At 59.7% G+C, this 56,099-nt stretch carries 59 protein-coding genes (1 of these 59 running past the window's edge); 15 read left to right on the top strand and 44 right to left on the bottom strand.

The features are described 5' to 3' along the window. The 5 genes from KW838_RS20370 to KW838_RS20350 form a co-directional block, all read right to left on the bottom strand. Positions 1–15 carry the 5' portion of a cytochrome c family protein gene (locus KW838_RS20370; protein ID WP_218503026.1) on the bottom strand. 1,686 nt of this gene lie to the left of the window's left edge, so 15 of the gene's 1,701 nt are visible here — the first part of the coding sequence; it begins with the start codon at positions 13–15; the stop codon falls past the left edge of the window. 349 nt (positions 16–364) lie between these two features. Continuing rightward, the gene (locus KW838_RS20365; RefSeq protein ID WP_102674766.1) at positions 365–823 is read right to left on the bottom strand and encodes a MarR family winged helix-turn-helix transcriptional regulator; all 459 of its coding nucleotides are present in this window, start codon (positions 821–823) and stop codon (positions 365–367) included. Between the two features lie 126 nt (positions 824–949). After that, on the bottom strand, positions 950–1,402 hold the full coding sequence (locus KW838_RS20360; protein ID WP_218503024.1) for an Ohr family peroxiredoxin: 453 nt from the start codon (positions 1,400–1,402) through the stop codon (positions 950–952). Positions 1,403–1,480: 78 nt separating this feature from the next. Then, positions 1,481–1,921 (bottom strand): Ohr family peroxiredoxin, encoded by a 441-nt coding sequence (locus KW838_RS20355; RefSeq protein ID WP_095966036.1) that lies wholly within the window; start codon positions 1,919–1,921, stop codon positions 1,481–1,483. 618 nt (positions 1,922–2,539) lie between these two features. Next, a complete protein-coding gene (locus KW838_RS20350; RefSeq protein ID WP_218503475.1) occupies positions 2,540–3,187 on the bottom strand; it encodes a hypothetical protein in 648 nt (215 codons plus the stop codon). 392 nt (positions 3,188–3,579) lie between these two features. On the opposite strand from KW838_RS20350, the gene KW838_RS20345 reads away from it, so the two are divergent. Then, entirely contained in the window at positions 3,580–3,723 is a 144-nt protein-coding gene (locus KW838_RS20345) for a hypothetical protein (RefSeq protein ID WP_218503022.1), read from the top strand. A 93-nt stretch (positions 3,724–3,816) separates the two neighbouring features. On the opposite strand, the gene KW838_RS20340 is transcribed toward KW838_RS20345, so the two are convergent. Together KW838_RS20340 and KW838_RS20335 are read right to left on the bottom strand one after the other, a co-directional pair. Continuing rightward, positions 3,817–4,512: a class I SAM-dependent methyltransferase gene (locus KW838_RS20340; RefSeq protein WP_305730004.1), complete on the bottom strand. Its 696-nt coding sequence runs from the start codon at positions 4,510–4,512 to the stop codon at positions 3,817–3,819. A gap of 111 nt (positions 4,513–4,623) precedes the next feature. After that, on the bottom strand, positions 4,624–5,580 hold the full coding sequence (locus KW838_RS20335) for a threonine dehydratase (RefSeq protein ID WP_218503011.1): 957 nt from the start codon (positions 5,578–5,580) through the stop codon (positions 4,624–4,626). A 96-nt stretch (positions 5,581–5,676) separates the two neighbouring features. On the opposite strand from KW838_RS20335, the gene KW838_RS20330 reads away from it, so the two are divergent. Further along, positions 5,677–6,483 (top strand): AraC family transcriptional regulator, encoded by an 807-nt coding sequence (locus KW838_RS20330; protein ID WP_218503474.1) that lies wholly within the window; start codon positions 5,677–5,679, stop codon positions 6,481–6,483. Between the two features lie 16 nt (positions 6,484–6,499). Here KW838_RS20330 and KW838_RS20325 read toward each other — a convergent pair whose 3' ends face one another. Next, the gene (locus KW838_RS20325; RefSeq protein WP_102699524.1) at positions 6,500–7,048 is read right to left on the bottom strand and encodes a cytochrome b; all 549 of its coding nucleotides are present in this window, start codon (positions 7,046–7,048) and stop codon (positions 6,500–6,502) included. Positions 7,049–7,339: 291 nt separating this feature from the next. On the opposite strand from KW838_RS20325, the gene KW838_RS20320 reads away from it, so the two are divergent. Together KW838_RS20320 and KW838_RS20315 are read left to right on the top strand one after the other, a co-directional pair. Continuing rightward, entirely contained in the window at positions 7,340–7,630 is a 291-nt protein-coding gene (locus KW838_RS20320; protein WP_102699523.1) for a hypothetical protein, read from the top strand. 151 nt (positions 7,631–7,781) lie between these two features. Beyond that, complete coding sequence (locus KW838_RS20315; protein ID WP_102699522.1) at positions 7,782–8,342, top strand: hypothetical protein; 561 nt, start codon at positions 7,782–7,784, stop codon at positions 8,340–8,342. Between the two features lie 32 nt (positions 8,343–8,374). Here KW838_RS20315 and KW838_RS20310 read toward each other — a convergent pair whose 3' ends face one another. The 5 genes from KW838_RS20310 to KW838_RS20290 are packed head-to-tail and all read right to left on the bottom strand — an operon-like array spanning position 8,375 to position 13,418. Continuing rightward, positions 8,375–8,692 (bottom strand): cytochrome C oxidase subunit IV family protein, encoded by a 318-nt coding sequence (locus KW838_RS20310; protein ID WP_095966028.1) that lies wholly within the window; start codon positions 8,690–8,692, stop codon positions 8,375–8,377. 13 nt (positions 8,693–8,705) lie between these two features. Then, positions 8,706–9,425: a heme-copper oxidase subunit III family protein gene (locus KW838_RS20305; RefSeq protein ID WP_218503008.1), complete on the bottom strand. Its 720-nt coding sequence runs from the start codon at positions 9,423–9,425 to the stop codon at positions 8,706–8,708. A gap of 6 nt (positions 9,426–9,431) precedes the next feature. Then, on the bottom strand, positions 9,432–10,124 hold the full coding sequence (locus tag KW838_RS20300) for a cytochrome c oxidase subunit 3 (RefSeq protein ID WP_218503006.1): 693 nt from the start codon (positions 10,122–10,124) through the stop codon (positions 9,432–9,434). Then, positions 10,121–11,896 (bottom strand): cytochrome c oxidase subunit I, encoded by a 1,776-nt coding sequence (gene ctaD / locus KW838_RS20295; protein WP_218502996.1) that lies wholly within the window; start codon positions 11,894–11,896, stop codon positions 10,121–10,123. The genes KW838_RS20300 and ctaD overlap by 4 nt, the downstream gene beginning before the upstream one ends. 49 nt (positions 11,897–11,945) lie before the next feature. Next, complete coding sequence (locus KW838_RS20290) at positions 11,946–13,418, bottom strand: cytochrome c oxidase subunit II (RefSeq protein ID WP_218502994.1); 1,473 nt, start codon at positions 13,416–13,418, stop codon at positions 11,946–11,948. 316 nt (positions 13,419–13,734) lie between these two features. Between KW838_RS20290 and KW838_RS20285 the strand changes: the two genes are divergently transcribed. Further along, positions 13,735–14,073: a hypothetical protein gene (locus KW838_RS20285; RefSeq protein WP_218502993.1), complete on the top strand. Its 339-nt coding sequence runs from the start codon at positions 13,735–13,737 to the stop codon at positions 14,071–14,073. A 113-nt stretch (positions 14,074–14,186) separates the two neighbouring features. On the opposite strand, the gene KW838_RS20280 is transcribed toward KW838_RS20285, so the two are convergent. Together KW838_RS20280 and KW838_RS20275 are read right to left on the bottom strand one after the other, a co-directional pair. After that, positions 14,187–14,579, bottom strand: a complete 393-nt coding sequence (locus KW838_RS20280; protein ID WP_102699516.1) for a GFA family protein — start codon at positions 14,577–14,579, stop codon at positions 14,187–14,189. 34 nt (positions 14,580–14,613) lie between these two features. Then, a complete protein-coding gene (locus tag KW838_RS20275) occupies positions 14,614–15,435 on the bottom strand; it encodes a hypothetical protein (RefSeq protein ID WP_102699515.1) in 822 nt (273 codons plus the stop codon). A gap of 225 nt (positions 15,436–15,660) precedes the next feature. On the opposite strand from KW838_RS20275, the gene KW838_RS20270 reads away from it, so the two are divergent. The 10 genes from KW838_RS20270 to KW838_RS20225 all read left to right on the top strand — a co-directional run bounded on the left by KW838_RS20270 (position 15,661) and on the right by KW838_RS20225 (position 24,111). Then, positions 15,661–16,341, top strand: coding sequence for a DUF3313 domain-containing protein (locus KW838_RS20270; protein ID WP_102699514.1), 681 nt, complete (start codon positions 15,661–15,663; stop codon positions 16,339–16,341). Between the two features lie 103 nt (positions 16,342–16,444). Next, entirely contained in the window at positions 16,445–16,906 is a 462-nt protein-coding gene (locus tag KW838_RS20265; protein WP_218502991.1) for a hypothetical protein, read from the top strand. A gap of 72 nt (positions 16,907–16,978) precedes the next feature. Then, positions 16,979–17,320: a hypothetical protein gene (locus KW838_RS20260; protein WP_102699512.1), complete on the top strand. Its 342-nt coding sequence runs from the start codon at positions 16,979–16,981 to the stop codon at positions 17,318–17,320. Positions 17,321–18,355: 1,035 nt separating this feature from the next. Then, on the top strand, positions 18,356–19,177 hold the full coding sequence (locus tag KW838_RS20255) for a winged helix-turn-helix domain-containing protein (RefSeq protein WP_218502989.1): 822 nt from the start codon (positions 18,356–18,358) through the stop codon (positions 19,175–19,177). Further along, positions 19,174–19,656 (top strand): hypothetical protein, encoded by a 483-nt coding sequence (locus KW838_RS20250; protein WP_102699509.1) that lies wholly within the window; start codon positions 19,174–19,176, stop codon positions 19,654–19,656. Before KW838_RS20255 ends, KW838_RS20250 begins: the two co-directional genes overlap by 4 nt. A gap of 180 nt (positions 19,657–19,836) precedes the next feature. Then, the gene (locus KW838_RS20245; protein ID WP_102699508.1) at positions 19,837–20,124 is read left to right on the top strand and encodes a hypothetical protein; all 288 of its coding nucleotides are present in this window, start codon (positions 19,837–19,839) and stop codon (positions 20,122–20,124) included. A 131-nt stretch (positions 20,125–20,255) separates the two neighbouring features. Next, complete coding sequence (locus KW838_RS20240; RefSeq protein ID WP_218502987.1) at positions 20,256–20,588, top strand: hypothetical protein; 333 nt, start codon at positions 20,256–20,258, stop codon at positions 20,586–20,588. A gap of 105 nt (positions 20,589–20,693) precedes the next feature. After that, a complete protein-coding gene (locus KW838_RS20235) occupies positions 20,694–21,704 on the top strand; it encodes a helix-turn-helix domain-containing protein (RefSeq protein WP_218502985.1) in 1,011 nt (336 codons plus the stop codon). 240 nt (positions 21,705–21,944) lie between these two features. Then, positions 21,945–23,540 (top strand): EAL domain-containing protein, encoded by a 1,596-nt coding sequence (locus KW838_RS20230; protein ID WP_102699505.1) that lies wholly within the window; start codon positions 21,945–21,947, stop codon positions 23,538–23,540. 70 nt (positions 23,541–23,610) lie between these two features. Further along, a complete protein-coding gene (locus tag KW838_RS20225) occupies positions 23,611–24,111 on the top strand; it encodes an outer membrane beta-barrel protein (protein WP_095966010.1) in 501 nt (166 codons plus the stop codon). A gap of 81 nt (positions 24,112–24,192) precedes the next feature. On the opposite strand, the gene KW838_RS20220 is transcribed toward KW838_RS20225, so the two are convergent. From KW838_RS20220 to KW838_RS20080, 29 genes are all read right to left on the bottom strand, one after another. After that, positions 24,193–25,809 (bottom strand): mechanosensitive ion channel family protein, encoded by a 1,617-nt coding sequence (locus KW838_RS20220; protein WP_218502983.1) that lies wholly within the window; start codon positions 25,807–25,809, stop codon positions 24,193–24,195. Between the two features lie 343 nt (positions 25,810–26,152). Further along, positions 26,153–26,608 (bottom strand): YMGG-like glycine zipper-containing protein, encoded by a 456-nt coding sequence (locus KW838_RS20215; RefSeq protein ID WP_008053573.1) that lies wholly within the window; start codon positions 26,606–26,608, stop codon positions 26,153–26,155. Between the two features lie 67 nt (positions 26,609–26,675). Further along, positions 26,676–27,029, bottom strand: a complete 354-nt coding sequence (locus tag KW838_RS20210; protein WP_218502980.1) for a Rieske 2Fe-2S domain-containing protein — start codon at positions 27,027–27,029, stop codon at positions 26,676–26,678. Beyond that, positions 27,026–27,343, bottom strand: a complete 318-nt coding sequence (locus KW838_RS20205; protein WP_007997964.1) for a YciI family protein — start codon at positions 27,341–27,343, stop codon at positions 27,026–27,028. The genes KW838_RS20210 and KW838_RS20205 overlap by 4 nt, the downstream gene beginning before the upstream one ends. Positions 27,344–27,346: 3 nt before the next feature. After that, positions 27,347–28,219, bottom strand: coding sequence for a dioxygenase (locus tag KW838_RS20200; protein ID WP_218502969.1), 873 nt, complete (start codon positions 28,217–28,219; stop codon positions 27,347–27,349). Positions 28,220–28,256: 37 nt separating this feature from the next. Next, entirely contained in the window at positions 28,257–29,324 is a 1,068-nt protein-coding gene (locus KW838_RS20195) for a maleylacetate reductase (RefSeq protein ID WP_218502967.1), read from the bottom strand. 8 nt (positions 29,325–29,332) lie between these two features. Further along, a complete protein-coding gene (locus tag KW838_RS20190; protein ID WP_218502965.1) occupies positions 29,333–30,796 on the bottom strand; it encodes an aldehyde dehydrogenase family protein in 1,464 nt (487 codons plus the stop codon). Positions 30,797–30,889: 93 nt separating this feature from the next. After that, entirely contained in the window at positions 30,890–31,909 is a 1,020-nt protein-coding gene (locus KW838_RS20185) for a hydroxyquinol 1,2-dioxygenase (protein ID WP_218502963.1), read from the bottom strand. A gap of 48 nt (positions 31,910–31,957) precedes the next feature. Further along, on the bottom strand, positions 31,958–32,452 hold the full coding sequence (locus KW838_RS20180; protein WP_218502962.1) for a hydroxyquinol 1,2-dioxygenase: 495 nt from the start codon (positions 32,450–32,452) through the stop codon (positions 31,958–31,960). 280 nt (positions 32,453–32,732) lie between these two features. Then, positions 32,733–33,662 carry a LysR family transcriptional regulator gene (locus tag KW838_RS20175; RefSeq protein WP_095966002.1) on the bottom strand — a complete coding sequence of 310 codons (930 nt, stop codon included), beginning with the start codon at positions 33,660–33,662 and terminating at the stop codon, positions 32,733–32,735. Positions 33,663–33,846: 184 nt separating this feature from the next. Continuing rightward, positions 33,847–34,875 carry a branched-chain amino acid ABC transporter permease gene (locus tag KW838_RS20170; RefSeq protein WP_218502960.1) on the bottom strand — a complete coding sequence of 343 codons (1,029 nt, stop codon included), beginning with the start codon at positions 34,873–34,875 and terminating at the stop codon, positions 33,847–33,849. Continuing rightward, complete coding sequence (locus KW838_RS20165; protein ID WP_095966000.1) at positions 34,875–35,738, bottom strand: branched-chain amino acid ABC transporter permease; 864 nt, start codon at positions 35,736–35,738, stop codon at positions 34,875–34,877. The genes KW838_RS20170 and KW838_RS20165 overlap by 1 nt, the downstream gene beginning before the upstream one ends. A 2-nt stretch (positions 35,739–35,740) precedes the next feature. Beyond that, the gene (locus tag KW838_RS20160; RefSeq protein WP_015095245.1) at positions 35,741–36,433 is read right to left on the bottom strand and encodes an ABC transporter ATP-binding protein; all 693 of its coding nucleotides are present in this window, start codon (positions 36,431–36,433) and stop codon (positions 35,741–35,743) included. 3 nt (positions 36,434–36,436) lie between these two features. Beyond that, positions 36,437–37,162, bottom strand: a complete 726-nt coding sequence (locus KW838_RS20155; protein WP_218502949.1) for an ABC transporter ATP-binding protein — start codon at positions 37,160–37,162, stop codon at positions 36,437–36,439. 25 nt (positions 37,163–37,187) lie between these two features. Then, entirely contained in the window at positions 37,188–38,498 is a 1,311-nt protein-coding gene (locus KW838_RS20150; RefSeq protein WP_218502946.1) for an ABC transporter substrate-binding protein, read from the bottom strand. 87 nt (positions 38,499–38,585) lie between these two features. Continuing rightward, entirely contained in the window at positions 38,586–39,932 is a 1,347-nt protein-coding gene (locus KW838_RS20145; RefSeq protein WP_218502934.1) for an outer membrane beta-barrel protein, read from the bottom strand. Between the two features lie 520 nt (positions 39,933–40,452). Then, entirely contained in the window at positions 40,453–41,163 is a 711-nt protein-coding gene (locus tag KW838_RS20140) for an NAD(P)H-dependent oxidoreductase (RefSeq protein WP_218502932.1), read from the bottom strand. A gap of 9 nt (positions 41,164–41,172) precedes the next feature. Further along, a complete protein-coding gene (locus tag KW838_RS20135) occupies positions 41,173–42,819 on the bottom strand; it encodes an ABC transporter ATP-binding protein (RefSeq protein WP_218502923.1) in 1,647 nt (548 codons plus the stop codon). Between the two features lie 2 nt (positions 42,820–42,821). After that, on the bottom strand, positions 42,822–43,649 hold the full coding sequence (locus KW838_RS20130; protein WP_218502914.1) for an ABC transporter permease: 828 nt from the start codon (positions 43,647–43,649) through the stop codon (positions 42,822–42,824). Positions 43,650–43,652: 3 nt separating this feature from the next. Continuing rightward, the gene (locus KW838_RS20125) at positions 43,653–44,612 is read right to left on the bottom strand and encodes an ABC transporter permease (protein ID WP_218502912.1); all 960 of its coding nucleotides are present in this window, start codon (positions 44,610–44,612) and stop codon (positions 43,653–43,655) included. Between the two features lie 186 nt (positions 44,613–44,798). Next, positions 44,799–46,400, bottom strand: coding sequence for an ABC transporter substrate-binding protein (locus KW838_RS20120; RefSeq protein WP_218502911.1), 1,602 nt, complete (start codon positions 46,398–46,400; stop codon positions 44,799–44,801). A 99-nt stretch (positions 46,401–46,499) separates the two neighbouring features. Next, positions 46,500–47,915: an aldehyde dehydrogenase family protein gene (locus KW838_RS20115; protein WP_218502908.1), complete on the bottom strand. Its 1,416-nt coding sequence runs from the start codon at positions 47,913–47,915 to the stop codon at positions 46,500–46,502. Next, positions 47,908–49,098, bottom strand: a complete 1,191-nt coding sequence (locus KW838_RS20110) for a pyridoxal phosphate-dependent aminotransferase (RefSeq protein WP_218502899.1) — start codon at positions 49,096–49,098, stop codon at positions 47,908–47,910. The genes KW838_RS20115 and KW838_RS20110 overlap by 8 nt, the downstream gene beginning before the upstream one ends. A 24-nt stretch (positions 49,099–49,122) precedes the next feature. Next, positions 49,123–50,730 carry a 5-guanidino-2-oxopentanoate decarboxylase gene (locus KW838_RS20105; RefSeq protein ID WP_218503473.1) on the bottom strand — a complete coding sequence of 536 codons (1,608 nt, stop codon included), beginning with the start codon at positions 50,728–50,730 and terminating at the stop codon, positions 49,123–49,125. Positions 50,731–50,740: 10 nt separating this feature from the next. Next, positions 50,741–52,840, bottom strand: coding sequence for an acetate--CoA ligase family protein (locus tag KW838_RS20100; RefSeq protein WP_218502892.1), 2,100 nt, complete (start codon positions 52,838–52,840; stop codon positions 50,741–50,743). A gap of 18 nt (positions 52,841–52,858) precedes the next feature. Continuing rightward, positions 52,859–54,019, bottom strand: a complete 1,161-nt coding sequence (locus tag KW838_RS20095) for an acyl-CoA dehydrogenase family protein (RefSeq protein ID WP_007981552.1) — start codon at positions 54,017–54,019, stop codon at positions 52,859–52,861. 40 nt (positions 54,020–54,059) lie between these two features. Further along, positions 54,060–54,851 (bottom strand): enoyl-CoA hydratase/isomerase family protein, encoded by a 792-nt coding sequence (locus KW838_RS20090; protein ID WP_218502890.1) that lies wholly within the window; start codon positions 54,849–54,851, stop codon positions 54,060–54,062. Between the two features lie 107 nt (positions 54,852–54,958). Further along, on the bottom strand, positions 54,959–55,252 hold the full coding sequence (locus KW838_RS20085; protein WP_218502887.1) for a hypothetical protein: 294 nt from the start codon (positions 55,250–55,252) through the stop codon (positions 54,959–54,961). 13 nt (positions 55,253–55,265) lie between these two features. Continuing rightward, complete coding sequence (locus tag KW838_RS20080) at positions 55,266–55,760, bottom strand: hypothetical protein (RefSeq protein ID WP_218502885.1); 495 nt, start codon at positions 55,758–55,760, stop codon at positions 55,266–55,268. Between the last annotated feature and the right edge of the window lie 339 nt (positions 55,761–56,099).

Below are 56,099 nucleotides of genomic sequence, written 5' to 3'. Positions count from 1 at the left end.
TCTGGTGTGGCTCATGGCATTTCCTCTGGACGGTTCGCAGAGGATGACTGCAGTACTTCTATTGAGTCGCCAGGGGTATTTCGTGATGCAAACCGATGGTTACGTGCAATCACTCAATGGGGTACTTACAGCTCCACAGCTTGCCGACGCTGCACCTTTCGTGAACGGGACACGCTCACTCAGCAATTACCCTGCCATTGCTGTAACAAAATATGAGCGAGGACCGGAATGTCCCTGCAAACATTCGTCGAAAGTTGAAATGCCGTACTGATGCTGGCGTGAATACTGCTGGGGAATAGCGCCCCGTTAGTGGGGACGCTTACACCGAAATCGGGGACCACTCACCGTCTTGAGTCGAGACCCCTTACTCCCTGTCTTTCGTCGTCCGGATGAGATTACCCCGTAACTTGACGATGGCCTTCTGCATTTGCACGAAGTCGTCGGGATCGAGGCCGGTTTGCGGGAAGCCGTCTTCGCGCAGGCCTTCACGCAATGTTCGCCCCTCTTTTGTGAGATTGATCCGCACCTGGCGCTCGTCTTCCGGGTCGCGCTGGCGCAGCAAATAACCCATCGCTTCGAGCTTCTTCAGGATTGGCGTGAGGGTGTTGGATTCCAGAAACAGCTTTTCGCCAAGGCTGCCGACGGTCTGGTTGTCTTCTTCCCACAGCGCGACCAGGGTGATGTATTGCGTGTAGGTCAGGCCGAGCCGTTCGAGCATCGGCTTGTAGGCCTTGCCGAAGGCCAGGTTGGTGGAATAGACGGCAAAACACAGGAAGTCGGAGAGTTTGAGATCCAGGGCGGATGTCTTGTCGGTGTTTTTCATGGACGTTCTCAGGGGCAATCTTGCGAGACTGAAACTATACGTCGTACACGATGGTATCGGAAGTGCGCATAAACACCGACGGCCGGCTCACCGGGAAAATCCCCGTTGAGCCGGCCGTGCAGCGGGTCAGGCCGTCAAGACATTGATGTCGACATCAATGTTGCCGCGTGTGGCCTTGGAGTACGGGCAGATTGCATCGGCGTTGTGGGCCAGTTCAGTCGCCACTCCCTGATCCAGCCCCGGCACGCGCAACGTCAGTCGGGCCTGGAGGAAGTACGCCGCGCCGGTCTGGCCCAGATCGACTTCAATGTCGACGGCCGTGTCGGTCGGCAGTGTCACCTTCATTTGTTGGGCGGCCAGCCCCACCGCTGCGATGTAGCAGGCCGACCACGCGCCGGCGAACAGTTGCTCGGCTTTCGGGTGCGGCTGGACGGCGGTCAGCACATGTGCCGGTGTGTCGCTGCCGGGGGACGACAGCACGATGTCGAGGTTACCGTTATGACCGCGCGACGTATTGCCTGCGCTGTTCTGGGTGGTGTGGGTTTTGCCGCTGGCCAGTACTTTTTCGATCTTGCTCATGATGATTCCCTCAGGATTACAATCAGTTATATTCGTATGCGCTTGCATCGTATGCGATATTAGTGATGCGTCCGCACGTCACGCCGTGATCACGTTCAGGGCAACATCGATATTGCCGCGTGTCGCTTTGGAGTAAGGGCAGATGGAGTCGGCGATGTGCGCAAGTTCAGTCGCGACATCCTGTGCCAGCCCGGGCACGCGCAGGGTCAGTCGGGCCTGAAGGAAGTAGGCCGGACCAGTCTGGCCCAGGTCCACTTCAATGTCGACGGCCATGTCCGCCGGCAAAACGATATTGCGTTCCTGGGCCACCAGCCCCACTGCTGCGGTGTAGCAGGCCGACCAGGCCCCGGCGAACAGTTGCTCGGCTTTCGGATGCGGCTGTGTGGCGGCAAAGACGTGGGCTGGCTGTGTGGAACCCGGTGACGACAGGACGATATCGAGGTTGCCGTTATGACCGCCGACATTGCTGCGGGTGGTGTGGGTTTTGCCGGTAGCCAGTACTTTTTCGATTTTGCTCATGGGGATTTCCTCGGGGCTTAAAGTTCGTGCGATTGAATCGCATGCGATAGTTGTGGCATTCAAAAAACAACGTTGGTCAATGGGCGTGTGCAACGATCCAGTTGTTGCCGTTGTGGCCATGGGAAGCTTGAGCGGTAGGGATCAACAGGGTGCGGCGGCTTCCGGTGTTCATGGCTGATTCTCCAAACGGCAAGGGTTGTCTTTATTTTCTATCGCATTCGACTAAATCGCATACGATGGATGAATATTCAACCAAAGCCCCAATGATGTCAAAGTTTATTTTATGCCTTGGCGACGAGCGGCAGGTTCGCGGCCGACCGTGCTGCCCTCCCCCTCGCCGAATCAAGGGATGAGCGGACAGCATTCGGCCACGGACAAGGAACACAGATGGCGAAATATCTGTAGGAGCGAGCTTGCTCGCGAAAAACCTGAGAGCACCGCGGGGTGTCAGGCTCCCCGCATCATCGTTGACCTCCATCGCGAGCAAGCTCGCTCCTACAGTTCTCGGTGTGCCCCGGAATTGCGTGAACAACCAAAAAAAACCCCCTCACAGGGAGGGGGTCTGGTGTTGGCAAGGCTCAAACGGTTTCACCCGTCTTCACCTGGACTTTCGTCAGCTCATCGCGCAGGAATTCCAGCGAACAGCCAGGTAGTCTGTTCAGCCGGCGCTGCCGCGTTGCGATTGCGCGCCCACTGGGTCAGCGCCACCATCGTCGCAAAGCCGAGCACGATCAATACCGGATAGGCCATCAGCAACTCGGTCAGCGAGTATTTCCAGGCCAGCGGTCGGCCGACACCGAGCATCGCGGCATACAGCCAGGAAACGCCCGACAGTGCGCCAGAGAACAGGGCAAACATTCGCACATTGATAGGCAGGTCAAGCAAGGACCCGGCCTTCAGCATGGCGGGCAATACATAGCGGTGCAACAGCATGCCGTTGAATGTCAGCAGCAAGACAATAATGACTTTGGCTTGAAGTTTCGGGTTGGCAAAATAGGTCATTCCTTTTTCAAGATAATCAATGCCTATAATCGCCGCACCGGTGATCCACAAGAATAACAACGCATTGGAAACAGACTTCTGGAGACTGGCCATATGATCATTATCGTGCCCGGACGAAACACGGCCTTTCAATAAATCCTTGACCATGGCGACATCGCTGGCAAACACCAGGCCAATGGCTACGCAGCATGCCAACAGGTGTACGTAAACAACTCCTAAACGCATAAACTCCATGGATTCTTTCTGGCCAAGCAGGCCGATCATTGTATTAATATCCACGCTTACATCTCCACTTATTGCGGCAGTGTGAATTGACCATGCCCCAGGCACGCGAATTAATATTCCACGCCTGCACAATCAAAGTTCACATTGATTGAAGCAAATAAAATAGTTTGGGTATTACAAGAGAGAGCGACTCGCCCCGCGAGTCAGTGATGACGGCATACTATCACTCCAGGTCTCAGGTAAAAAAAATCCCCATGTGCATTCCATTCAATGCAGATGAGGTATACGTCCATTTTACTAGGGAGTGCAGTGCGGAGCTCAAAGGATCCGCCTGCTGGAAGTTCAGAACCCAGAATACCCCAATCGTTCATTTTTCGAACAAAAACCACGACAAACGGTACTGCCAATAATGCCTCGGGAGGCCGGTTTCATTGGCTGAAACCACCGTTGCCAAGCGGCTGAATCGTTTCATGTTTCGCGCCGAAAAAAAAAGCGGATTTCGCGCGGAACTCACACCGTTTGACCCTGTAAACAGCGAGTTTTTTCCTCGCAAGCAGGCACGGGGAATGCCGTAAAAATTAGTTTTTACTGACCGCGAAGGCCTGCGCAAATGCTCGAAAAGAGACCCGCTGGTATGGCATGACCGCCTGGATGCTTGCTGAACAGAATCAGGCCAGCAACTGATTGATCCAACGGACCTGACGCGCGATGTCCTGCACCTTTTCCTCAGGCACGGCCTGTTGCGCCCCGGCAAATTGGCTCAGGGTCTTCTGCTTCTGGCGCAGCTTGCGCTGCCACTTGATCAGGAACGCCGGGCTGCGAGCCTGCATCTGCAACGGGCCGAAGTACAACTCTTCGTCGGTGTAGATCACCGGCCCGGCGCGCTCGGCGACGATGATTTCGTAGTCGAAGCGATTTTCCCGCAGCACTTCCTCGCAGAGGATGCGATAGCCATTTTCCATCAGCCACAGGCGCAGTGGCTGCTCGCCGCCGTTGGGTTGCAGGATCAGGCGCTCCTGCCCGCTCAGGTACGCCATGCCGCTCTCGAGGATGTCGCGGATCGTTTCGCCGCCCATGCCGCAGAGGCTGATCGCCGTGATCCCGTCTCCCGGCAGGATTGCCGCCAGGCCGTTGGCCAGGCGCACGCTGATCCGTTGCTCCAGATCGTTCTCGTGCACGGTGCGTTCGGCCGCGCGGAACGGCGTCAACGCTACTTCCCCGGCCACCGCCGCCGTGATGGCGCCACGACGCATCAACGCCACCGGCAGGTAGCCGTGATCCGAGCCGATATCGGCCAGGCGCGCACCGGCCGGCACATGCGCCGCCACGCGCTCCAGGCGCATGGACAATGTCTGTTCGTTCAACTGCGGCCCCTTCTCACCACGAACGTCCGGCGCCTTTGGCCGGATCGGGGCGCGATTGTGTCGGGCAATGCCGTGCATTTCAAATTTATGCGACCAGGTTACAGCCCCCCTTCACGCGATCACGCCCGCATACACCGATCTGTCGACGTTTCCACCGGACAGAATCACCGCCACCCTTTTTCCCGACATGGCTTCACGCTCGGCCATGAGCGCCGCCAGCGCCGCCGCACCGGCCCCTTCCGCCAGGTTGTGGGTATCGGTGTAATACACGCGCATGGCCTCGGCTATCTGTGCGTCACTGACCGCAACGATCCGCGCCGCACCTGCGGCATAGACGGCAAAGGCTTCAGGTATTGGCTTGCGTACGGCCAGACCGTCGGCGAAGGTGGTCGCCGAGGCCGTTTCGCACAGGGCGCCGGTGTCGAACGATAACTGTGCGGCCGCCGCCTCTGTGGAAACCACGCCCACCACCCGGGTGTCCAGGCCCAGTGCATCGCGAGCGGCGATCACGCCACAAATCCCCGATCCGCAGCCAATCGGTACATAGACGGTATCCAGATCCGGCGCGGCGTTGAACAGCTCCAGCGCATAGGTGGCGACGCCCTTGACCAGCTCTGTATGAAACGGCGGCACCAGGAACAGGTCGTGCTCCTGCGCAAGGCGTGCCGCCTCTTCGCGGGCCTCATCGAAATCGCGGCCATACTCGACTACTTCAGCGCCAAAGCCGCGCATGGCGTTGTTCTTTTCCACCGAGTTGCCTTGCGGCACGACGATCAGCGCCCGCAAGCCCAGTGCCCCAGCCGCCAGTGCAAGGCTCTGGCCATGGTTGCCGCGGGTCGCGCTGACAATGCCCTTCACGCCCGGATGTTCGCGCTTGAGCCAGTGCATGAACGTGATGCCGCCGCGCACTTTGAAAGCACCGGTAGGCGTGTGGTTTTCGTGCTTGACCCACACCGTGCAACCCAACCGCCTGGCCAGCAAGGGCCAAGGGTACTGGGCGGTGGCGGGCATGACCTGGTACACGTTACGTGCGGCCTGTTCGATGTCGTCGCGAGTCAGTGTGTGCATGAGTTATCTCCTCGGGATTTTGCCCAGTCTGAACAGGGGCGCAGTACGCAGGCTTTCAAAAAACCGACCTGACTTTTGTGTGCCCTCTTCACTACTATGGTGCTCATGAGCCATCGAAACCGCCCGCATCCACCCCTGCTGTCCGAACCGGTCCGCCGCATCGAGGCCGGCCCCTGGGCGATCGAATTGCTCCCCGGCTGCGCCTACGCGACCCGATACGTAGCGACCCAGGCGGGAATCGGCTTTGCCTTCGACAGCCAGCGAGGCCTGCACGCGATCGGCAGCGACCGGGTACAACCCTTCGATGCCCTGCCCAACGGCCTGGCGTTCGTTCCGATGGGGTGTGACGTGTTATCCGAATCGCCCAAGGGCGGTGAATATCTGCGGGTGATACGCACTGACGGTATGGCGCTGGAGGGGGATCGCGCCTTCAACAATCGCATCGACCGGCAGGCCACGGTCCTCGCATGGCGGATGCGCGCCGCGCTGTTGCACGCTCGCGTGGAGGACGACTGGGAGGCCTGGGCACTGGCATTGTCCGAGCGCGCGACGGCCAGCGAAGCCGTGTCGACACCGCCCCATGGCTCGATTACCGGCAGCCGGATGCGCTTGCTCGATGAGTTCATTGACGCGGGCCTCGATGGCCCGTTGAGCGTACCGGCGATGGCGGGCCTGCTTGGCTTGTCCGAAGGCTATTTCATGCGGGCTTTCAAAAATGCCACCGGCAAAAGCCCCCATGCTTACCTGATCGACCGACGCCTGGCCAGGGCTCGAGCCCTGATGCACGACTCGACCGCCACGCTGGCTGAAATCGCCTACGCCTGCGGTTTCAACTCCCAGGCGCACATGGCGACCACCTTCAGGCAACGCCTCGGCGTGAGTCCGGCGCAGCTGCGTCAATAATGAAACGACAGGAAAATCAGCGGTTGCGTGCGGGCAGCATGCCCTTGAGCACATCATCCTTTTCAACGAAGTGATGCTTGAGCGCAACCAGCAGATGGCCACCTACCAGGGCGCCACACAACCACGCCATGTAGGTATGAACCGCCTTTGCCAGATCGTACAGGTTCTGATCGGGGTCAACGATTGGCGGGAGCATGAACAGCGCCGCCACCATGATGGGTTTGTCGGCGACCGAGCTCCAGTACCAGCCGGACAACGGCAGCCCGATCAGGGCCACGGCGTACAGCAGCACATGCCCGACCAGCGCACCACGCTTCATCCTCGGGCTCATCGACTCGGGTAGCGCCGGTGCCGGGTGACTCAATCGCCAGGCGATACGCACGACGATGAGAAACAGCAGCGTGCTGGCCATTGCCTTGTGCAAGTAGGTGAGTTCATGGTGGGCATTGAATTCGTCGCGCCAATGCGTCGCCACGATTCCGATGACCCAGGCTCCCAACCAGATCAGGGCCATGCCCCAATGCAGCCACTTGGCTACACCGGTATAACTTCCTTCCTTCGCCATCTCGCTGCCCTACCCGTCACCTTTGAAGGCGGATTATCGCGACAGGGCGTTATCGGAAAAACAGTGAAATGTTGCTTAAACATATCGAAATGCTCGATCTAGCTCGTGTTTAGCCTTCGATCGTAAAGGCAGAAATCGGCCCCATGTGGCCGGTGGTCGTTGCATGTCGATTGTCGCCGGCGTTTGGCTAAGCTTAGTGAATCAGGGCGACCTGAGACTTGAAACCTGGGAGTTTGCGGACATCAACGGATCTGCATTGGCATCAAGACGGTACGCTCAAAGGAGACGACCATGTATGCGGTGATAAGAACCTACCTGGGTGCTGGAGCCAAGCAGCTATTCGAGGTGATGGAAGAGCGCAACGTCGACATCGAAGCGACCTTGCGCACAGTACCTGGCCTCGTCAGCTACACACTGCTCAATACGGGTGATGGTGGTACTTCGATCACTGTTTGCAAGGACAAGGCCGGCAGTGATGCGAGCCTGAAAGTTGCCCGTGAGTGGATTCAGAAAAACACCTCGCATATCCACGCGAACCCGCCGATCGTGACGGAAGGTCCGGTCATAGTGCAGATCAACTAGCGACCGGTTCGCAGGGTGGTGAGTGCTATACTTTTTTTCAGATTGCATGAAGTGTGCAACGTTCCCCTCGGTACACACACCGACTGCAAATCCAGGTTGACCGCTGCCGGACAAAGGAGGTCTACAGCAAACTCGAGTCGGGAGGTGTGGCATGAATCGGCACTATTACATCAGTGACAATCTCAACGATCTTGAATCCGTTGAATATGAACTGGAAGCCAGCGGCATCAATTCCGAACAGATTCATGTGCTCAGTCAAAACGTTGCCGATGTCGAACAACATCACCTGCACGAAGTTAACTCGTTAATGGAACAGGATGCTGTTCACTCGGGTGAGATTGGCGCGGTGATCGGTTTGCCACTGGCGGCACTGGTACTCGTTGGCGCGTATTGGATGGGCTGGACCGAATCCGCCGCAGGCTGGATGCCCTTTATCTTCCTTTCCATTGTCATTTTGGGCTTCTGCATCTGGGAAGGCGGTTTTTTCGGGTTCCAGGTGCCGAACACTCACTTCCGCAATTTCAAGCAGCTGGTAACCGAGGGCAAACATATCTTCTTCGTCGATGTTGAGCCGAACCAGGAATCGGTACTGGATCAGGTCATCAAACAACATCCAAAGCTGACGATCGCCGGCACTGGAGCGGCAGCCCCCCATTGGACAGTGGCCTGGCAGCACAAATGGCATCAGTTCAAGCGAGTGATATCGGGTTAGCGCCTGGAGACTCAAGGCCATCCGCAAACGGCTTACTGGCCAAAGAAAATGACCCGGCTGAGGAAAATGTAGTCAGCCTCGGTGGCCATCAGTCCGACGAGCACCAGCAAACACAAGGGCGGCACCAATATGGCGTAGACCATGGCCAGCCGCTCCCAGGCCATATGCATGAAGATGGAGACAATTAAACCTGCCTTCAACAGCATGAAAATGATGATCAGGGACCACCGAAGGTAGCCATGGAAGTGGAAATAGTCGACAAGGTACGACAGCGTGCTGAGGACAAATAACAGCCCCCAGATTTTAAGGTACAAACTGATTGGATGTTGCTGACCCTGAGCATGTTCCATCACCCGTGCTCCTCTACCATAAATAGAAGAAAGCAAAAATAAACACCCACACCAAATCCACGAAGTGCCAGTAAAGCCCGGCTATCTCGACATTCTGATAGTTTCCGGAGCGTTCATAATCTCCGCGAAAAACTTTCAGCGCCACAATGCTGAGGTAGATGGCGCCGATTGACACATGCAACCCGTGAAAACCGGTAATCATGAAGAAGCTGGCACCAAATTGCGCCGCCCCCATGGGGTTCCCCCACGGACGCACCCCTTCTGCGATGAGCTTGCTCCATTCAAATGCCTGCATGCCGACGAACGTCACACCCAAGGCAGCGGTCGCCAGCATCAGCGCCGTCGTTTTCGCGCGATCACGGCGATAGGCGAAGTTAACGGCCATGGCCATGGTGCCGCTGCTACTGATCAGCACAAAGGTCATGATGGCGATCAGGATAAGCGGGATTTCCCTTCCTGCGATCGTCAAGGCAAACACTTCACTCGGGTTCGGCCAGGCCGTAGTGATGGTCATGCGTACTGACATGTAGCCGGTTAAAAAACAGGTGAATATAAACGTATCGCTGAGCAGGAATATCCACATCATCGCCTTGCCCCAAGGCACCTGCTTGAAGGCGTCTTTGTCCGAGGACCAGTCGCTGGCGATGCTTTGCCATCCTGGCGCCGGTGGCGAGCCGGGTGGATTGGATGAGCTGGGCTCGATTTGGGCTTGGGCTTGCGGGTGCGATGCCATGGCTTTTCACCTCAGGCCGCAGAATCTGGCGATGGCTTCATAGGTTTGCGGCGTGCTGGACAGCAGAGCGAACAGCACGAACCAGAGACCCAACAAGTAATGCCAATAGATGGCACAGAGTTCTACGCTGGCGCTCAGTTGCGCCAATGGCACATGACGCAGGAATCTGGCGACGATCCAGCACCAGGCGATCAGCCCGCCCAGCAGGTGGAGCCCATGCAGGCCGGTCAACAGATAGAAGAAACTGTTGGCCGGATTGCTGGCGACAAAGTAGCCCAAGGCGACAAACTGCTGCCAGACCCAGACTTGCCCCGCCAGAAAGGCAATTGCAAAGACGCCCCCCAATGCGAAACCAATGACGGTCGCGCCCGGCCGAGCCTTTCGGGCAGCCACACGCGACCACTGCAGTGCGATGCAACTCAATAGCAGAAAAGCCGAATTCAGCCATAGCGGCCGCAGATCGCCTAACGGCGCCAAAGGCTCAGTCAGGGGTAGCCAGTCAACCATTTGTGAACGGGCAATAAAGGCAATCAGGAAGAGGAAGAATAACGAACTCACCACCACCAGAAACAAGCGCAAGCCGACTCTTGCGATTTGACTTCCATTGGCACCCTCGGCGGCCTGAACACCCTCAGGGTCGCGATTCCAACTGCCGCCGGGGTCAGCGCCGTCGGCGTTTCTCAATAGCAGTCTGTTCATGGCTTGACGTCCGCTATTTTAGTCCCGGCACTGAGTTGCCGCATCTGCTCCAGCTCCTCGGCGGAGACCGTTTGCGGCACGAAATCCTGTTCTATCCCCGGCACGCTGTAGTCATAGGCCCAGCGATGCACGACCGGCAATTTCTCGCCCCAGTTACCGTGTTTCGGTGGGGTGTGCAGCGTTTGCCATTCCAGGCTGGCCCCGCCCCAGGGATTACTGCCGGCGGGCTTGCCCTTGAATGCACTCCAGGCCATGTTGAACACGAACAGCAACTGGGAAACGCCGACAGTCAATGCGATCACCGTAATGAAGGCATTCAGCTCTTGCGCGGACTGCGGGATGAACGCGTAGTTTTCATAGGCGTAGTAGCGACGTGGCATGCCCTGGAAACCCAGGTAGTGCATGGGGAAGAAGATGGCGTAGGTGCCCAGGAAGGTAATCCAGAAATGCAGCTTGCCCAGGGTGTCGTTGTACATGCGCCCGGTGACTTTCGGGAACCAGTGATAGATACCGCCGAACACCACCAGTACCGGTGCGACCCCCATGACCATATGAAAATGGGCGACGACGAAATAGGTGTCCGAGAGCGGAATATCCACGATCACATTGCCGAGAAACAACCCGGTCAGGCCGCCGACCAGGAAGGTGACGATAAAGGCCAGGGCAAACAGCATCGGCACGGTCAGATGGATGTCGCCGCGCCACAGGGTCAGAACCCAGTTATAGACTTTCAGCGCGGTCGGTACCGCGATGATCAAGGTGCTGACGGCGAAAAAAAAGCCGAAGTACGGGTTCATTCCGCTGACATACATATGGTGCGCCCAGACCACAAAACTCAGCACCCCGATCGCAACAATGGCCCACACCATCATTCGGTAGCCGAAGATGTTTTTACGCGCATGGGTGCTGATCAGGTCGGAGACCAGGCCAAATGCAGGGAGGGCAACGATATAGACTTCCGGGTGGCCGAAAAACCAGAACAAGTGCTGGAACAATATCGGGCTGCCACCCTGGTGATCGAGCTGCTGCCCCAGCGAGACCATCGCCGGCATGAAGAAGCTGGTGCCCAACAGCTTGTCAAACAACATCATGACCGCGCTGACGAACAACGCCGGGAAGGCCAGCAAGGCCATGATCGAGGCCATGAAGATGCCCCACACCGAGAGCGGCATGCGAAACAATGTCATGCCGTGCGTGCGCGCCTGCAACACCGTGGTGACGTAGTTCAACCCGCCCATGGTGGCGGCGACAATGAAAATCGCCAGTGAGACGAGCATCAGGACAATGCCCCACTCGACGCCCGGTGTCCCCTGGGCGATGGACTGGGGCGGATAGAGCGTCCAGCCGGCACCCGTGGGGCCGCCCGGGACGAAAAAACTGCTGAGCAACACCACTACCGCCAGCAGGTAAAACCAGAAACTGAGCATGTTGACATAGGGGAAGACCATGTCGCGGGCGCCCACCATCAGCGGGATCAGATAGTTGCCGAAGCCCCCCAGAAACAAGGCCGTCAGCAAGTAGATGACCATGATCATGCCGTGCATGGTCATCGCCTGATAATAAGTATTGGCATCCATGAACGCCAAACTGCCGGGGAAGCCTATCTGCATGCGCATCAAGCCGGACAGCACCAGGGCGACAAGCCCCACGAACAGAGCCGTCAAGGAATATTGAATGGCTATGACCTTGTGGTCCTGACTCCAGATGTATTTGGTCAGGAAGCTTTTGGGCTCGTGCAGTGCTTCTGTTTCGGCTTGCTCCGCATAGGCCATCACGTCATCCTCGTTTCGAAGTTTCAGTGTGTTTCTGGCTGCTTTACGGCTACTTCCCTGGCTCCGCCTTGGTCGCATCAGCGTCAGCATTCGCTTTGGATTTGATAAAAGCGATCAGTGCATTCAGTTCCTCGTCACTCGGCGCCAGGGCCGGCATGACGGCTGCGTAGCCCTTGACGATTTTGGCATTGGGATGAAGAACCGAATCTTTGATATAGCCCTCATCGACCTTTACGCTCGTATCGTCGGCAAGGGTTTCCGTCTTGCCATACAGACCCTGCCAGCTGGGGCCGACGCCCTTGTTGCCATCGACACTGTGGCAGGCCAGGCAGCCAATCGACCCGGCCAGTCGCTGCCCCTGCGCCACCAGGTCTTCGCCCGGGCTCGACGCTTCGCCGGTCGAAGCTTGATCGTCTTGCGGTGCAGCACCCAGTGATTTGATCAGGGCAATGACAGCTCCCAGTTCGTCGTCCTTGAGAGTATAGGCCACCATGACCGGTGGGTAGCCCTGTACCAGGCGAGCCTTCGGATCGACAATCGACTCCTTCAGGTAGGCCTCGTCGACCCGCACACTGGTGCCATCGGCAAGCTGTTCAGTGCTGCCGTACAGCCCCTTCCATCCCGGGCCGAGACTGGCACTGCCATCCTGGCTATGGCAGGCCTTGCAACCTAGCTGTTCGACCAACTGGCGGCCTTTTTCCAGCACGCTGTCTCGACCGGGTTTGGCAGTTGTGGTCAATGTCTGCGCAAAAGTCGGTTGGCCTTTTAGCCATTGATCGAAGACGCCCTGCTCTTCCACGATCATATGGCCACGCATGTTGTAATGACCTACACCACAAAATTCAGCGCAAAGGACTTCGTATTTTCCTGTTTTAGTCGGCGTAAACCAGAAGTACGACACCATCCCTGGCACCATATCCATCTTGCTGCGAATTTGCGGAACATAGAAATCGTGCAGGACATCTTTAGAGCGCAGTAAAACTTTCACCGGCCGATCGAGCGGAAGGCGAACTTCATTATTCATGACCAGCACATCGTCCTGCCCGGCAGGGTCTCTGGGATCAAGGCCGAGGGGATTGGTGGAGTCGACAAACTTTATATCCGACTTGCCCAGCTTTGCGTCTTGCCCGGCAAAACGATAGGCCCACTGCCACTGCTGGCCGACCACTTCAAGTTCGTAGGCATCTTTCGGTACCCGGATGAAATCGTTGTAGACAACCAGACCTGGCGCCAACATCCCGGCGATACCTGCCGAAGTAACGATGATCAACCAAGATTCCAGCTTTTTGTTTTCCGGCTGATAGGCCGCCCTGGCACCCGCCTTGTGACGATACCGAATCACCGCGACCGCCATGAACCCGGTGATGGCAATGAAAAATATCCCGCTGATGATCAGGGTGATGAACAGGGTGGTGTCTATGGATCCCCAGTTGGAAGCGGCCGGTGTCGCATGCCAGGGCGCCAGTATGTGGAATAGCACGGAGGCAATAACGATGAGTATCAAGACAATTGCTATTGCCATTTGCTCTTCATCCTATTCCTGTTGTTCATTGCTCATGCAATAAGCATCGCCACTGACGTCCAAGCAGGGCCGACAAATACCACCCGTCCGGGCGTTAAAGTCAGTAAGAAGTATAGAGCGATCGGCTTGTACCGTGAGGCCGGCAAGGGAGTTCCGGTTGCCAGCTATACTTGAGTGCTGATGACGGATGGCAGAGTTCGCCCGCAAGCGCCCGCAAAGTTCGAACCCTGCCCTTGCAGCGTCGTCAAACGAATGTGGTGACATTGAGCAGGGACGATAGCCACACAGTCCAGCAATCCACATGGGAGGTTTCGTCATGAGTGCCCTGACGATCGAAGGCTGGTGCAAAACCAGCAGCGACCAAAAGTCCACCCCGATGGGGGAAGTCCATTTCTATGTCGACGGACCGCTCCATCTCCGTCTGGAAGAGGCCGAAGAGCGCCTGCAGAAGACCCACGAGCGTGAAGCCATGGTCGATGTCGATATGAACTCGATGGATTTGATCATGCCCGAGGGATTCGCGCCCTTGTCCGACTGTCAGATGCGTGTCTATCTGCACCACGAACGCGGTCAATTTCATCTGGTCGGGCATCGTGCGAGCGATGGCAGCCTGATTTATACCAACGCGGTGTTAATCGATCAGCTGCTTGAGTAGCGGCGAGAGATTCGCTGCACCGATTTTCCTGCGCGGTGCGGTGCTGAAAACTCACTGATCGTTGAACCGGACACCCGGAGTCTCAAGACCTGGCGTACCGCAATGCGTGCCCGCTAGTCCTCAAAGCGCCCGGTGGAATCCCGATCGCGCTCATAGCGTCGTGTGAGTGCAAAGGCCGGCAACCAGGCCTCACGTCGCACGACCCAGCTCTCATAGGTCGGCTTCAGTTGGTCCGGGGCATCCAGCGACCCGAGGTTCACTTCGATTTCGTCTGCGCTGCGCGCAAACACGGATGAACCGCAGTGCGGGCAGAAATGCCGTCCGGCGTAGTCACGTGTTTCGCCTTCGATCGTCACCGCATCCTGATGAAATATCGCGGACGCGTGAAACAGCGCCCCATGATGCTTGCGGCAGTCGAGACAGTGACAAACGCCCACCCGGAACGGGCGCCCCGATGCGACAAGGCGCACCTTGCCGCACAAACAGCCGCCGGTGAATCGGTCCATGGGTTGTCTCCTCCAGGCCGTCCGAAACGGCGTATCAGCGTGGAAACAGGAACGTCACGGCGGCGCGAAAGCCCCAGCCTTGCGGGCCGTCTTCCGGGCTGTCGAGCCAGTAGCGCGGGCCGGCCTGCACCGTCAGCGGTTGACCGCCGATCTTCAGCAATTGGGTGACCGTGAGGTTGACCGGTACCGACCATTCCCGCGATTGCCAGTTGTAGGTTGACTCGGTGTTGACGCCGTAGGTCGTGAGCGTATGGGTGGTGTACGAGAGGAAGGGTTGCAGGAAGGTCTGGTTGACCTTTTCCTTGTCGTCCGGCGGGCTGTCGTCCAGGCCCCAGATATGGTTGGCCAGGATGCCGCGGGTCCAGCCATTGGACTGTTTCAACGCCACCCCCGTCGGGCCCAGGCCCCACTGCTCGCTGCCGAGCAACTCGTCACTGCCGGTCGGTATCAGCAACGCCGGGCCGGCACCGAGTATCCAGCCACTGGCCGTCGGCTTGGTTGGCGAGAAGAAAAAACTCTGGGTGATATCGCCGCTGCCGGTTTTGTCCGCCGCGCCATCGGGGGCCAGGCCGTGCTGATCGATGATCGGCAAAATGGTGCGAGAAATGAGATTCCAGTCCTCGTTCAGGGCAAACGGCAGCACCGGCTGGATATTGGTCACGCTGTGCATGCCCTCCCCGGTCGGCCCCATTTTCTGGTCCCAGTTGTACTGCACCGGCAGGCTGTACATCGCGGCGACCGGGTTGAGGGCTTTCTTCGCCAACTCTGCCGCATCCTCGCCCTGAGCCAACGGGATGAAGCCCAACGCAACGACGAGTGTCGACGCGCTACCCATCCACCCTTCTTTCAAATCCATCTCACTCACCTGTCGTTGTCAAAAACCGGCGTTGCAAAGGGTTAGCGTAGGCAACTGTGATCGATGTGCAACCCGGCCCTGCCCCTCGCTGGCCGTGTGTTTAACGGTTTTTGAGAGTTTTTGATTCGGATTATCCCGCTGCTGCAGGCAGCATTCGGCCCGCATTGACCGGCGTGCAAACACCTGTACCCGAATGACAACTTTCATCACGTGAGAACCGAACACATGGGCATGTCGAATAAATGGATTGCGGGTATTGCTTTGAGCTGTGTATTTCAGGTCGGCTGTGTCTCGCAAGTGGCGCAACAGGAGCAATACTCGGGCTTCCTGGGCAATTACCAGGGCCTGGAGGAGCAAACGACACCGAGTGAACAGAAGGTCCTGCGCTGGGTATCGCCGGGGTTCGATCCTCGCGCGTACTCCACTGTGGTGTTCAGGCAGATGGAGCTGTACCCGTCGCCGAAGCCGACCGCGCGCGTCAGCCTGAAGACCCTGCAAGACCTGCAATTGATGGCCAGCAACAGCGTCAAGCAAGCCTTTTCCCGCCGCTATGCGATCGTCCCTTATCCACAACTGGCACCGACCAATTCGCGATCGCTGATCCTGCAAGCGGCGATCACTCACGTCAGCGCCAACAACGAAGGCATGCACTGGTATGAGGCCGTTCCAATCGGCGCCATTGTCGGGGCCACACAAGCAGCCACCGGCCATCGGGATCAGACTGCCGAGATGTACATCGAAGCCAACCTGATCGATGCCAAGACCGGTATGCCGGTCGCGAAGATGGTTCGCAAGGTGTTTGGCGCGACACTCGACAATGCCCAACAGCCGGTGCTTGCCAGTGACTTCAAGGTCGCGCTCAAAAGCATGACAGACGATATGCAGGCCCTGCTCCTCAAGCACTGATGCCTGGATAAACCCCATCGCACGCAGACGGGCATGGGGTTTCAACCGCGCTTGTTCCCTGACAAACCGTCAGCCGTGCCGACGCCTGACGTGAGACCCCATCATGAAAATACTGGCCCATACCCTGGCGGTGCTGATGCTGTTGCTGAGCACCCGCGCCCTGGCAGTGACGGTGATCCCCCTCAAAGGACAGACTTCCCAGGCCATCGCGCAGGACACCAGTGCCTGCCAATCCCAGGCCAACGCACAACATCCGGTACAAAGCACCGTGCCAACCGGTGGACGGGCAAAGGGCGCCGCAACCGCCGCCGTGGCCGGGGCGACCGCGGCTGAGGTCCGGGGCCGCCAACATGAAAACGTCTATGACCAGATCGACGACGACACCCGGCAAGACTATCGCCAGAACCATGCGCGCAGTGCCGCGGCGGCCGGCGCCGTGGTGGGGGCTTCCAGGCAACGCCAGGCGCGCCGGCAGAATAATGCGGCGAGCGAGCAAAACGTCACCGCCAACAACTCCGTCTATAGCAGCTGCCTGCAGCAGCGTGGCTACGATGTCTTGCCTTGAACGGCGGCGACAATGACCAGAAACATTGGCCGACCTTCTCAACGAACCGAATCGAATTTGAGGACTTCACCGATGCGCCTTGCAGGTGTTCCTGTCGTGATGCTCGCTTCCTGGCTCCTGGCCGGTTGCGCGGCCTCCCCTAACAACCCGACCTCATCGCTGCAAACGGACAAATCGCCCGAGCAGTATGTCGATTGCCTTGTACCGAAGTTGAAGGACAACGCGATGAGCCCGGTCGTATCCGGGAGCGAACGCAGTTACCGGGTTGTCGTTTCGAGCAAAATTGCCGTAGACACCGTGCTGGAAACCCACAGGGCACAGGATGGTGGCAAGGTGTATTTGTACGAGCGCCAGTTGCTGGCCTCGACCTTCAGGCCATCGAGCATCGAGCGTGCCGCGCAGGAATGCCTGTAACGCCGATACCCCCCGCAAAAAAGGTTCTTCACGCCTCCCGGGAACCTGTAGGAGCCAGCCTGCTGGCGATGGACTCAAGTGCGCCGCGTTCATCCAGGTCACACGCGTTATCGTTAACGACCATCGCTGCGATGCGGCGACCCGACAAGCCAGCTCCCACAGGGGACCATGCCCACGCTGAAACTGTAGGAACCAGCTTGCTGGCGATGGACACAAGTGCCCCGCGTTCATCCGGTTCACACGCGTTATCGTTAACGACCATCGCTGCGATGCGGCGACCCGACAAGCCAGCTCCCACAGGGGACCCTGCCCACGCTGAAACTGTAGGAGCCAGCTTGCTGGCGATGGACACAAGTGCCCCGCGTTCATCCGGTTCACACGCGTTATCGTTAACGACCATCGCTGGCAAGCCAGCGCCTGCAATTTCCCGAACGCAAAAAAAAACCCCGCGTCCTCCATGAAGGGCGCGGGGCAAATGCCGTTGAACGAGAGGTGAGGATCGTTTACGCCGCGCATGAACGCGATGAGAGTCAACGCTCCTCGAGATCCATTAAAAGCGCTAACGAGCCTGGTTCAAAGCTAATTGGAATCAAAAATAATCTGCCGTTGACCGGGTGCACAAACAACAATCATTGACTTGTATTGTGAACCTCTCGACCCGCCCGGGAGCAGCCAATGCCTTGTCCGGACAGCGCAGGCAATCCGCCCAGACCCTGGCTACACGCAAATCCACCCGCCCGAGCTTGCAGTTTTCGGATAGCGCAAAACATCCATTCAAAGCATCATTCGTACTGTCAAAATCAAAACCCGTGGGTCATCCAGCAATGCTTTTCCTTCGTTTGATTCAACTGATACCGCTGACAGGCAGGGCTGTTTACCGCGCCGCGCGCTCCTGAACCGAGCCGGTCCCGCATCGTAAAGGCTCCACAGTGAGCCTTGCGCCTGGTCCTCATCCATTTCATCTCCCAGTCCCGAATGTACCGAGCCAACTCCGGCCCCTATACTCAGGCCAGTACGCCTGATCGGAAGATTTCTATGAGCTACACCTTCAAGTTGAAAAATGGTGCCGTGGCGAAATTCGACCCGGACAGCGCCATGCTCACCCTTACAACACCCCATGGAGATGTACAGAATTCCACGCTAGGTAGAGCCGAGTCGCGTCTATTGGACCTGCTGCTCATGGAGCCAGGTGTCACTAAAAGCCGCGATGAGATCATCGACTACACCTGGAATGACCGCGTGGTTGCTTCCGGTAGTTTGAATCAAACCGTTTTCTCACTACGAAACATTTTGAATGACAGTCGCGATCACGAGATCCTGATGACTGTTCCTCGCCGGGGATATTGCTTCAACCGGCACTTTGTAGTCGATGCAGCAGCAGAAGTACCGCCACCTTCAGAAGAAACTGTGCAGCCACCCGCCGCCACGCCTGGACAACGACCGCCGCCAGACAGCGATGAGTTGCTGGTGCCCTCAAGTAACACCGAAAAATCCACCCGCATTACCAAGGCCCAACTGATCGCTTATATCTTTACCCTGGCAGTGGTTGCCTTGACGGTCTTTCAGTTCGACTTCGAAGCGCCAAAAATTGAAATTTCCAGCGTCGACAAGAATGGACTGATCATCCACGCCGTAGGCAATGACCTTGCCGAGGCACAAGCGTTGATGGAACTGTCGGCCAAACAATCAGAACAGCTTCCACCCAACCTGAAGGGGCAAGTCTGGATCAACCTGTATAAAACCAACTATTCCGTTTCGTGCATTCGCCCGGATCTAAGCACTGCAAATCTACAATTAAACAGCAGCGAAAGAGACCTCGCCATGATGATTCGTCAATGCTTGGAAGTCACCTTATGAAGTTTGAAATCCCGCAAGCGGTTCACTGGCCGGTTATCGCCTTGATCAATGCACTCTGCATTTTCTCCTTTTTTTATTCTCCTTCGCACTACATGGAAAATACCAGCTATCAAACAAAGGCCCGGCAATGGCTGGAAGATCTCAACCAACTCAACACCGAAGAGTATCTCACTATCGGGCATGGTCGACTCACCGGGACCACGCTGGAAAGCCTGAATGGGAAAATCCGCAATGCAACCATATCGGCCAATATAATCAGAGAAAGTAAAACGCAAGTACAAATCAAAATCAGCAACGTCAAACTCAGTCAGGACAATGAACTCTTTGCCATTGAAAAGACCCCTGACCTGTTCTTCAGACGCCAATACGTCTTGCAAGAAGGTGCCATTCTGAACTACGAATTGATACCGACACAAAATAAAAACGCCGTATGTTTTTACATACATGATCTTGGCCGTTTGCGTTGCATGAACCATTAATTGAGTCAGCACCCGCTTGGCACAGGCTCATATCAAAGATTACTCCTAATAAAAATAACAGTTATTGACTTGAATCAGATGGCGTCCCGGAAAAAAATTCCCCGCCAATAATCTCTGGAATCGAGCCTGCTTGATTCTCGTCCGGGACAATGCCCTACACAGGGGAATCAAGTGAAAACAATGCATTTCCTGCGCAGCAATAAATCGACGACCTTCGGATGCCTGGCGGTTCTATTTCTGTCTGCCCTGCCCTTTTGTTCGTTAGCGAGCGACGAACATTCCGTTGAAAGCACGACCATTGAATACTATGAAATTCAAACAAACCCGGATGACACTCAGAAGTTATCGCATCTGAAAATTCATAGTGAGAATGAGTATCATGCGGACGAGCAGGACAGTGATTCAGCCCTCCCTCCTCCACAAAGTGATACCGGAATGAGCTACGCCACCTCGCTCATATTACTTTGAACCTGGCAAATATGAGTTATTGACTTTGGAAGGCGCAGTCGGGGTGAGATTATTTGCAGACCACGCCGTGGCAGAGATGCAGCTGGCACCAGGTTCTGCCTGAATAAACTGTAAATAAGGAAATCGCCTCGATGCTACTGAAAAACTTCGTCACCGTGTCGTTTGGTTTATTGCTTTCTCTCAAGGCCATGGCCGACGACAAGGGCATCTACAGCGCAAAATTGACGAGTGTCGAAACCAACAAGAAGGCTCCGGATTCTGTGAAAACTGGCTATCAGGTAAAAACGGGTTACCGTATTGACGACTTTTATTCCTTTACGGCGGCAGCCATTGACCCGATGAAACCCCAATCGAAAATCTTCAGCCCGATGGTTGACCCGCGCAACGTACAGCAGCTGGACGACTCACCATCGCACAGCAATTACGCATTTTCAGCGGAACTGGAAATAGTCCGGGGACTCTGACAACCCTCCCGATACGGCTGTACCTTCATCCAGCATGTGACCGTCACCGCCGCGCGGACAGTCATTGCCTGACCCTAATCATTTAACAGGTGAGCTTTCAATTTCATGAGTATCGCACCTCCCGATGAAATCTTTCATTTGTCTTCCGCCTCGCCGAGCCAACTGAACAGAACAATAGGCAATTGGGAAATGAGCCTTATCCCGACCGAGCATGAGGCGCACATCCGGCAACATAAGCTCTTTCACAGCCCTGAACTGCAATGCAGTCGCCTCGAGTTCGACTCATCCGTCACCCTGGTCAGTTCTGTCCCCGCCGGATTCGTGACATTCGCCATCTCGCAGGCCCCGATTGGCCGCCCCCTCGTGAACAATCAAAAACTACGGCCTGACGAAATCATCGTACTGCACAGCGACGAATCGGTGCATTACACCTGCGAACCGAATGAAACACTGTTCACCCTCACCACAACACTGGAGCACTATGACCGGTGCCGCCAACATCACCCTGTCATAGACATCCTTGCGAACAGAACACGACACAGCTACCAGGTTGATAACTTTCAATTCATACAGGCTGCCATTCAAGCCATCAGCGCTTGCTGTGTCGACATCAATGACTCTGCCTCCCCACAGTACCCTGAAGCAGAGTGTTCAACGATTGCGGTACTTGCGTCTGTATTGCAGTCATTGACCCCCGCTGGCGGCTTTAGACGTAAAGTCCCCACCAGACGGAAGGTGGCGATAGAAGCCATCGAGTACATTCATGACAATATCAAGAAAACGCTCACCATAAAGTCACTCGTAAGGCAACTTGAGACGACTACCCGCACCCTGCATTTTGGCTTTATCGAGACATTCGGGATGTCGCCAATCGCCTATATCAGAAACTTGAGACTCGCCAGTGCCCGCCGCGACCTGATCAATAAAACATGGCCCACTGTGACGGAAACCGCCATGTTCTGGAACTTTCATCATCTGGGCCGTTTTTCCAAGGCCTATCAGACTGCTTACGGAGAGACGCCGTCAGAAACGGCCAGGCGCAACTCAGACAGGCCCAGGAACATCACCTCATCCCTATACAATCAGGTCGTTGGCACGTTTCCATCAACTCCCTGAAAATGAGGATTAATAATTTCCGTTGATTAACCCTGGATGCTGACAATTGCTTGTTTTCCCACTCAAGGAGATAAGCATGCTTCATCGAATAAATACGCTGCCACTCAAGCAAAAAATCATGCTGTGCATGACCGCCTATGTCAGCGGCATCTTGTTGGCCTGGGTCATTGACTGGTACTGAAGAGGTTTAACTCGCGACTGCAAGGTGCACAGTGAAATAATGATACCTCGGGGTTTTCGATGATTTCCGTATATAAAGCGTTATTTGGAAGGCACGCAATCACTGTATGTCTGATTGCTGCAGCGGGTTGGGCCGCATGGTTCTGTGCCGCAGGTTTGGCGGAGTCAGTCATTGCACGGAAGTTGAATAACGTTTATGCCGATCTGCGTGCGGCTCAAGTGGAGCCCAATGCGCAGATCGACAAGGTACTGGAAGCCCTCGGCGATCTTGATCGCTCAGGTCAGGAATGCTCCGTCGAGCAGTATTCACAACTGTCCGACCTAGTTAAAGACCTGCGATTTGTTGATCAAGCGGCAATCCAGTTGCCCAATGGCAAGCTCTGCTCCTCCTATGGACAAGAACTGCCGTCGATGCTGGCCGGTAATGAGAAGCGCAAGTTCTCCGTTGGCAAGCGAACCTATTGGGTCGATTCCGGCCACGCTGTTTCTGCGGACACCGACTTTATCATCGTGTCGGAACAGTCGACCTACGTCTGGGCAAACAAGAAGATCCTGCTCGACAACTTGAAGTTTCCCGAGGACCTGCAACTGGACCTCATCGGCCCCGGCGGCGCAGTACCCATTGCCTCTACTGGCCTCAAGCCCCTGCAGATGCTGAAGCCGTTCCACCTTGAAGAACTGGTCACCTCGGCAGACAAGGCCCTCATCGCTTTTGCGGGCAACCGAAATGAACTCATCTCGGTCATTTCACTTCCGTCGAGTTACCTGACAGGTCTCAAATTCAAATTATTCATTGGCCTTGCGTGCGTGTTCGCCGCGCTGCTCTTGCTCGCAAGGCGTATCCAACGGCATTACACCTCTACTGCCGTACGACTTCGCAAAGCCCTGAACGCCAATACGCTGGGTGTTCACTATCAGCCGATCGTCAACTTGAAGACGGGCTATCTGGTGGGTGCCGAATCACTTTCGCACTGGAGCGACAACGGTACCCCTGTGCCTGCGGACGTGTTCATTGCGGTGGCGGAGAAGTCTGACCTGATCCGCAAACTGACGCGTTCGGTGATTCGACAAGTAGCGGAGGATTACAGCACTTACCTTTGGGCGTGCAAGGATTTCTACATTACGGTCAATCTGTCCGCCCAGGATATTCAGGACCCGGACTTTCCAGACTATGTGGCCAGCGTGCTGGCAACCTACAACATGCCTGTGTCAGCCATGGCCTTTGAAATCACCGAAAGAACCATGCTCGACCAGAAGCCAGCCGCCATGCAATTGCGACGGCTTCGGGCGTGCGGTCATCGCATCGCCGTGGACGACTTCGGTATCGGCTATTCCAACCTCTCGCTCCTCGATTCAGTGCCTTTCGACATTCTGAAAATAGATCGCTCGTTCATCGCCGGCGACAAGATCGCAGCCGAGGATGCCCTGTGGCGACACATTGCCCAGCTGGCCAGGTCGCTAAGACTCAAGGTCGTGGCCGAAGGTGTCGAGACTGCGGAGCAACTGCCGCATCTGGTTGCAGAGGGCGTCCTGTTGGCACAAGGCTGGCTGTTCTCCAAAGCGCTGCCTGCCCAGGCACTGGCAAGGCGTTACTTTCAATGCCCGGCAAACAACCCGCCTCACGACCCGAAAATATCAATCAATGACTTCTATTAACTCCCCATGGCCCCTCAAATGCTCGCCGAACCCTAACACCTGACAAACCTGTACAAGGACTCCACTACACATGCTACTTCGAAACCTTGGCTTCGCTTCACTGCTATCGCTGCTGTCTTTCCAGGCGCTCGCTGATGACAAAGGTTTGTATCTTGGAGCTGGCGTAAGCAGCATCCAGACCGAAGAATCCCGACTGGACGACGAGGACACCAGCTACAAAGTTTATGCAGGCTATCGCGTCAACAGCTACCTGGCCTTCGAAGGTGCCTACGTCGATCTCGGTCAATTCAAGGACAAGAACATCGATTTCGACGGCAAGTCGGCTCAGGCTGCCGCCCACGTCGGCTTTCCGCTGGGTGATCGGGTGCGGTTGTTCGGCAGTGTCGGTGCTCACGCCTGGGACGCCGACGGCAATGCCACCGACGACGATACCGGGGTTGACCTGACCTACGGTCTCGGCGTGGAGTTCGACGTCTTTCGCAACATCGGTGTGCGCGCTGAATACGAAGTGCTGGAGGTCGGAGAAATCGACCTGAATCAGACGACTGCGTCTGCCTATATGCTTTTTTAACACCGCTGCAACTGAGCGACCGGTCCACGGTCGCTCATCGAACTTGCCGCAATGTCCGTCTTCGCCCTGCCCCCCTTGCCATTATTTCAACGTCTCCTTCGATTCCTGCGCCGGCGCCATGTACCACTTGTCCCTGGGCACCCATTTCTCCTGTTGCGGATCACCCAGGTAGTGCGGCGACATGATCTGTACGCCGTACTCGTTGAACACATCCTGGATGTTGGCGTGCAGCATGCTCAGCAGCACTGCTCGTGGCCGTGGCTGGCTGGGGATGGCCTGGGCCACCAGCCGGTACTCGGGGTAGAAATCCGACAACGCCGTCTGGAACACCTGCGGCGGTGGGGTTTCGAGGACGCCGGGTGTACGTCTGGCGGCTTCCAGCAACATCCCTTCGACCTGCCGCCAAGGGGTGTCATAGCCAATGGTGACCACGGTGTCGACCACATAACCGGGGCCTTGTACCACCCTTGAGTAGTTCTTGGTGACCGTGCCGGTGATCATCGAGTTGGGCAGGGTCAGCACTTCGCCCAGGCCGGTACGAATGCTGGTGGTGAACATGCCCAGTTCAGTGACTGTGCCTTCGTGCTCGCCAATGCGCACGAATTCACCGGGGCGCAGGGTTCGGGTGTACGTCAGGATCAATCCGGCCGCCGCTTGCCCGACGACGCTGGAAGCACCCAGCGAGATCATCAGGCCGACCAGCACCGACAAGCCTTTGAACGCATCGGTCCCGGCACCCGGCAAGTAGGGATAAGCCATGGCCAGGGCAAACAGCCAGATCGCCAGCGACGTCAGGCGCTGGGTGGGTTTCAGGGTTTCGTGGTTCAGCCAGTTGAAGATGCCGGGCGTGGCCATGCGCCGCAGTATCCGGCGAGAGAAGGCTGTGGCGCCTCGCGCAATGAAGAAGATCGCCAGCGCCACGCCAAGCCCGGGGATGGCCCCGAGAATCCCTTGCAGCAAATAGTCGGCGACTTCCAGCAGATAGTTGTTAAGGCTTTCACCCCAGGGCCGGGTATAGGGAAAACGCGACAGGACAAACCCCAGCCACTCGTAGGTGAGCAGCAGCACGATGGCCCAGCGCAGCACTTCCAGCACACGGCTGACCAATGGATAGAGGAAGTTGGCGTCGATCAGCGGAACCCGCCCGACCTTCAGGGCCTGGGTGTGCCGATGCATCAGGTCGGGCAGTTTTTTCAGCAGTTTGCGCCGTAGAAAAGCCATGGCCAGGAGCAGGCCCAGATAGATACCGGTGGCGAGCAGCGCGGCGCCCACCGACCGGAGTATCAAGTGCAGGCTGCGAGCTTCCTGGGTTTCGGCCACCACCTGACGCAACCGTTCAGCCGCGGCTTCGGCGGCTTGCCGCACCGAGTCGAATTCGGTTTCGTCGACATCCTTGGGCGATACGATAAACGCGCGGCGCGCCCCGAGCAGCACCATGTAGCTTGTCATGATCGGATCGAGGGTGACCTTCAGGTCGTCGGCCTCGTCCAGCGCCTCACCGATCACCGCTTTCGCCCGTTTGACCCGCGAAGCCGGGGCTTCACCGAGGAGAGTCGCGCGAAACACCATGACACTGCGGTTGGCCACTTTCAATTCAGCAGGCGCATCGGCCACCTTTGGTGAATCCTCGGCCCACAGCTGCAACGACCAGAACAACCCGAAAACAGTGAACATTACAACGAGCAGCCTGCTCCGCATCTGTCAGATCCCTACTTCACAAATTTCTGGTCGAGTGTACGTACCGCAGCGTAGTTCACCGATGAGCGGTTGTCAGATGGGTGCTTCTGTAGGAGCGAGCTTGCTCGCGATAAACCGGAGAACACCGCGGGGCACCTGCCAGCCAGCGTTATCGTTGACGACCATCGCGAGCGAGCTCGCTCCTACAGGGTTTGTGTTTTCGCCGGCGGCCAACGCCATCTGTAGGAGCGAGCCTGCTCGCGAAAAACCGGAGAACACCACGGGGCACCTGCCAGCCCGCGTTATCGTTGACGACCATCGCGAGCGAGCTCGCTCCTACAGTTACGGTGTGTTCAGTATCTGATCAAGGGTTCACCTGGTAACCCTTGCCCTGCAAACAGCTGGTGTAAGCCGACGTGGTGTTCGCCTGGGTGGTTTTCGATTGCTCCCGGCGTTCCTGGCGCTGACGTGATGCACCGACCACGGCGCCGGCCGCCGCCGTCTCCTTGGCGCGGTTCTGGCGATAGTCCTGTTTCGTGTCATCGTCGACACGATCATAGACCTCGTCACGTTGATTGCCGCGCACCTGGGCCCCAACCGCGCCTGCGGCAGCCCCGGCAGCAGCGCCCTTGATCCGCCCGCCGGAAGGCGTGGAAGCCGTCGAGGTGCTTTGGCTGGCGGCGATGCTGTTGCATTCGTTGATGTCGGCCTGGGTTTGTTGCGAGCTTTGCCCTTTCATCGGCACTACCGTTTGCGCCCATCCCGGGGCGCTCAAAACCGACAAGGCGAGACACAGACTGATAGGTGACAGTTTTTTCATGATGACCTCCGGATGAACCTGGTTCACCCCCAACAGGAGTTTAGATCAGCCCCCATCAGCCACCCGGTTACTGACCGGCGGTGGGCTCGATCTCCATGACCAGTTGGTCTTCGACCCAACGTACCGGCACGGCCTCCAGTTGTGCGCCTTTACACGGGCCGTCGATGCAGTGCCCGTCGTCGTAACGAAACATCGCGCTGTGATGGGCGCACATCAGGACCTTGCCACGCCAGGTGCAGAACTGCTGCGGATTGAAGTCCAGCGGCACCGAGAAATGCGGGCAGCGGTTGATGTACACCCACACCTGTGCGCCCTGGCGCACCGCCACCAGCCCGGCGGGATGCAGTTGCTGGTGCTGTGGCAATCCCAACGCCCCGCCGTCGGCGATGTCGTCCAGTCGGCACAAGGAAATGCGGGTCATGGAAAACCGCGCAGTTCGGGGTTGCCCAGGCTCCAGTGCCAAGGGCGAATCTGCAGGCTGGCGAACAGTCCCGCCTGGACATAGGGATCGTCGCGCATGAACGCTTCCACCTCCGGCAGGCTGCCCGCCTCGATGACCAGCAACGTCCCCGTCATCGCCGCGCCGGCATCATCAAGGATCGGGCCGCCGAGGCGTACGACGACCCGATGATCCCCGGTCGCACGCAAATGCGCCTGGTGACTGGGCCGCAGACGCTGGCGCAGCGCCTGGCAGTCCGAATGATCAGTGGCAAACACCGCAAAGAACTGACCCATGATTCACGCAGATTCCATGACAAATTCATAACACGCACGCTTGAACGGTACGTCCATACCCAGCCTGGCGGACACATCGTCGTGGCAGGTCAAGTCTTCGTAAATCACCTGCAACGACTGTTTCACCCCAAACACGGCATCGGATTGCAGGTACGGATCATCGTGGTTGAACAGGTGCGTCACCAATTTGCGATAGCCCGGCACATCAATCATGAAATGCAGGTGAGCTGGCCGCCACGCATGGCGGTTGGCGGCATCGAGCATGCGCCCTACCGGGCCATCGGTCGGTATCGGATAGGCCACCGGGACAATGGTGCGAATCGCAAAGCAGCCATCCGCGTCGGTGCGATAACGCCCGCGCAAGTTGCCGAAAGGCTGTTCGGTGTCCTGCCCGGAATACATGCCGTTTTCGGCGGTCTGCCACACATCCAGCACCGCTCCAGACAAGGCATTGCCATGAATGTCGACCACACGCCCGCGTACCAGCGCCGTCTCCCCGGGCGTGAAGGCCATGTTTTCGCCGAACTCGCGATCCGGCATGCCATCGATGTAGAACGGCCCGAACACAGTGGTCTCGGTGGCCGTTGCGCTGTGGCGGTGGTTGATCGCGTCGACCAGCATCGAAACGCCCAGGGTGTCCGACAGCAGAATAAATTCCTGGCGCACCTGGCCGTCACATTTGTGCCCGGTATCGGTCAGAAAGCCAATACCTTCGAACCACTCCTGTTCAGTCAATTCGACCTCGCTGACAAACCCATGCAGGTGGCGCACCAGGCTTTGCATGATCTGTTTGTAACGCGCATTCGGCGCATCGTTGAAGCTGTTCACTGCCTGTCGGGAGATCAGTGATTCCATGGATTTGTCTTGATCGGTCATTGTTGTTATTCCGACGAGGATAAGGGTGACTGGCTGATCAGGCTGGGGCCTGACCTGTCAGAGCACGGTTGAGCAGCGCCTCAATCGGGCCTTGTTCAAACGGCCGCGGGTTGTAGTAAGGGCTGGCGCAGGCAATCTGTGCGGCCTCGGCCGGGCCGTTGGCCGGGAAGCCGATGTCCGCCAGGGCCAGTGGAATACCCAGTTTCTGATTCAGTGCGTACAACAAGGCACCGACCTCGCTCGCCTCACTCCCACCCAACGCGCGTGCAGCCCGTTGCAAAGGCCCGGCCGCGGCTTCGCGGTTGTAATGCGCGGCGTGAGGCAAGACGATGGCGTGTGCCTGGGCGTGGGGCAGATTGAACGTCCCGCCCAGGGTGTGACAGAGCTTGTGGTGCAAGGCCATGCCCACCGAGCCCAGGCAAATGCCCGCCAGCCACGCGCCGTACAGCGCCTGGCTGCGCGCCTCGGGGTCATCGGGATGGTTGACCACACCCGGCAAGGCCTGCGCCAGCGAGCGAATCGACTCTTCGGCCATGAAGCCGATGATCGGGTTGGCATCCTGGGCGTACAGCGCCTCGACCGCGTGGGCCATGGCATTCATGCCCGAACAGGCCGAAATCTGCGCTGGCAGGGTCAGGGTCAATTGCGGGTCGTAGATCACGGTCCTGGGCAAAACCCGCAGATCCCGTCCGGTTTTTTTCAGGCGATTTTCGGTCAGCCCGTAGATCGGCGTCATCTCGGAGCCGGCGTAGGTGGTCGGCACAGCCACTATGGGCAGGCCGGAATCCATCGCGATCGCCTTGCCCAGGCCGATAGTCGAGCCACCGCCAATGGCCACGCAGCAATCGGCATCCAGCCGCGCTGCCTCAAGGCGCGCCGCTTGCGCCACTTCCAGCGGAACGTGCATCACAGCCTTTGGATAGACACCGGCGGCACGATCACCGAGCAACGCCGCGACCTTTTCGCCGAGTCCCTGCTGTTCCGGTGTGGTCAGGATCAACGCACGCCGCGCACCCAGCCGTTCGATTTCCTCGGCCAGCGCCGAGAGTTTGCCCCAGCCGAACACCACACGGGTCGGCAGGCTTTGATAGACAAAGGGATTCATGGCTAGCCTCAACGCTTGTAGTACGGCGGGATGTTGGCGTCGACATTGACCCAGACCGAACGGGCTTCGGTGTAGTCGTGGATCGCTTCGAAGCCCATTTCCCGGCCATAGCCGGACTGACCGACACCGCCAAACGGACTGCCCGGGTTGACCCGTTTGTAGCAGTTGATCCAGCACATGCCGGCGTGAATCGCGTCGGCCATCTTGTGCGCGCGGCTCAAATTCTGCGTCCACAGGCCGCTGCCCAGCCCGTATTCGGAGCCATTGGCGATGGCCAGGGCTTCTTCGTCAGTACTGAAGCGCACCACGGTCACAAACGGACCGAAGACTTCCTCCTGGCAAACTCGGTCTCCGGGCCTGGCCTCGACCACCGTCGGCTCGATGTAAAACCCATTGGCCAACGCCTGGTCATCCGGCGCCTTGCCGCCGGCCAGGACCTTGCCGCCCTGCTCGATGGCAATGTCGATGTACGCCATCACCCGGTCGCGGTGCAGCGCCGAAGTCAATGGGCCCATTTCGGTGTCCGGGTCCAGCGGGTCGCCCAGGCGAATGGACTTGGCCAACGCAATGAAACGCTCAAGGAATTGATCCGCGATGTCTTTGTGCAGAATCAACCGCGAACCGGCGATGCAAGCCTGGCCCTGGTTGTGAAAGATCGCCCAGGCCGCACCGTTGACCGCCGCGTCCAGGTTGGCGTCTTCGAACACGATGTTCGCGCCCTTGCCGCCCAGTTCCAGCTGGATGCGCTTGAGGTTGCTTTTGGACGCTTCGACGATCCGCCGCCCGGTGGCGGTCGAACCGGTGAAGGCAATCTTGCCCACATCGAGGTGTTCGGCCAGCGCTTGCCCGGCGGTATGGCCGTAGCCCGGCACCACGTTGACCACGCCTTTGGGGAAGCCGACTTCCGTCATCAACTCGACAATGCGCAGGGTCGACAACGGCGTGATTTCCGAAGGCTTGATCACGATGGTGTTGCCCGCCGCCAGCGCCGGACCCATTTTCCAGCTGGTGAACATCAGCGGGAAGTTCCACGGCACGATCTGCCCTACCACGCCAATCGGCTTGCGTTGCACGTAGTTGAGGAACCCCACTTCGACCGGGATCACCGAACCTTCGATCTTGTCCGCCATGCCGCCGAAATAACGGAAGCACGCTGCCGTGCGCGGCACGTCGAGGCCACGGGAATCGCGGATCGGATGCCCGGTATTGAGGGATTCGAGCTGCGCCAGTTCTTCACCGCACGCTTCGATCCGGTCCGCCAGTTTGAGCAACAGGCGTCCGCGTTCGGCAGCGCCCAGCGCCGACCAGGCCGGGAAGGCGCGCTTGGCGGCGGCCACGGCGAGGTCGATGTCAGCGGCTTCGGCAGCTGCGATGCGGGTGATCAACGAACCGTCATGGGGCGACACGACGTCAATGGTGCCGCCAGCGACCGCATCCACGAAACGGCCATCGATATAGAGCTGATTTTGCATAATGGTTTCCTCGCACCGCGCGGCTGGCGCAGTGTTTGACGAAGTGATTGCTGAACGCTTTGCCCGGCGCCGGGCCGGGCCGGACACGAGGTCCTAGAACTCGATCGGATACGGCTTGAGCTCACCGCTTTCGTAGCGTTGCGGCAGGTTTGGCGTGGCGTTTTCCCAGACCATCAGCATCGAGCGTTTGGTCGAGTAGCCCTGGTGACGGATGTCCGCGGGCATGGCGCAGATGTCGCCGGCACGCATGGTGATGCGCGCACGGGGATTGCCGTCGTCCTTGTCGCCGACGTCCCAGATGATTTCGTCGGACATCTGCAGGAACCACTCGATGCGGTCGTTACCGTGGAACACCGGCAGGATGAACTCCTCGGTGGTCGGGCAGAACAGGCTGGCCTTGCACACCGAGGTCACCGACGGGTTCCAGGTCACGTCGGAGCGCGACAAGTACTTGAACAGGTTGAAGGCATGCAATTCGCCTTCGAAGCCTTCGGCGGCGTGGACCTCCGGTTCGTCCTGCGGCACATCGATGAACTGGCGATTGACCGGCAGGTCGTCACGCAGCGGCGAATCATCCTTCAGGCCCGGCATGCGTTTGGTGGCGATGCGCGAGCGCTCGATGGCTTCGATGTTGTTGCCGTTCTTGCGCCCGAATGCGCTGCCGGTTTCTTCCGGGGCGGCAAAGGGGTCGAAGGTGGCGTTGGTCCAGTCCCGCAGGATGGCCTTGAAGGTGGCCATGATCAGCGGCGTTTCGAAGTTTTCGGTGTAATTGACCCCGGCCGCCTTGAGCGTGCCGTTGAAAGTACCGGCGTACAGGTCGACCTTGCCGTAATAGTTGCGGGTGCCGATGACCTGGTCAAAGTTGACCCAGCCATAGAAAAAGCCCCAGGCCACGTCGCGCATCATGGCGCGCAGGAAGGCGTCGACCGGAATCAGGTGCGAGCGGGTCTGGCCCTTGGCCGGCCAGGTGATGCGGGCGAAATACTCGTCGCGCGACAGTTCGAAGGCGCCGAGTTTGAATGAGCAGTAGCCGGTGACGGCATGGGGCGCGCTGGCCTGGACTTCATCGTCGGCAAGGTGGGCGGTGTCGGCAGCGGTTTCAAGCATGGCCATGGCGGATTTCCTCTTGTTGTTGTGGGGTGGGCGGTCGGGCGTGGCAGATCACTTGAAGCAGATGTCGGCCCATTTCTCGACCGACAACGGGCCTTTGATGGTCTGCTGCAGGATCACGCCTGGGCGACTGGCTTCGAAGCGATAGGCGGTGCCGACCGGCAACAGGCATTGATGGCCGCGCTTGAGCAGCACGTAGCCCATCGGTGTTCCCGCAGGTATCTCACCAGCCAGGTGCGTGCCCTCGCCGGCTTTCAACGGCGCATCGAGCTTGAGGAAGTCCACGCGAACCTCACCGTCCATGACGATGGCGAATTCGTCGTGTGCTGCGGTGTACCAGGGCGACTGGCCTTCGGCACGGATGGACTCAACGACGTAGCCGAGGTTGAAACCCACCACGACTTTTTCATAAGGGAGGGATTTATCCGCCACTTCGAAAATGTTGGAAAAGGCGTAGTGGCTGGCCTGGCCGCTGATGATTTCAACCGACCCTTTGGTGTAGTTGTCCAGCGAGCCGAAGACCGTTTCGATTGCAGCGCTACTCATGGTTTTCACCGTTTTGTTGTTGTAGTAACAGTGAGCCAACAGTACGTCGCACCCGCTCTGCGAACAATTAGAGGACCGGCGACAACAGTGTTTGCGAAACGCGAACATTGAAACCATGGGTCTAATGCCGATCAGCTAATGCTTTGAACACCACAGTCCTTGTGGGAGCGAGCTTGCTCGCGATAGCGGCCTGTCATCCACCATTGATGTTGACTGACACACGGCCATCGCGAGCAAGCTCGCTCCCACAGGTTTCGTGTATTAGCCAAGACCCTGCTTTTCAGCGCACCCAGCCACGTTCCAGCAGGGGCTTGTCCCAGCATGGCTCATCGCCGAAGTTGTCCACCAGAAAGTCGATCAACGTACGGACTTTCAAGGCCCGACGCTGGGTGGCGGGATACACCGCCGAAAAATTGAACGAGGACAGTGCGTAATCCGGCAATACCGGAATCAGCCGGCCGCTGAGCAAGTCGTCGCTGGCCACCAGGGTTGGCAGGCAGACAATGCACACACCGGTCTGTGCGTAATCGCGCAGCAAATGCACGGAGTTGGAGCGCACCTGGCCCGGCAGGCTCAGCTCCACTTGCTCGTCGTCGCGGGTGAAGATCCAGCGGTTGCGCGACGGATAACCCTCGTACAAGGCGATCTTGTGTTGCAGCAACTCCTGGGGATGGGTGGGCACGCCGAATTCGCCGGCGTAATCGGGTGACATGCAGAACAATCGGCGCACGCTGAACAGCTTGCGCTCGATCAGGGTTTCGGCCATGGGCGGGAACATCTGGAACGCCACGTCGAAGCCTTCTTCGATGGGGTCCACCACCCGGTCGTTGACGATCACGTCCACTTCGATGTCCGGGTACAGGCGCGTGAACTCGGCCAGCATGCGGCCGAAGTGACCAATGGCAAAACCCGGCAGCATCTGCACCCGGAGCTTGCCGGTGGGCTTGGCCCGCAGTTCGCGCATGTGTTCGGTCAGCGAGTTGAAACCGGCGACCATGTCGGCGCATTCCTTGTAGTAGGTCTCGCCCACTTCGGAAAGCCGCACATGGCGCGTGCTGCGGTGGAACAGCGGCGCGTTGATGAACTGTTCCAGTTGCTGGATGCGGTGGGTGATCACCGAACGGGTCACCCCCAGTTGCTGGGCCGCCTTGGCAAAGTTGCCGGTTTCGGCCACCCGCACAAAGGCTTCGACACTGAGTAAACGATCCATGGGGCAGGTTCTCTGGATGTTTTTGTTCTTATATGACCAGCGAGATTAGCCTGTCGCTCCACTTCCAGGGCGAAAACCTGCCTGTAGGAGCGAGCCTGCTCGCGATGGACTTGAGAACTCCGCGGGGTGTCAGGTACCCAGCGTTATCGTTAACGTCCATCGCGAGCGGGCTCGCTCCTACAGGTCATGGCCGGGCGGACAATCGTCGCTGCATCGGGAACACCTGCCAACCCAGGCGTTCGCTGATCAGCCCCCACACCCCTTGCGGCGCCTTGAGCATCATCACCACCGCGACCACACCGAGGATGATCATGTACAGTGCACCGTACTGCGCCAGGCAGCCGCGCAATACGAAGTAAATCAGCGTGCCAATCAACGGGCCTTCCAGGGTGCCGATGCCACCGATGATCACGATAAAGATCACTACCGCCGTCCAGTCCTGCAGGTTGAACGCAGCGTCCGGGGAAATGCGCAGTTTTTGCAGGAAGATCAGCGCCCCGACCACCCCCGTGCAACCGGCGGCCAACACATAAACCATCAGCTTGGTACGGAACGTATCCACCCCGAGGCTGCCGGACGCCGGTTCAGAATCACGAATCGACGCAAGGGCCAGTCCCTGACGCGAGCGCAGGAGAAAATACACGACGGCCACGGCGGCAATGGCGATCGCCAGCGCGGTGAAGTAGATCAGCGTTTCGCGTCCGTCCCGGTCATTGCCGATCTGCCGCACAATCGCCGCCGGCAGGCTTTGCCCCGACCCGCCACCCAGACTGCTCATCTGCGCCAGGCCCAAACGGAAGACCTCCGCCACCACCCAGGTGCCGATGGCGAAGTAGGCGCCACGCAGACGAAACACGATCAGCGCCGTGGGAATCGCCAGCAACGCCACCAACACGCCTGAAAGCAGCACCGCGGCCAAGGGCGGCACACCGAATTGACTCGCCAGCATGAACAGCAGATAGCCGCCCAGGCCGACGAAGGCCTGCTGCCCTACCGAGACCATGCCGGCGTAGCCCGCCAGCAGGTTCCACATTTGCGCCAACGCCAGGTAATAGGCGAACTCCACCACCAGGCGCAGGCTCGCCCGGTCGGCCCACAAGGGTGCACTGAGCAAGATCAATACGCACAGGCCCAGCAACGACAGGCCGATGGTGCTGCTGGTGGTCGTGCGTTGTACGCGATAAGCGAGCGCGGGATTGTTCAAGGCATTCATCAGTCGACACTCCGGGGAAACAGGCCACGCGGGCGCACGACCAGGATCAGCAGAAACACAAGGTGACCGGCGAGGATTTGCCAGCCGGGATCGATTTTTGCTCCCAGGGTTTGCGCAACGCCGAGAATCACTCCTCCGGCCAGCGTGCCCCACAGGCTGCCCAGGCCGCCGATGATCACCGCTTCAAAGCCGTACAACAGCCGCGCCGGCCCGACCGTGGGATCAAAACTGGTGCGGATCGCCAGGAACACGCCGGCTATCGACACCACGGCCATCGCCAGCGCCATGGCCAGCCCGAAAATATGCGCGTTATTGACGCCCATCAGCCGTGCGGTGTGCTGGTCATCGGAGGTGGCGCGAAACGCCCGGCCCAACGAGGTTTTGTAGAACAGCAACTGCAGGCCGCCGATGATCAGCAGCGCACTGCAGAACACGATCAGCGGCATCACGCCGACGCTCAGGCTGCCCATGCCGACGCTGGCCACCTCCAGGTCGCCTTGAGCGAGTTTTTGGCTGTCGGCGCTGAAGAATTCCAGCAGCACGTTCTGCACGATGATCGACAGGCCGAACGTCACCAGCAACGGCGGCAGGATGTCTGTGCCCAGCGTGCGGTTGAGCAACAGCCGTTGCAGCAGATAGCCGAAACAGAACATCAGCGGCACCACGATCAGCAAGCTCGCCAACGGGCTGAACCCCAGGTGATTGACCACCAGCAGTGCCAGGTACGACGCCAGCACGATGAAGTCGCCATGGGCGATGTTGACCAGACGCATGATGCCGAACATCAGCGACAGCCCCACCGCGAACATCGCGTACAGGCCGCCGAGCAACATGCCTTGAAGCAAAGTATTGAGCCATTCCATCACTAGATCCCGAAATACGCGGCTTTGATTTGTGCTTTGTCCGCATCCCCAGGCCGGCCGGTGAGGGACACCCGCCCTTCCTGGAAGCAATAGAAGCGATCGCACACACTCAGTGCCTGATTGATGTCCTGCTCGACGAGAATCACCGTGGTGCCGTCGGCCTTGATCGAGGGCAATGCGGCGTAGATGTCCTTGATCGTCGTCGGCGCCAGGCCCAGGCTGATTTCGTCGCACAACAGCAAGTGCGGGTTGGCCATCAGGCCCCGGCCAATCGCGACCATTTGCTGCTGGCCGCCAGACAGTGCGGTGCCGGGACGCTTGCGCAGTTTTTCCAGCACCGGGAACAGCTGATAGATACGCTTGAGCGTCCACGGTCCCGGGCGTTTGCTGTAGGCGCCGATCAGCAGGTTTTCTTCAACGCTCAAGGACGGAAACAGCTTTCGGCCCTCCGGCACCAGTGCGATGCCGCGCTCCAGCACCTGATTGGCCGCCATGTCGCCAATGGTCTGACCCTTGAAAGTAATGGCGCTCGGTTGGTTCTTGATCAACCCGGCCAAGGAGCGCAGGAACGTCGACTTGCCCGCACCGTTGGAGCCGATGATCGCCACGGTTTCACCGGCCTCAAGGGTCAGGCTGATGTCGAACAGCGCTTGAAAGTCGCCGTAGCCGGCGCAGAGTTTTTCGATGGTCAGCATGCGTCAGCTCCCGATGCCCATGTAGATGTCCTGGACCCGAGGGTCGGCCATGACGCTGCGCGGTTCGCCTTCAGCCAGCTTGGCGCCGAAGTTGATCACCGTCAGGCGACTGACCACCGCCAGCAAGGCGTGCACGATGTGCTCGATCCAGATGATGGCAACGCCGGACTTGTGGATGCCTTGAATGGTTTCCACCAGTGCCAGGCATTCCGGTTCGGTCAGGCCTCCGGCAATTTCGTCGAGCAACAACAGGCGCGGCCGGGTCGACAAGGCCCGGGCCATTTCCAGGCGCTTGCGGTCGAGCAAGGTCAGTGAGCCGGCCAGCACATTGGCCTTGCGCATCAGGCCAGTGAGTTCCAGCGTCTGCGCACACCACTGGCTGGCTTCGTTGTCACGCAGCCGTGCACCGAAGGTTGCGCCCACCAACAGGTTCTCGAACACGGTCATTTTCACGAACGGATGCGGAATCTGGTGGGAACGGCCGATGCCCTGCTGACAGCGCTTGAATACAGGTTCGCGGGTGACGTTGCGGCCTTCGAAATGGATCTGTCCCTTGTCGGCCGCCACGCCACCGGCGATCAGGTTGAACAGCGTGCTTTTACCCGCGCCATTGGGACCGATGATGCCCAGTGCTTCACCCGGTTGCAGGGTCAGGTCGATGGCATCCGTGACCTTCACCGAGCCGTAGCTTTTGTGCACATCGGTCATTTTCAGAAGTGGTTGTTGCATGGTGCACCCGAGTCCTGTTGCGCGATTAATAGGTAATGGCCTGCATCTCGCCACCCAGCGGAATCGCCGGGGCGGTGGCATTGCTGGTCACGATCAGGTCGTATTTATTGTCCTTGCCCAGTCGCCACTGGCCGCTGACCAGCGGAGTCTTGGCGACGTTCTTCACCGGTCCGCCATTCCAGTTGATCGGGCCGACCACCGTATTGAGGTTGGTCTTGAGCAAGGCATCGCGGACCGCTTGGCCGTTGCCGATTTCTTCGGTGCGTTTGAGGATGTCCACTGCCAGTTCGAACAGGGCATGCACGAACCCCAACGGTTGCGTCCACTGCTTGCCGGTGGCCTGGGTGAAACCCTGGGCCAATTGGCCGGCACTGGCGCCGGTCAACGACGAGCTGAACGGGTGAGTCGGGCTCCACCAGATTTCGGTCGACAGGTTGTTGCCGGCCTTGCCCAATGCCTCGACTGCCGTCGGAAACAACAATGCCTTGCCCACCGATACGGCTTTCGGATTGAAGCCTTGCTGCCGGGCCTGGGTCCAGAACGTGCTCAGGTCCGGCGGAATGACCACACCGGTAACGATCTCGACATCGGCCTTTTTGAACGCGGCAATCTGCGCGGAAAAATCGTCGGTCAGACTCTGGAAGCGGCCAGGATCGACCAGTTGAAAGCCCTTTTGCGCCAGTACCGGTGGGAACCCGAGCTTCTGATCGCCCCAGGCATTGCCGTCGCCGTCGTTGGGGAACAGACCACCGACGATTTTGTTCGACGGCATCGCGCCCCACATGGCGCTGTAAGTGCCGATCACATCTTCCAGGCCCCAAAAGAAATGGTAGGTCCACTCGAAACCTTGATCCGGTTTGCCGCCCCGGGTAAAGAACCACGGTTGCCACGGAGCCACCGTGGAGATGCAGGGAATCTCGTTGATTTCGCACTGGTCGGACACCGGGTTGGTGGTCTCCGGGGTCGACGACACCAGCATCAGGTCGACCTGGTCCGACAGGATCAGCTCGCTCGCCACTTCCGCCGCGCGGTTGGGGTTGGACTGGCTGTCCTTGACGATGACCTCCAGGCGATAGGCCTTGCCTGCGACATTGATCGAGTTCTTCAAGACTTGCTTGAGCGACTCGATGATGTAGTTGTCGGCCGCCGCAAACGGCGCCAACGGCCCGGTCTGCGGGCTGACATATCCGAGCTTGATCACCCGCTCACCGCCGATGGCAAAGGTGAACGGCATGCTTGCCAGTGCCACGCCACCGGCGGCAATACCGGTACTGCGCAGGAAATCACGGCGGGAGAAGTCGCGGCCTAACAGGTTTTTATCGTTGTTGTCTGTCATGTAAATACTCCAAAAGCCTGGACGAACGGGGTCGCCACGTGTGGCCGGGCCATCACGCAGGGTCAGGGGTAAAGCAGGGAAATCCGTTTAGAAGAAGAAACTGACGTCGAACGACGCGACCACCTGCGAATCCTTTTCGCCGTCGGCATAGGCATCGCGACCGGGGCCCGAATGGATGTCGTAGCGCAGTTCCGGACGCAGGCGCACGTTGGGTGTCGGCGTCCAGGCCAGGTTGGTGGTGACGCCGTAGAAACTGCCCCAGGTCGGATCGGGTATCCCGGTGTTCGGGTCGATGTTGGCCATCATTACGTGGACCGGGGCGTCGGTGTAGAACCACTCGGCGCGACTGTTCCACATCAGGTTTTCGCTGAGTTTGTGATACCAGTTAATGTCGGTGCCATACCAGGTCGCGTCGTTCTTGTTGGCGAACCCGGCGAAGGCGCCCTGCTCCTGCTTGCCGTAGTTCAACTCCAGCGCCACGCGGTTGTTCGGGTCGAGCACTTGCGACAGGGTCAGGTAGGACGCCAGGCGCTTGTAGTCGTCATCCTTGGTGCCCGCCGGCAGCGGCGAGCCACAACTGCACTCGGCGAAACTGTCGCCAGCGCCATTGCCGTAGATGTTTTCCCAGTCGATCCAGGTGCCGAAGTCCGCCGAGCGCCAGCGCACGTTGGCGATCACGTCCGGCGAGTGATTGGGGTCCTGCAGATTGTTCCAGCCCTGCACCACGCCCAGCTCGAAGCCGAGCATGCTTTCGCCCGGCTCCGAAGGCAGTTTGAACGAGTACAGTGCACCGGCATGTTTGGCCGGGCCGTGCATGAATGAATAGGTGTGGGTGTAGAAGTCAGTCGGTGCCGGAGATGGCAAGGCGAAACCGATTTCGTTTTCCAGCGGCGTGTGGAAAATCCCGATCATCAACTCCGAACCGCCGAGCACCGGGAAGTAGAAGTTGACATAGGCCTGGGCGACGGTAAACGCCGGATCTTCAGGCTTGTTGTCGCGGTTGACGCTCAGGTCTTCGTCCCAGCCGTAGGTCTTGAAGAAGCGCGCATCCTTGCCGTACAGCGCCGTGACGTTGAAACCCCAATCGGCTTCTTGCGGCATCGCGCCGGGAAACGGACCGACGCGGCCGATCACATTGCTCTTGGGTTTCTTCTCCACGGCCAGGGCGAACTGGTTGAGGTTCACACCTTCGTCGGTATTGAAGAAGCTTTGCTTGCTGACGTCATCCGTGCCGTTGTTGTTATAGATCACACCGGCCTGGGCCCAGCCGTAGATCTTGATCCCGTGTTCGCGCTCAAGGCTGTCGCCGAAGACATTGCGCACCAGCGAACCCATGGGATCGTCTGCTGCCAGAGCCATAGAGGGAAACAAAACGTCGGCACCCAGAACGGGCGCGAACAGGGTTGCTGCGCAAACCCATGCACGAATACTCATACCTGCCTTCCTTATTTTTATTAGGCGCCAATCCCCCGAAGGGGCATGAGGCCGAAAGCAAGGTATGACGTCTTGATGAGCCCTGGCTTGAGCTCCACCCGATCGTTGGCGGATCGTGGTGTTCGGCGTAATGGAGGCTACAAGCCCGCCACTGCACCAACAATTCCATTCTCGGCGACTTCAGTGTTTGCGCATTCAGAACAATGCAGGTCTTTGTGGGAGCGGGCTTGCTCGCGAAAGCGGTGTATCAGCCACCAATGATGTTGAATTTGGAGGCCCCTTCGCGGGCAAGCCCGCTCCCACAGGGTTTGTGGTGTTGGTCAGGCATCTGCGGCAGCACCAATCATTGTGGGAGCAGGCTCGCTCCCACAGGGTTTGTGGTGTTGGTCAGGCTTCTGCGGCAGCACCAATCATTGTGGGAGCGAGCTTGCTCGCGATGGCGGTGTATCAGCCACCAATGATGTTGAATTTGAAGGCCCCTTCGCGAGCAAGCCCGCTCCCACAGGGTTAGCGGTGTTGATCAGGCATTGGTGGTCAGCGGATAGAGTTTGTCATCGAACTGCGACAGCTTCGGGAATACCAACGGCTGGTCATCACTCAGGTGTTGCAGTCGCTGGTCGTAGTCAACCAGGAACTGCTGGCGCGCCTCTTCGCTGATGTACGGCACATGCCAGGCCACAAACGGCTCCAGCACATCAAAACCAACATAAGCCAGCGTGCCACGCAGGATCGGCCGCAGCATGTCCTCCAGCGGGCCGTGGATCGCGCCTTCGCCAAACATGTGTTCACGGCCACCCAGGGTCACGGTCACCAGCGCTTTCTTGCCGGCCAATCCACCCTGATCGTAGAAGCGCTTGCCGCCATAGCAGATGCCCGACACCAGCACCCGGTCGATCCAGCCCTTGAGCATGGCCGGGGTGGAAAACCAGAAGATCGGGAAGTTGAGGATCAGCAGGTCGGCCCACAGCAGTTTGTCCAGTTCGGCCTGGATGTCCGGCGCCAGCGACTGGCTCTTCACGCCCAGGCGTTGTTCCAGTGCGTAGACCAGGTACTCGGGGTTTTCCCGATTCGAGAAGTCGGCGTCGCTGGCCACCGGGTTCCAGTTCATTTTGTACAGGTCGCTGACCTGCACTTCATGGCCCTGGGCCTGGAGCGTGGCGACGGACTGGTCACGCAGGGCGGCGGTGAAGGATTGCGGCTCCGGGTGAGCGTGGACGATCAGTACTTTCATGGTGGTTCCTTAGACGTGTTCCAGCGAATCGGTTGAAGGTGTGCAAGCGCGCGTGGCCAGCAAGCGGTCGAGCCAGTCGGGGTCCATTTGCGGTTCCGAAGAAAACAGCAGCCCGGTGTAGTCCTGGTGCGGCGGGGTGAAGATCTGGCTGCGCGAGCCGTGGTCCACCACCCTGCCCCGTTGCATCACCAATACCTCATCGGCAATCGCCCGCACAGTAGCAACATCGTGAGTGATGAACAGATAGGCGACACCCAGTTGTTGCTGGATGCGGTTGAGCAATTTCAGTACGCCTTCGGCGACCAGTTGGTCGAGGGCCGAGGTCACTTCATCGCAGATGATCAGTTGCGGATCCGCCGCCAGGGCCCTGGCGATGCAGATGCGTTGCTTCTGCCCGCCCGACAGCTCCCGGGGTTGGCGCTCCATGAAGGTCGCCGGGTCGAGTTCGATCATCTCCAGCAGTTCGGCGACCCGGGCACGCATGGCCTTGCCCTTGAGGCCCAGATAAAACGTCAATGGCCGACCGATGATATCGACGATGCGCTGACGCGGGTTCAGCGCCGTGTCGGGGATCTGGTAGATCATCTGGATGCGCCGCAGTTGCTCCTTGCTGCGTTGGCGAAAGTCCGCCGGCAAGGGTTCGCCGTCGTACAGCACCTGGCCGTAAGTCGGCGGCAGCAAGCCGGTGATCAGCCGCGCCGTGGAGCTCTTGCCGCTACCGGATTCGCCGATCACTGCCAGGGTCTGGCCGCGATACAGCTTCAACGATACATCGTGCAGCACCGGTTGCCGGCCATAACTGGCGCAGCTGTTGCGCAGTTCCAGCAACGGTTGTTCCTGTTGCGGACTGGCCTTGGGCTCGGTGCGGAAACTGCGCACCGCCCACAGCGACTTGGTGTAGTCCTCCTGCGGGTCGCCGAGCATCTTGCGGGTCTCGGCCTCTTCCACCAGTTTGCCGTGGCGCAGCACCATGATGCGGTCGGCCATCTGCGCGACCACCGCCAGGTCGTGGCTGATGTAGATCGCCGCGCTGCCATAGGTCGCCACGGCATCGCGAATGGCGGCGAGCACTTCAATCTGGGTGGTGACGTCCAGCGCCGTGGTCGGTTCGTCGAAGATGATCAGGTCCGGGTGACAGGCCATGGCCATCGCGGTCATGACCCGCTGCAACTGGCCGCCGGAGACCTGGTGCGGATAGCGCTGGCCGATGGTTTCGGGGTTGGGCAGGCGCAGCACCCGATACAGTTCCACCGCCTCGCGCATGGCCTGGTCGCGGCTCATGCCGCCGTTTTTCACAGCGGTTTCGACGTGCTGGTCGATCAGTCGATGGGCCGGGTTGAACGAGGCCGCCGCGCTCTGTGCCACATAGGCAATGCGCAACCCCCGCAGTTTGCGCAGGGCTTCAGGCTTAGCCTCGAGCAGGTCGATGCCGTCGAAGTGCACCGAGCCGCCGGTGATCCGGCAGCCGTCGCGGGTGTAGCCCATGGCCGACAGGCCGAGGGTCGACTTGCCCGCGCCGGACTCGCCGATCAGCCCCAGCACCTCGCCTCGCTGCAGGGTCAGGTCGATGCCCTTGATCAGCGGATGCCAGGCGTCTTCGTAATGGCCTTCGATGTGCAGGTCGCGGATTTCCAGCAAAGGTTTTGTGGTCGTCATGTTCAGCACTCCTTGAGGCCGCTGGATTTGTGCAGCATCCAGTCGACGACGAAGTTGACGCTGACCGTGATCAAGGCCACGGCCAGGGCGGGCAGCAACGGACTGATGTCGCCGAAGGTGATCAGCACGGCGTTGTCGCGCACCATGCTGCCCCAGTCGGCGGTGGGCGGTTGAATGCCCAGGCCGAGGAACGACAGCGCGCTGATGAACAGGAACACGAAGCAGAAACGCAGGCCGAACTCGGCAATCAGCGGTGCCGCCGCGTTGGGCAGCACTTCGCGGGTCACCAGCCAGCACAGGCCCTCACCACGCAGGCGCGCGGCTTCGACGAAGTCCTGCACCACCACGTTCATGGCCACCGCGCGCGACAGGCGGAACACCCGGGTCGCATCCAGCAGCGCAATCACCAACACCAGCGACGTCGCCGTGGTGCCGACCACGCTGAGGATCAGCAAGGCGAAGATCAGTTGCGGAATGGCCATGAGGATGTCCACCACCCGCGACAAACCCTGATCGACCCAGCCGCCCTTGATCGCCGCGATCAAGCCGCAGGACCCACCGAGCAAAAACGCCAACACCGTGGTGAGGAAGGCAATGCCCAGGGTGTTGCGCGCGCCATAGACCAGGCGACTGAACATGTCGCGCCCCAGGTTATCGGTGCCCAACAGGAACTGCCCGCCCCACGGCTCAAAGCCCCCGCCCACCACCTGGGTTTCGCCGAACGGTGCCAGTACCGGCGCGAACACCGCCACCAGCACGTACAGCAGGATCATCAACAAACCGAACCGGGCGCTCAGGGGCGCCCGCCACACGTGTTTTAACAGGCTCATGGTCTACCCCTTCGGATGCATCAGGCGTGGGTTGCTGGCAATCGACAGCACATCGGCGCTTGTGTTGAGCAGGATGTAGGTCGCGGCGAAGATCAGGCTGCAGGCCTGCACCACCGGAATGTCGCGCTTGGCCACCGAGTCCACCAGCAACTGGCCGAGCCCCGGATAGACAAACACCACTTCGACCACCACCACGCCGACCACCAGGTACGCGAGGTTCAATGCCACCACGTTGACGATGGGCGCCAGGGCATTGGGCAAGGCGTGACGGAAGATGATCCGCGACTGGCTGATGCCCTTGAGCCGGGCCATTTCGATGTAGGGGCTGGCCAGCAAGTTGATCAACGAGGCGCGGGTCATGCGCATCATCTGCGCGATCACCACCAGGCTCAGGGTCGCCACCGGCAACACCGAGCGTTCCAGTACCGTGCCCAACGAAGCGTCCGGCGCCAGGTTGGAAATGCTCGGGAACCAGTTGAGCTTCACCGCGAACACCAGGATCAGGATGTAGGCAACGAAGAACTCGGGGAACGACACCGCGCTCAGGGCCGAAGTGTTGAGCAGGCGGTCGAACCAGCTGTTGCGGTACAGCGCGGCGAGCATCCCCAGACACAATGCCAGCGGCACCGACACCAGGGCCGCCAGCAAGGCGAGGCTGAAGGTGTTGCCCAGGCGCGAGCCAACCAGATCGGCGATGGGCCGCTGGTTGGCCAGCGATACACCGAGATCACCGTGCAACAGCTGCCAGATCCAGTGGCCGAAACGGCTCAGCGGCGGCAGATCCAGCCCCAGTTGCGCGCGGTAGGCCGCCACGGTTTCCGGGGTGGCCGACTGGCCGAGCATGGCCTGGGCGATGTCGCCCGGGAGCATGCCGACGGCCAGGAAGATGATCACTGAAACGGCGAACAGGGACAGCAGGCCTAATGCGAGGCGCTGTCCCAACAGCTTGAAAATACTTCTCATCGTGCAGTTCCTTGAAAATAGGCACGCTTGCATAATCCTGCAAATTTCTACTGTGGGAACACGCCCCCTGTGGGAGCGAGCTTGCTCGCGATAGCGGACTGTCAGCCAACATTGATGTTGAATGTGCTGCCGTCATCGCGAGCAAGCTCGCTCCCACAGTTGATCTCCACAGTTCAACTTTCCGCTTTATGCCTGCCACCAGCGCTCGATCACCCGCAGGCCATCCAGTTCACCGTAGGGCGCCGTCTGCCCGCCGTGAACCACCCGATTGGAACGCGCTGCCACGGAACTGGCGAACAGCGGCACGATCGCCCCGCCCTCGTCCCGGCACAGCGCCTGCATTTCGTTGTACATCTCGCGGCGCAGCGGGTCGTTCATTTCGCCCCGAGCGGCGTTGAGCAGTTGATTGAAGCGCGGGTTGTCCCAGTGGGTTTCGTTCCAGGCCGCACCCTTGGCGTAGCCGATGCTGAACATGCGGTCGGCGGTCAGGCTGCTGTACCAGAACGAGGTGGTGAAGGGTTGCTTCATCCACACGTTGGAGAAGAAGCCATCGGCCGGCTCGCGCACCACATCGATGTCGATCCCGGCAGCACGCGCCTGCTCCTTGAACAGCACCGAGGCGTCCACCGCGCCGGTGTAGGCCGCGTCGGAGGCTTGCAGGCGCACCTTGAGCGAATCCAGGCCGGCCTTTTTCAGGTAGAAGCGCGATTTGTCCGGATCGTAGGTGCGTTGTTCCAGTGCGGTGTTGATGAAGCGGCTGCCGGGCTGGATCGGGTGGTCGTTGCCCACCAGGCCATAGCCGTGCAGCACCGAGTCCAGCAGGGTTTCGCGGTTGATCGCGTGTTTCATCGCCAGGCGCACGTCGTTGTTCAGGAACACCTGGCTGTCGGTGAGCATCGGGAAGGTGTAGTGCTGGGCGCCTTTGGTTTCTTCGATGACCAGGTTCGGGTTGCGCTTGAGCAGCGCGACGGTTTTCAGGTCGACCTTGTTGATCACATCCACCTGCCCGGTGACCAGCGCATTGACCCGTGCCGCGCCGTCGGAAATCGCGATCAACTCGGCGCTGGCGAAGTGCGCGCGGCCCGGTTTCCAGTAATCGGGGCTGCGTTCCAGGGTCATGCGCACGCCCGGTTCGAAGTCCTTGAGGCGATAGCCACCGGTGCCGGCGCCGGCCTGCCAGTCCGCCGCGCCGTCCTTGCTCGGCATGATCGCCAGGTGGTAATCGGCAACCACATAGGAGAAGTCGGCGTTGCCCGAGTGCAGTTCGAACACCACGCTGTCGCTGCCGTTGGCGCTGACTTTGGCCACGTCGCCCAGCACGGTCTTGGCCGCCGAGGTGGATTTCTCGCCGAGGTGATGCTGGATCGACGCCACCACGTCCTCGGCGGTCAGGGTCTTGCCGTTGTGGAAGGTCACGCCCTGACGAATCTTGAACGTCCAGACGCGCGCGTCCGGGGTCGAGATCCAGCTTTCGGCCAGTTCGGGGATGGCGGTGCCGTCGACGGCAATTTCGGTCAGGGTGTTATAGACCGCCGAGAAGCCGACGAAGGTGAAGGTGTCGGACCAGGAACCCGGATCTTTCGAGTCCGTGGTGCTGCCGCCCGCCAGGCCCAGACGCAACACGCCACCCGGTTTGGGTGTGGCCTCCCCGGCAAAGGCGCCGAACGGCAGCCCCATGGAGAACGCCCCGGCCACCGCCGCGGCTGCCGCGCTGTATTTCAGGAAGTCCCTGCGCGGGAAGCTGAATTCATGGTTCGCTTGAGTAATCTTGTTTTTGTTATCGCTCATTGCATTGCCCCTGATCAAAAAGCTAATGAATTACCGGTTCAAAACCACGCAAGACACCGGGCCAGGGCCCGGTGCATACAACATCTGAATCGCCTACCGTCACACCTGGATCGCCTTCACTTCGACGAACTCGTTGAGTCCCTCCTCACCCCACTCCCGGCCATTGCCCGATTGTTTGTAGCCACCGAACGGCGCCTGATAATTGAACGCCGCGCCATTGAGGAAGCACTGGCCGGCGCGCATCTGCCGGCCCAGGTGCAAGGCACGCTCGGCACTGCCGGCCCAGACGCCGCTGGACAGGCCGAACGGCGAGTCGTTGGCGATCTGGATGGCCTGTGCTTCATCGGTGTAGGGAATCAGGCACAGCACCGGGCCGAAGATTTCTTCCTGGGCGATGCGCATGCGGTTGTCGACATCGGCGAACAGCGTCGGGCTGACATAGAAGCCGCGCTCGAAGGCCGACGGCGCGTCACCGCCGCACAGCAGCCGTGCGCCTTCCTCTTGGCCGACCTTGATGTAATCGAGCACGGTGCGTTTTTGCCCCGCTGAACACATAGGTCCCAGGAAGCTTTGCGGGTCCAGGGGATCGCCCATGCGCAGGCTCAGGGTCTCCTGCAGGGCGATTTCCACGGCTTCGGCATAGCGGCTGGCCGGCAGAAGCATGCGGGTCAAGGCGGTGCAGGTCTGACCGGAGTTGATCATCACGTCCTGCACGCCGTAACGCACAGCCGCATCCAGATCCGCATCCTCAGCGATCAGCAGCGGCGATTTGCCGCCCAGTTCCAGGCACACCCGTTTCACCGAAGGCGCCGCCGCTTGGGCGACCCGCACTCCGGCACCAGTGGAGCCGGTGAACGACACCATGTCCACGTCAGGGTGTTTGGCCAGTGCTTCGCCGACTTTCGAACCCGGCCCGCTGACCAGGTTGAACACCCCGGCCGGCAGGCCGATGTCCTCGATCATCTGCGCCAGCAGGAAGGCATGCAGCGGGGTTTCCTGGCTCGGCTTGACCACCACGGTGCAACCGGCGGCCAGGGCCGGGGCCAGTTTGCCGATCAACTGGTGCAGTGGGTAATTCCACGGGTTGATGAATGCGCAGACGCCCACGGCCTCGCGGATCACCAGCGAATTGCCGACTTCGCGCACCTCGTCCATGAGATGGGCCAGTTCGACGTACTGCTCAAGGCCAGCGATCGGCCCGTCAACCTGCACCGAGCGGCACCATTGCACCGGCATGCCCAACTCAGTGGTGATGACCGAGGCCATCTCGTCAGCGCGGGCACGCAATTGCCCGGCCAGGGCGCGAATGTAACCGGCGCGCACGCTGGACGGCGTACGCGACCATGAATCGAAGGCCCGGCGTGCAGCGGCCACAGCGTTTTCGACATCAAGTTCATCACCGAGCGGCACGCTGCCGGCCACTTCTTCAGTGGCCGGGTTGATCACCTGGGCGATGCCCTGCCCCGACGGTTTTTGCCAGCGGCCATCAATAAACAGTGCATTGTGATTAAGCATGAACCTGGGTCTCCATCAATTCCTGGGCACAACGGGCAATGCGCTGGCAGGCATCGCGCAAGGGTTCGGCGCCGACCACCAGACCGAGTCGAATATGCCCCGCCGCGCTCGGACCAAAGGCCTCGCCCGCCAATACCGACACACCGTGGCGATCCAGCAGACGGTCGGCAAACGCCTGGGCACTGAGCCCGGTCTGGCGGATATCGAGCATCACGAACATGCCGCCGTCAGGTTTCAACGCCCGCACCCCGGGGCAATCGGCCAGGCTGTCGCACACCAGGTCGCGGCGCTGGCGATAGGCTTCGCGCATGGCCACAAGTTCCGGCAGGTTGCTTTCCAGGGCCACCACGGCAGCGTCCTGAATGAAATCCGGCGAGCCGTAGAGCATGCACAGCGCAAGGTTTTCCAGGTGCGCAGCGAGGGATGGTGGCGCCACCACCCAGCCGACGCGCCAGCCGGTCATGGCGTGGGATTTCGACAGGCTGTTGAGGGTCGCCGTGCGCTCGGCCATGCCCGGCAGGCTCGCCGGGCTGACGTGTTCGCCTTCAAACAGCAGTTCGCTGTAGACCTCGTCGGAAATCAGCCACAGGTCGTGGGCGATGCACAACTCGGCCAGAGCGGCCCAGGTGCTGCGCGGCAGACTGGCGCCGGACGGGTTGTGCGGACTGTTCAGCGCCAGGGCCCGAGTGCGCGGTGTGATACGCGCGGCGACATCTTCAGGCAACACCCGGAAGCCGTTTTCCGAGCGCACCGGCACCGGCACCACCACGGCGCCGCAGGCACCGAACACGGCTTCGTAGGTGACGTACATCGGTTCGGCGACGATCACTTCGTCACCGGGATTGAGCACGCATTGGGCCACGCTGAACAACGCACATTGCGCCCCGGCCAGCACGGTGACCTGATCCGCCGAAACGCTTTGGCCGCTGCGTTGTTGATGACGCCTGGCAATGGCCTCACGCAGGGCACGCTTGCCGCGCACCTCGGCGTAATGGGTGTTGCCGCTCAGCAGGCTGTCGATGGCACCCTGCACGATGGGTTGTGGCGTGTCGAAATCCGGGTCGCCCACGGACAGCAGCAAAATGTCCTGGCCCTGCTCGCGCAGTGCCAGGGCGCGGTAATGAATATCCCACGCGGCAGCGCCATCACCGGCGATACGTTGAGTCAGATCGGAAAAGCGCATGGCTTCGTCCCCTTCAAATACAGATCAGTGCGCGCAGGCATGCTTGAGTTCGATCAAGGTCACGCCGTTGCGCTTGAAGCCGTGGCGCAAGTCGGTCTGCAACTCGGCCAGGCTTTGCGGCTGGTTCACCGTGCAACCGAACGCACGCGCGAGGGCGGCGAAATCCGGATTGCGCGGCAGTACGCCGATGGGTTCGATGTCCAGGCCGAGCATGTCGTCGCGGATCTGCCCCAGGGCGTCGTTGTTCCACAGCAGCACCACCAGCGGGCTGTCCAGCTCTTCGACGGCCGTCGCCAGTTCCTGCGCGGTGTAGAGGAAACCACCGTCGCCGACCAGCACCAGACCGGGCCGTTGCGGTGCCCCGAACTTGGCGCCGATCCCCGCCGGCAGGCCATAACCCAAGGTGCCGTAGCCGGTCGGGTGCAACCAGCTGCGGATGGCCAGGCTGTCAAAGGCGTAGTTACCCGTATACGCAAGCTGGGTCATGTCGGTGCTGATAAAAGCGTTTTCCGGCAGCTCCGCGGCGATACGCTCGAGAATCGCCTGATGGATCGACTGCAACGGGCCATGGCTGGCCTTGACCGCTTCGCGCAACGCGGCCACCGAGGCGATCGCCGTGCCGGCATCCCGCACGTCCGATGGCAGGCGCTCAAGCAAACCGCTGAGGGTTTGTTGTGCATCGCCCTGCAAGGCCACTGCGCAGGGATAGAAGTCGTTGAATTTGCGCGGGTCGATATCGACGCGCAGCAGTTCACCCTGGAGCGGCAGGCGTTCGCGCCAGAAGTCGGTGTCGGCCATTTCAGTGCCGACCGCCAGCACCACGTCGGCCTCGGCGATCAGCTTCCAGCCCGGCTCCACACACAGGGAGGAGCCTGCGTTGAGTGGTGCATCCGGTGGCAGCAGGCCCTTGCCGGCGACACTGGTGAACAGTGGCGCAGCGAGACGTGTGCTGAGTTCGCTCAGTTCCTGCACGGCATTCAGTGCACCGCCACCAGCGATGATCATCGGCCGTTTGGCGCCTTTGAGTTTGGCCACGGCCTGGTCAAGCGCAGTGGCGGATGCCGGACCACGGCCCGGGCGACGCACCACGTCGTTGCTCCAGTCACGGGCAATCGGTGCCGCCAACACGTCCAGCGGCACCGAGATGTGCACCGGGCGCGGCCGCTCGCTGTCGAACACCGCGTAGGCACGGGCGACCAGTTCCGGCAGGTCTTCGGCGGTCAGCGCCACGGCCGAGAACGCCGTGATCGGCGCGGTCATCGCCCGCTGATCCTGACACTCGTGCAGGCTGCCCCAGCCCTTGCCGAGGCTGGCGCTGTGGTTGACGCTGGAAATCACCAGCATCGGAATCGAATCGGCATAGGCCTGGCCGATACCGGTGGCGGCGTTGGTCACGCCGGGGCCGGTGATGACGAAGCACACGCCGGGTTTGCCGCTGACCCGGGCATAACCGTCGGCCATGAAGCTGGCGCCCTGCTCATGACGGGTCAGCACGTGGCGAATGCCGCTGCCGGGCAAGCCGCGATACAGCTCCAGGGTGTGTACGCCGGGGATGCCGAACACGGTATCGACGCCGTAGTTGGCCAACAGGCGCACCAGGGCCTGGCCGCCGGTCAAGGTTTTGCTTTGCATGTTCATGTCCTCACTCGTGGCCGAGGCGAATCAACGCATCGACCGCAGTCGTGCCCTGGGCACCGACCAACAATGGGTTCACATCGAGTTCCAGCAGTTGCGCGGCGTTTTCGCAGGCGTAATCGGCCACGGCGCGGATCGCCGTCACCAGGGCGTCGAGGTCAGCCGACTCGCGGCCACGGAAGCCTTGCAGCAACGGGGCGCTGCGCAGGCTGAGCAAGGCATTGCGGATCGCACCGTCGGTGGTCGGCAGCAACAGGCTGCGACTGTCCTTGAGCAACTCCACCAGAATGCCGCCGGCACCGATCACCAGCGCGAGGCCGAAATCGTTTTCGCGCTTGATGCCGACAATCAGCTCAGCCAGTGGCGGCTTGGCCATCGGCTCGAGCAACAGTTGATCGAAGGCTACGCCCGGGGCGTAGGCGGCAATGCTGGCGCGCATCTGCTCCAGCGCCGCGCTCAACGCCGCGCCATCCTTGAGGTTCAGCGCCACGGCACCGGCCTCGGTCTTGTGCGGCAGCTGTGCGCTGACGGCTTTCAAGACCAGCGGATAACCCAGTGACTCGGCATCCTTCAGGGCCTGTTCCGGGGTGCTCAAAACGCCGTTTGGCGTCGGCAGGCCAAAGGCTTTCAACGCCTGCTTGGAATCCCATTCATTGAGCAAACGCCCCTCGCCTTCCAGCGCGTGCGGGCACAGCGGCACCAGCGCCGATTCACCCAACGCCAGCAAGGCCTGGCGATTGCGCTGATAACCGGCGATGCGGCCCCACGCGGCCAGCCCGTCTTCGACGCCCTGCAAGGCCGCGACACCTTGCGCGTGCAGACGCTCACGGGCATGGGCCGGCAGCAATTCGGGGAAGGCCGAGGTGACGAAACCGGTCTTGCCGTGGCGCTGCAGTGCCGCGCAGTACAGCTCCAGCAGCAGGTCGCACTCCTTGCGCTCGCCGGTGAACTCCGACGGGTAGTCGAGCACCAGCATCGCCGCGTCGGCTTCGGTGCGCAGGGCGCTGTCGAGCATGCGGTTCAAGGCTTCGCCGTCGCCCCAGATCGCCGTGGTGAAATCCAGCGGGTTGACCAGGTTGGCGTAGGTCGGCAGCACGTGCGCGAGTTCGCCGACCTGCCCTTGATCGAGTTTCGGCAGGCCCAGGTCGTTGCGTTCGGCGTAGTCGGCAATCAGGCCGGCGTCACCGCCGGAACAGGCCAGCGCGATCAGGCTGTTGCCCGCTGGCAGGTTGCCGCAGGCCGCGGCCTTGAGGGTTTCGACAAAACTCACCGGGCCGCTGACGCGGATCACCCCCAGACGGTCGAACAGCGCGTCGTACAGTGCATCGGAGCCGGACAGCGAACTGGTATGACTCAAGGCCAGTTCGGCGCCGATCTGCGACACGCCGGTTTTCAGGGCAATGATCGGGATGCCCTTCTCCAGCGCCTTGTGCGCGGCGCGGGCAAAACCCGGGACGTTCTTCAGGCCTTCGAGGTGCAAGCCGATGGCGGTGACCCGCGGTTCGTCGAGCAACACGTCCATCAATTCAGCCACGCCCAGTTGCGCCTGATTGCCCACCGACGCCATGTAGGCCACCGGCAACGAGCGGTCGCTCATGGACAGGTTGTAGGCGAAGTTGCCGCTCTGGGTCAGCACCGCCACGCCCTTCTCCACCGCTTTGCCGCCATGGGCCACCGGCCACAGCGCGGAGCTGTGCAGGTAGTCGAGCAGGCCGTAGCAGTTGGGGCCAAGCAAGGCCATGTCGCCAGCGGCCTTGAGCAGTTGCTGTTGCAGGGCCTGGCCTTCGGCGCCGGTTTCGGCGAAACCCGAGGCGTAGCAGATCGCGCCGCCCGCGCCGATGGCGGCCAGTTCGGCCACGCAGGTCAGGGTGAGTTCGCGGTTGGTGGCGATGAATACCGCGTCCGGGCCGCAAGGCAACTCGGCAACGCTGCGCACACACGGCACACCTTCAAGGCTGTCGTGCTGCGGATTGACCAGCCACATCTGCCCTGGGTAGCCGCCCTCGGCACAGCGCTTGAGGGCGCGCGCCATGCTGCGGCCGCCGACGAACGCCACGTGTTGCGGCGCGAGCATGCGTTTGAGGTTGTCACGAATGGTTTGGGACATGGGAATTCTCCGGGCCGGTCAGCGCAGCAGCGGCCGCAGCAGCTCGCGGGAAATGATGTGGCGCTGGATTTCCGAGGTGCCTTCCCAGATCCGTTCGATCCGTGCGTTACGCCAGATGCGCTCCACCGGACCTTCGTCCATCAGGCCCATGCCGCCGAAAATCTGCACCGCTTCGTCGGCGGTACGGCCGAGCACTTCACTGGCGAACAGCTTGGCCATGCCGGCCTCGCCATCGGTCATGGTGCCCTGGTCCATTTTCCACGCGGTGTGCAGAGTCAGCAGTTCGGCGGCGCGGATCTGCGTGGCCATGTCGGCCAACTTGAACGACACGCCCTGGTAAGTGCCGATTGGCTGGCCGAATTGCTTGCGGTCCGCCGCCCATTGCAGCGACACGTCGAGTGCACGCTGGGCCTGACCGACGCAGTTGGCCGCGACCATCACCCGCCCGGCGGTCAGCCAGGCGTTGGCCACGTCCCAACCCTTGCCGACTTCGCCCAGCACTTTGCTGGCCGGTACGCGGCAGTCGTCGAAGAACATTTCGAAGGTGTGGTAACCCCGGTTGCTCACGCACTTGGGTCCACGGCGGATGGTCATGCCCGGGGTGTTGCGGTCGACCAGGAACGAGGTCACGGCGTTACGCTTTTTGCCGTTGTGTTCGTAGGTGTCGGTCACGGCGAAGACGATGGCGAAGTCGGCATGCCCGGCGTGACTGATGAAATGCTTGCTGCCGTTGAGAATGAAGTCGTCGCCTTCACGCACGGCACGGGTCTTGATCGCATTGGCATCGGAACCGGCACCCGGCTCGGTCAGGGCGAAGCAGTCGATTTTCTCGCCCTGGATGCACGGCAACAGGTAGTCGTTGATCTGGTCGCCGGTGCAGGCCATGAGGATTTTCGACGGCCGCGCGACGAACACGTGCAGTGCCCAGGACACCTTGGACAGCTCACGCTCGATCAGCGCCTGGGACAGGTAGTCCAGGCCACCACCGCCCACTTCTTCGGGCATGTTGAAGGCGTAGAACCCGGCGGCGATCGCCTTGCCGCGAATCTGCGCCGCCAGCTCCGGGGACACCTCGTCGGCGCGGTCGACTTGCTCTTCATAGGGCAGCAGTTCCTTCTCGACGAAGCTGCGTACCGAGTCCACCAACATTTCTTGTTCTTGGGTCAGTTGGAAATTCATGGTGCTACCTGTTGTTCGTGTGCTGAAAGAAGTGTGGGAATCAACGGCCGACGAAACGTGCCGGGCGTTTTTCCATGGCGGCGCGCAGGGCTTCGTTGCCGTCTTCACTGCGCCCGCACAACAGGCCCGCGGCGAGTTCGGCTTGCAGTTGTTCCGCCAGGCTGCGATCAGCGCCTTCGCGCATGAGTTTTTTGGTCTGGGCGAAGGCAAACGTCGGCCCGGCGGCCAGGCGTGCGGCCAGTTCGCTGGTGACCGCCAGCAACTGATCGTCGGCACAGACATCGCCGACCAGGCCGGCGTCGAGGGCACGGTCAGCACCCCACAGTTCATCGAGGAACAGCAGGCGCTTGGCCTGTTCGCTGCCGATCAGGCGCGGCAGGTGCCAACTGGCGCCAGCGTCCGGCGAGTACGCCATGCTGGTGTAGCCGGCCTTGAAGCGTGCCGACTGGCCGGCAATGCGCAGGTCGCAGCACAGGGTCAGGTCCATCCCGGCGCCGACAGCGGTGCCGTTGATGGCGGCGATGGTGGGTTTTTCCAGGCTGTGCAGGCGAGTCATCAAGGCGTGGGCGGTCTCGGTCCAGCCGTAGGTCTCCAGTGCGCCCCGGGCTTCGGCATCCGCCCATTCATCGAGGTCGGCACCCGCGCAGAAGCTGCGGCCACTGCCCGTCAATACCACCACGCGCACCGCTGGATCGGCGTTGAAACCGTCGAGCAAGGCATGCAGGTTTTTCAGCGTCGGAATGTCCAGCGCATTGCGCTGGGCAGTGCGATTGAGGGTGATCCAGGCAACGCCTGCTTCGACCTGGCTGAGCAGCGACGATTGAGTGGTCATGGGAATCCTCGAATTATTGTGATTGGTCTGAGGTGATGCGACTTGAGGCCATACTAAACGAGTGTTCAGTAAGGCGGCAATCGGTGGAGAAATGGGCTGTAACAGCTTCAGAATTTAGACAACCTATTGTTTTTATTAGGTTTAATTATTTTTCTGGAAAATACCTTGGTTGCTTTGTTACAACTTTGAACAACTGTGGACACGATGACGCCAGGATCGCAGCCTTCGGCAGCTCCTACAGGCATGGCGGGAACACAAAACAACTGTGGGAGCGAGCCTGCTCGCGAAGGCGGCATCACATTCAACATCGCTGTTGACTGATCCACCGCTATCGCGAGCAAGCTCGCTCCCACATAAAAATGTTGTGTATTTGCTTTACGCACCACGAATGACAGAGACATTTGAACCGCGTGATTACCCCGCAAGGTCCGCTTTGAACTTCACGTTGTCGAGGTAGATCGGCCCTGTTAGTGCTGGTTCCAATACAGATTCAAACGCGATGATCAATTGGACGTTCTCCACGCCAGGTGGCATGACGCCGTGGTGTTCATAGAGTTTCCGAGGCTGAGACAACCAAAAGAAGATAGGCATGATGACGACCGGCAACGGCTCGGCAGAGCTCCATCCGAATAACGTGCAAAACATTATTGGTGGATCTTGCCGTTCGACAGCCGTGTCCTCGGTTTTTAACTCAGGCATGGAGGCCTGGAGGGAAAGATCGAACTCTCCCGGGCCGGCTCGGAAACGGCCCGTATCGAGCCTTAATTTCTCATGCTTACCCACTCTGATTTCAGCCCTGTAGCTATTTTTGTGTATAACGACTTTTGCTCTTCCACCGGACTCGGTCACTGTCCAGGATTCGAAGTTTCTGGTTTCAAAGTTTCCATTGCTGATCAGATTGCGTTTCATGAGGACGCTCCTTTCTGGCCGGTTTGAAGTTCGCATTGCCGAGCGATGGGTACTTACAGTTTCATTAGGTTGTGGAGGTTGCATGCGATCTACTGTCAGATCTGACAGTAGCGACCAGCGGCAAATGGCTTGAAACAACGGTGGGAGCGGGCTTGCTCGCGAAGAGGCCCTGTCAGTCAACATTGATGGTGACTGACACTCCGCTTTCGCGGTGTAGAAACGGATACATCCTTTACAAACGAAACCGGGGACATCCTTTACGTTTTTGTGGGTTTGAAAGGCGGTTTTCACCGCTTTTCAAACGCCCTAAAAGGTAACTGCACAAATACACTTCCCAGA

The organism is Pseudomonas sp. PDM27 (assembly GCF_019219205.1).
GTDB classification, from domain to species: domain Bacteria; phylum Pseudomonadota; class Gammaproteobacteria; order Pseudomonadales; family Pseudomonadaceae; genus Aquipseudomonas; species Aquipseudomonas laurylsulfatiphila.
Note: the sequence above shows the minus strand (reverse complement) of the source record. Positions and strands in the feature narration are given on the sequence as shown.

Excerpts from the sequence above, each read along its gene's own strand:
- KW838_RS20365 (WP_102674766.1), bottom strand. The coding sequence starts at position 823 with ATGAAAAACACCGACAAGACATCCGCCCTGGATCTCAAACTCTCCGAC.
- KW838_RS20360 (WP_218503024.1), bottom strand. The coding sequence starts at position 1,402 with ATGAGCAAGATCGAAAAAGTACTGGCCAGCGGCAAAACCCACACCACC.
- KW838_RS20355 (WP_095966036.1), bottom strand. The coding sequence starts at position 1,921 with ATGAGCAAAATCGAAAAAGTACTGGCTACCGGCAAAACCCACACCACC.
- KW838_RS20350 (WP_218503475.1), bottom strand. The coding sequence starts at position 3,187 with ATGATCGGCCTGCTTGGCCAGAAAGAATCCATGGAGTTTATGCGTTTA.
- KW838_RS20335 (WP_218503011.1), bottom strand. The coding sequence starts at position 5,580 with ATGCACACACTGACTCGCGACGACATCGAACAGGCCGCACGTAACGTG.
- KW838_RS20330 (WP_218503474.1), top strand. The coding sequence starts at position 5,677 with ATGGTGCTCATGAGCCATCGAAACCGCCCGCATCCACCCCTGCTGTCC.
- KW838_RS20325 (WP_102699524.1), bottom strand. The coding sequence starts at position 7,048 with ATGGCGAAGGAAGGAAGTTATACCGGTGTAGCCAAGTGGCTGCATTGG.
- KW838_RS20320 (WP_102699523.1), top strand. The coding sequence starts at position 7,340 with ATGTATGCGGTGATAAGAACCTACCTGGGTGCTGGAGCCAAGCAGCTA.
- KW838_RS20315 (WP_102699522.1), top strand. The coding sequence starts at position 7,782 with ATGAATCGGCACTATTACATCAGTGACAATCTCAACGATCTTGAATCC.
- KW838_RS20310 (WP_095966028.1), bottom strand. The coding sequence starts at position 8,692 with ATGGAACATGCTCAGGGTCAGCAACATCCAATCAGTTTGTACCTTAAA.
- KW838_RS20305 (WP_218503008.1), bottom strand. The coding sequence starts at position 9,425 with ATGGCATCGCACCCGCAAGCCCAAGCCCAAATCGAGCCCAGCTCATCC.
- KW838_RS20300 (WP_218503006.1), bottom strand. The coding sequence starts at position 10,124 with ATGAACAGACTGCTATTGAGAAACGCCGACGGCGCTGACCCCGGCGGC.
- ctaD (WP_218502996.1), bottom strand. The coding sequence starts at position 11,896 with ATGGCCTATGCGGAGCAAGCCGAAACAGAAGCACTGCACGAGCCCAAA.
- KW838_RS20290 (WP_218502994.1), bottom strand. The coding sequence starts at position 13,418 with ATGGCAATAGCAATTGTCTTGATACTCATCGTTATTGCCTCCGTGCTA.
- KW838_RS20285 (WP_218502993.1), top strand. The coding sequence starts at position 13,735 with ATGAGTGCCCTGACGATCGAAGGCTGGTGCAAAACCAGCAGCGACCAA.
- KW838_RS20280 (WP_102699516.1), bottom strand. The coding sequence starts at position 14,579 with ATGGACCGATTCACCGGCGGCTGTTTGTGCGGCAAGGTGCGCCTTGTC.
- KW838_RS20275 (WP_102699515.1), bottom strand. The coding sequence starts at position 15,435 with ATGGATTTGAAAGAAGGGTGGATGGGTAGCGCGTCGACACTCGTCGTT.
- KW838_RS20270 (WP_102699514.1), top strand. The coding sequence starts at position 15,661 with ATGGGCATGTCGAATAAATGGATTGCGGGTATTGCTTTGAGCTGTGTA.
- KW838_RS20265 (WP_218502991.1), top strand. The coding sequence starts at position 16,445 with ATGAAAATACTGGCCCATACCCTGGCGGTGCTGATGCTGTTGCTGAGC.
- KW838_RS20260 (WP_102699512.1), top strand. The coding sequence starts at position 16,979 with ATGCGCCTTGCAGGTGTTCCTGTCGTGATGCTCGCTTCCTGGCTCCTG.
- KW838_RS20255 (WP_218502989.1), top strand. The coding sequence starts at position 18,356 with ATGAGCTACACCTTCAAGTTGAAAAATGGTGCCGTGGCGAAATTCGAC.
- KW838_RS20250 (WP_102699509.1), top strand. The coding sequence starts at position 19,174 with ATGAAGTTTGAAATCCCGCAAGCGGTTCACTGGCCGGTTATCGCCTTG.
- KW838_RS20245 (WP_102699508.1), top strand. The coding sequence starts at position 19,837 with ATGCATTTCCTGCGCAGCAATAAATCGACGACCTTCGGATGCCTGGCG.
- KW838_RS20240 (WP_218502987.1), top strand. The coding sequence starts at position 20,256 with ATGCTACTGAAAAACTTCGTCACCGTGTCGTTTGGTTTATTGCTTTCT.
- KW838_RS20235 (WP_218502985.1), top strand. The coding sequence starts at position 20,694 with ATGAGTATCGCACCTCCCGATGAAATCTTTCATTTGTCTTCCGCCTCG.
- KW838_RS20230 (WP_102699505.1), top strand. The coding sequence starts at position 21,945 with ATGATTTCCGTATATAAAGCGTTATTTGGAAGGCACGCAATCACTGTA.
- KW838_RS20225 (WP_095966010.1), top strand. The coding sequence starts at position 23,611 with ATGCTACTTCGAAACCTTGGCTTCGCTTCACTGCTATCGCTGCTGTCT.
- KW838_RS20220 (WP_218502983.1), bottom strand. The coding sequence starts at position 25,809 with ATGCGGAGCAGGCTGCTCGTTGTAATGTTCACTGTTTTCGGGTTGTTC.
- KW838_RS20215 (WP_008053573.1), bottom strand. The coding sequence starts at position 26,608 with ATGAAAAAACTGTCACCTATCAGTCTGTGTCTCGCCTTGTCGGTTTTG.
- KW838_RS20210 (WP_218502980.1), bottom strand. The coding sequence starts at position 27,029 with ATGACCCGCATTTCCTTGTGCCGACTGGACGACATCGCCGACGGCGGG.
- KW838_RS20205 (WP_007997964.1), bottom strand. The coding sequence starts at position 27,343 with ATGGGTCAGTTCTTTGCGGTGTTTGCCACTGATCATTCGGACTGCCAG.
- KW838_RS20200 (WP_218502969.1), bottom strand. The coding sequence starts at position 28,219 with ATGACCGATCAAGACAAATCCATGGAATCACTGATCTCCCGACAGGCA.
- KW838_RS20195 (WP_218502967.1), bottom strand. The coding sequence starts at position 29,324 with ATGAATCCCTTTGTCTATCAAAGCCTGCCGACCCGTGTGGTGTTCGGC.
- KW838_RS20190 (WP_218502965.1), bottom strand. The coding sequence starts at position 30,796 with ATGCAAAATCAGCTCTATATCGATGGCCGTTTCGTGGATGCGGTCGCT.
- KW838_RS20185 (WP_218502963.1), bottom strand. The coding sequence starts at position 31,909 with ATGGCCATGCTTGAAACCGCTGCCGACACCGCCCACCTTGCCGACGAT.
- KW838_RS20180 (WP_218502962.1), bottom strand. The coding sequence starts at position 32,452 with ATGAGTAGCGCTGCAATCGAAACGGTCTTCGGCTCGCTGGACAACTAC.
- KW838_RS20175 (WP_095966002.1), bottom strand. The coding sequence starts at position 33,662 with ATGGATCGTTTACTCAGTGTCGAAGCCTTTGTGCGGGTGGCCGAAACC.
- KW838_RS20170 (WP_218502960.1), bottom strand. The coding sequence starts at position 34,875 with ATGAATGCCTTGAACAATCCCGCGCTCGCTTATCGCGTACAACGCACG.
- KW838_RS20165 (WP_095966000.1), bottom strand. The coding sequence starts at position 35,738 with ATGGAATGGCTCAATACTTTGCTTCAAGGCATGTTGCTCGGCGGCCTG.
- KW838_RS20160 (WP_015095245.1), bottom strand. The coding sequence starts at position 36,433 with ATGCTGACCATCGAAAAACTCTGCGCCGGCTACGGCGACTTTCAAGCG.
- KW838_RS20155 (WP_218502949.1), bottom strand. The coding sequence starts at position 37,162 with ATGCAACAACCACTTCTGAAAATGACCGATGTGCACAAAAGCTACGGC.
- KW838_RS20150 (WP_218502946.1), bottom strand. The coding sequence starts at position 38,498 with ATGACAGACAACAACGATAAAAACCTGTTAGGCCGCGACTTCTCCCGC.
- KW838_RS20145 (WP_218502934.1), bottom strand. The coding sequence starts at position 39,932 with ATGAGTATTCGTGCATGGGTTTGCGCAGCAACCCTGTTCGCGCCCGTT.
- KW838_RS20140 (WP_218502932.1), bottom strand. The coding sequence starts at position 41,163 with ATGAAAGTACTGATCGTCCACGCTCACCCGGAGCCGCAATCCTTCACC.
- KW838_RS20135 (WP_218502923.1), bottom strand. The coding sequence starts at position 42,819 with ATGACGACCACAAAACCTTTGCTGGAAATCCGCGACCTGCACATCGAA.
- KW838_RS20130 (WP_218502914.1), bottom strand. The coding sequence starts at position 43,649 with ATGAGCCTGTTAAAACACGTGTGGCGGGCGCCCCTGAGCGCCCGGTTC.
- KW838_RS20125 (WP_218502912.1), bottom strand. The coding sequence starts at position 44,612 with ATGAGAAGTATTTTCAAGCTGTTGGGACAGCGCCTCGCATTAGGCCTG.
- KW838_RS20120 (WP_218502911.1), bottom strand. The coding sequence starts at position 46,400 with ATGAGCGATAACAAAAACAAGATTACTCAAGCGAACCATGAATTCAGC.
- KW838_RS20115 (WP_218502908.1), bottom strand. The coding sequence starts at position 47,915 with ATGCTTAATCACAATGCACTGTTTATTGATGGCCGCTGGCAAAAACCG.
- KW838_RS20110 (WP_218502899.1), bottom strand. The coding sequence starts at position 49,098 with ATGCGCTTTTCCGATCTGACTCAACGTATCGCCGGTGATGGCGCTGCC.
- KW838_RS20105 (WP_218503473.1), bottom strand. The coding sequence starts at position 50,730 with ATGCAAAGCAAAACCTTGACCGGCGGCCAGGCCCTGGTGCGCCTGTTG.
- KW838_RS20100 (WP_218502892.1), bottom strand. The coding sequence starts at position 52,840 with ATGTCCCAAACCATTCGTGACAACCTCAAACGCATGCTCGCGCCGCAA.
- KW838_RS20095 (WP_007981552.1), bottom strand. The coding sequence starts at position 54,019 with ATGAATTTCCAACTGACCCAAGAACAAGAAATGTTGGTGGACTCGGTA.
- KW838_RS20090 (WP_218502890.1), bottom strand. The coding sequence starts at position 54,851 with ATGACCACTCAATCGTCGCTGCTCAGCCAGGTCGAAGCAGGCGTTGCC.
- KW838_RS20085 (WP_218502887.1), bottom strand. The coding sequence starts at position 55,252 with ATGTCTCTGTCATTCGTGGTGCGTAAAGCAAATACACAACATTTTTAT.
- KW838_RS20080 (WP_218502885.1), bottom strand. The coding sequence starts at position 55,760 with ATGAAACGCAATCTGATCAGCAATGGAAACTTTGAAACCAGAAACTTC.